This is a genomic window from Paeniglutamicibacter sulfureus, from assembly GCF_039535115.1.
Classification (GTDB): domain Bacteria; phylum Actinomycetota; class Actinomycetes; order Actinomycetales; family Micrococcaceae; genus Paeniglutamicibacter; species Paeniglutamicibacter sulfureus.
Genome location: NZ_BAAAWO010000001.1, coordinates 2,061,019 through 2,118,689, shown reverse-complemented (window position 1 = coordinate 2,118,689; position 57,671 = coordinate 2,061,019). Strand labels below are relative to the sequence as shown.

Annotated in this window: 46 protein-coding genes and 2 tRNA genes (2 of these 48 only partly in view); 23 read left to right on the top strand and 25 right to left on the bottom strand. The window is 65.5% G+C overall.

Annotated elements, in window-relative coordinates:
- Positions 1–358, bottom strand: the 5' portion of a protein-coding gene (locus ABD687_RS09645) for an Lrp/AsnC family transcriptional regulator (protein WP_264270185.1). 119 nt of this gene lie to the left of the window's left edge; only the first 358 of its 477 coding nucleotides appear in the window; it begins with the start codon at positions 356–358; its stop codon lies beyond the left edge, outside the window.
- A gap of 403 nt (positions 359–761) precedes the next feature.
- On the opposite strand from ABD687_RS09645, the gene ABD687_RS09640 reads away from it, so the two are divergent.
- Entirely contained in the window at positions 762–974 is a 213-nt protein-coding gene (locus tag ABD687_RS09640) for a helix-turn-helix domain-containing protein (protein ID WP_264270243.1), read from the top strand.
- Between the two features lie 76 nt (positions 975–1,050).
- Positions 1,051–1,123 (top strand) — tRNA-Ala (locus tag ABD687_RS09635).
- A 21-nt stretch (positions 1,124–1,144) separates the two neighbouring features.
- On the opposite strand, the gene ABD687_RS09630 is transcribed toward ABD687_RS09635, so the two are convergent.
- Entirely contained in the window at positions 1,145–2,311 is a 1,167-nt protein-coding gene (locus ABD687_RS09630; protein ID WP_264270186.1) for a DUF4232 domain-containing protein, read from the bottom strand.
- Positions 2,312–2,737: 426 nt separating this feature from the next.
- On the opposite strand from ABD687_RS09630, the gene ABD687_RS09625 reads away from it, so the two are divergent.
- Together ABD687_RS09625 and ABD687_RS09620 are read left to right on the top strand one after the other, a co-directional pair.
- The gene (locus tag ABD687_RS09625; protein WP_264270187.1) at positions 2,738–3,892 is read left to right on the top strand and encodes a N(5)-(carboxyethyl)ornithine synthase; all 1,155 of its coding nucleotides are present in this window, start codon (positions 2,738–2,740) and stop codon (positions 3,890–3,892) included.
- A gap of 72 nt (positions 3,893–3,964) precedes the next feature.
- Positions 3,965–4,639, top strand: a complete 675-nt coding sequence (locus ABD687_RS09620) for an alpha-ketoglutarate-dependent dioxygenase AlkB family protein (RefSeq protein WP_264270188.1) — start codon at positions 3,965–3,967, stop codon at positions 4,637–4,639.
- Positions 4,640–4,660: 21 nt separating this feature from the next.
- Here the strand turns inward: ABD687_RS09620 and ABD687_RS09615 are convergent, their stop codons facing one another.
- Positions 4,661–5,530 (bottom strand): endonuclease/exonuclease/phosphatase family protein, encoded by an 870-nt coding sequence (locus ABD687_RS09615; RefSeq protein ID WP_310291806.1) that lies wholly within the window; start codon positions 5,528–5,530, stop codon positions 4,661–4,663.
- A gap of 352 nt (positions 5,531–5,882) precedes the next feature.
- Here ABD687_RS09615 and ABD687_RS09610 point away from each other — a divergent pair, with 352 nt between their 5' ends.
- Both ABD687_RS09610 and ABD687_RS09605 read left to right on the top strand, forming a co-directional pair.
- Positions 5,883–7,136 carry an NAD(P)/FAD-dependent oxidoreductase gene (locus ABD687_RS09610; protein ID WP_310291808.1) on the top strand — a complete coding sequence of 418 codons (1,254 nt, stop codon included), beginning with the start codon at positions 5,883–5,885 and terminating at the stop codon, positions 7,134–7,136.
- A gap of 308 nt (positions 7,137–7,444) precedes the next feature.
- On the top strand, positions 7,445–8,578 hold the full coding sequence (locus tag ABD687_RS09605) for an MFS transporter (RefSeq protein WP_302266412.1): 1,134 nt from the start codon (positions 7,445–7,447) through the stop codon (positions 8,576–8,578).
- Positions 8,579–8,602: 24 nt separating this feature from the next.
- On the opposite strand, the gene ABD687_RS09600 is transcribed toward ABD687_RS09605, so the two are convergent.
- A complete protein-coding gene (locus ABD687_RS09600; protein ID WP_302264556.1) occupies positions 8,603–9,217 on the bottom strand; it encodes a TetR/AcrR family transcriptional regulator in 615 nt (204 codons plus the stop codon).
- A 388-nt stretch (positions 9,218–9,605) separates the two neighbouring features.
- On the opposite strand from ABD687_RS09600, the gene ABD687_RS09595 reads away from it, so the two are divergent.
- A tRNA-Ala gene (locus tag ABD687_RS09595) sits at positions 9,606–9,678 on the top strand.
- Between the two features lie 52 nt (positions 9,679–9,730).
- On the opposite strand, the gene ABD687_RS09590 is transcribed toward ABD687_RS09595, so the two are convergent.
- Positions 9,731–10,159: a hypothetical protein gene (locus ABD687_RS09590; RefSeq protein WP_310291813.1), complete on the bottom strand. Its 429-nt coding sequence runs from the start codon at positions 10,157–10,159 to the stop codon at positions 9,731–9,733.
- A gap of 266 nt (positions 10,160–10,425) precedes the next feature.
- On the opposite strand from ABD687_RS09590, the gene ABD687_RS09585 reads away from it, so the two are divergent.
- Complete coding sequence (locus ABD687_RS09585) at positions 10,426–11,679, top strand: SH3 domain-containing protein (protein WP_344760985.1); 1,254 nt, start codon at positions 10,426–10,428, stop codon at positions 11,677–11,679.
- A gap of 115 nt (positions 11,680–11,794) precedes the next feature.
- Here the strand turns inward: ABD687_RS09585 and ABD687_RS09580 are convergent, their stop codons facing one another.
- The 3 genes from ABD687_RS09580 to ABD687_RS09570 form a co-directional block, all read right to left on the bottom strand.
- Positions 11,795–12,322, bottom strand: coding sequence for a methylated-DNA--[protein]-cysteine S-methyltransferase (locus tag ABD687_RS09580; RefSeq protein WP_310291815.1), 528 nt, complete (start codon positions 12,320–12,322; stop codon positions 11,795–11,797).
- Positions 12,315–13,715 carry a DUF1731 domain-containing protein gene (locus ABD687_RS09575; protein ID WP_310291817.1) on the bottom strand — a complete coding sequence of 467 codons (1,401 nt, stop codon included), beginning with the start codon at positions 13,713–13,715 and terminating at the stop codon, positions 12,315–12,317. The genes ABD687_RS09580 and ABD687_RS09575 overlap by 8 nt, the downstream gene beginning before the upstream one ends.
- A gap of 86 nt (positions 13,716–13,801) precedes the next feature.
- On the bottom strand, positions 13,802–14,647 hold the full coding sequence (locus tag ABD687_RS09570) for a helix-turn-helix transcriptional regulator (RefSeq protein WP_310291819.1): 846 nt from the start codon (positions 14,645–14,647) through the stop codon (positions 13,802–13,804).
- Positions 14,648–14,725: 78 nt separating this feature from the next.
- On the opposite strand from ABD687_RS09570, the gene ilvD reads away from it, so the two are divergent.
- Positions 14,726–16,594, top strand: a complete 1,869-nt coding sequence (ilvD, locus tag ABD687_RS09565) for a dihydroxy-acid dehydratase (RefSeq protein ID WP_264270197.1) — start codon at positions 14,726–14,728, stop codon at positions 16,592–16,594.
- Positions 16,595–16,648: 54 nt separating this feature from the next.
- Here the strand turns inward: ilvD and ABD687_RS09560 are convergent, their stop codons facing one another.
- From ABD687_RS09560 to ABD687_RS09550, 3 genes are all read right to left on the bottom strand, one after another.
- On the bottom strand, positions 16,649–18,169 hold the full coding sequence (locus ABD687_RS09560; RefSeq protein WP_310291824.1) for a S10 family peptidase: 1,521 nt from the start codon (positions 18,167–18,169) through the stop codon (positions 16,649–16,651).
- 192 nt (positions 18,170–18,361) lie between these two features.
- Positions 18,362–19,879: a sodium/proline symporter PutP gene (gene putP / locus ABD687_RS09555; protein WP_264270199.1), complete on the bottom strand. Its 1,518-nt coding sequence runs from the start codon at positions 19,877–19,879 to the stop codon at positions 18,362–18,364.
- A 180-nt stretch (positions 19,880–20,059) separates the two neighbouring features.
- Positions 20,060–21,004 (bottom strand): LysR substrate-binding domain-containing protein, encoded by a 945-nt coding sequence (locus ABD687_RS09550; RefSeq protein ID WP_310291826.1) that lies wholly within the window; start codon positions 21,002–21,004, stop codon positions 20,060–20,062.
- 229 nt (positions 21,005–21,233) lie between these two features.
- Here ABD687_RS09550 and ABD687_RS09545 point away from each other — a divergent pair, with 229 nt between their 5' ends.
- The 3 genes from ABD687_RS09545 to ABD687_RS09535 all read left to right on the top strand — a co-directional run bounded on the left by ABD687_RS09545 (position 21,234) and on the right by ABD687_RS09535 (position 25,870).
- On the top strand, positions 21,234–24,770 hold the full coding sequence (locus ABD687_RS09545; protein ID WP_310291829.1) for a proline dehydrogenase family protein: 3,537 nt from the start codon (positions 21,234–21,236) through the stop codon (positions 24,768–24,770).
- A gap of 156 nt (positions 24,771–24,926) precedes the next feature.
- Positions 24,927–25,607, top strand: coding sequence for a hypothetical protein (locus ABD687_RS09540; RefSeq protein WP_264270202.1), 681 nt, complete (start codon positions 24,927–24,929; stop codon positions 25,605–25,607).
- A complete protein-coding gene (locus tag ABD687_RS09535; protein WP_264270203.1) occupies positions 25,607–25,870 on the top strand; it encodes a helix-turn-helix domain-containing protein in 264 nt (87 codons plus the stop codon). The genes ABD687_RS09540 and ABD687_RS09535 overlap by 1 nt, the downstream gene beginning before the upstream one ends.
- Before the next feature lie 58 nt (positions 25,871–25,928).
- Here ABD687_RS09535 and ABD687_RS09530 read toward each other — a convergent pair whose 3' ends face one another.
- The 4 genes from ABD687_RS09530 to ABD687_RS09515 form a co-directional block, all read right to left on the bottom strand.
- Positions 25,929–27,167, bottom strand: a complete 1,239-nt coding sequence (locus ABD687_RS09530; RefSeq protein WP_264270204.1) for an ABC transporter permease — start codon at positions 27,165–27,167, stop codon at positions 25,929–25,931.
- Positions 27,164–28,045, bottom strand: a complete 882-nt coding sequence (locus tag ABD687_RS09525) for an ABC transporter ATP-binding protein (RefSeq protein ID WP_310291834.1) — start codon at positions 28,043–28,045, stop codon at positions 27,164–27,166. Before ABD687_RS09525 ends, ABD687_RS09530 begins: the two co-directional genes overlap by 4 nt.
- Before the next feature lie 137 nt (positions 28,046–28,182).
- The gene (locus tag ABD687_RS09520; protein ID WP_310291836.1) at positions 28,183–28,881 is read right to left on the bottom strand and encodes a response regulator; all 699 of its coding nucleotides are present in this window, start codon (positions 28,879–28,881) and stop codon (positions 28,183–28,185) included.
- Positions 28,878–30,254 (bottom strand): histidine kinase, encoded by a 1,377-nt coding sequence (locus tag ABD687_RS09515; protein ID WP_310291838.1) that lies wholly within the window; start codon positions 30,252–30,254, stop codon positions 28,878–28,880. The genes ABD687_RS09520 and ABD687_RS09515 overlap by 4 nt, the downstream gene beginning before the upstream one ends.
- A 119-nt stretch (positions 30,255–30,373) precedes the next feature.
- Between ABD687_RS09515 and ABD687_RS09510 the strand changes: the two genes are divergently transcribed.
- Complete coding sequence (locus tag ABD687_RS09510) at positions 30,374–32,209, top strand: glycoside hydrolase family 15 protein (RefSeq protein ID WP_310291840.1); 1,836 nt, start codon at positions 30,374–30,376, stop codon at positions 32,207–32,209.
- Between the two features lie 23 nt (positions 32,210–32,232).
- Here the strand turns inward: ABD687_RS09510 and ABD687_RS09505 are convergent, their stop codons facing one another.
- Complete coding sequence (locus ABD687_RS09505; RefSeq protein ID WP_302264586.1) at positions 32,233–33,411, bottom strand: metallophosphoesterase family protein; 1,179 nt, start codon at positions 33,409–33,411, stop codon at positions 32,233–32,235.
- A gap of 220 nt (positions 33,412–33,631) precedes the next feature.
- Entirely contained in the window at positions 33,632–34,927 is a 1,296-nt protein-coding gene (locus ABD687_RS09500) for an MFS transporter (protein WP_310291845.1), read from the bottom strand.
- A gap of 143 nt (positions 34,928–35,070) precedes the next feature.
- On the opposite strand from ABD687_RS09500, the gene ABD687_RS09495 reads away from it, so the two are divergent.
- The gene (locus ABD687_RS09495; protein ID WP_310291848.1) at positions 35,071–35,619 is read left to right on the top strand and encodes an acyl-CoA thioesterase; all 549 of its coding nucleotides are present in this window, start codon (positions 35,071–35,073) and stop codon (positions 35,617–35,619) included.
- A gap of 31 nt (positions 35,620–35,650) precedes the next feature.
- Here ABD687_RS09495 and ABD687_RS09490 read toward each other — a convergent pair whose 3' ends face one another.
- Complete coding sequence (locus ABD687_RS09490; RefSeq protein WP_310291850.1) at positions 35,651–36,031, bottom strand: antitoxin Xre/MbcA/ParS toxin-binding domain-containing protein; 381 nt, start codon at positions 36,029–36,031, stop codon at positions 35,651–35,653.
- A gap of 147 nt (positions 36,032–36,178) precedes the next feature.
- Between ABD687_RS09490 and ABD687_RS09485 the strand changes: the two genes are divergently transcribed.
- Entirely contained in the window at positions 36,179–37,024 is an 846-nt protein-coding gene (locus tag ABD687_RS09485; RefSeq protein ID WP_310291853.1) for an SDR family oxidoreductase, read from the top strand.
- Positions 37,025–37,222: 198 nt separating this feature from the next.
- A complete protein-coding gene (locus ABD687_RS09480; RefSeq protein ID WP_310291855.1) occupies positions 37,223–38,647 on the top strand; it encodes an HNH endonuclease in 1,425 nt (474 codons plus the stop codon).
- A 54-nt stretch (positions 38,648–38,701) separates the two neighbouring features.
- Here the strand turns inward: ABD687_RS09480 and ABD687_RS09475 are convergent, their stop codons facing one another.
- From ABD687_RS09475 to ABD687_RS09460, 4 genes are all read right to left on the bottom strand, one after another.
- Positions 38,702–39,994: a M20 family metallo-hydrolase gene (locus ABD687_RS09475; protein ID WP_310291860.1), complete on the bottom strand. Its 1,293-nt coding sequence runs from the start codon at positions 39,992–39,994 to the stop codon at positions 38,702–38,704.
- Positions 39,995–40,040: 46 nt separating this feature from the next.
- Positions 40,041–41,708 carry an amidohydrolase gene (locus ABD687_RS09470; RefSeq protein WP_310291863.1) on the bottom strand — a complete coding sequence of 556 codons (1,668 nt, stop codon included), beginning with the start codon at positions 41,706–41,708 and terminating at the stop codon, positions 40,041–40,043.
- Positions 41,705–43,345, bottom strand: coding sequence for a thiamine pyrophosphate-dependent enzyme (locus ABD687_RS09465; RefSeq protein WP_310291865.1), 1,641 nt, complete (start codon positions 43,343–43,345; stop codon positions 41,705–41,707). The genes ABD687_RS09470 and ABD687_RS09465 overlap by 4 nt, the downstream gene beginning before the upstream one ends.
- Positions 43,346–43,439: 94 nt before the next feature.
- Complete coding sequence (locus tag ABD687_RS09460; protein WP_264270218.1) at positions 43,440–44,762, bottom strand: MFS transporter; 1,323 nt, start codon at positions 44,760–44,762, stop codon at positions 43,440–43,442.
- A gap of 161 nt (positions 44,763–44,923) precedes the next feature.
- On the opposite strand from ABD687_RS09460, the gene ABD687_RS09455 reads away from it, so the two are divergent.
- On the top strand, positions 44,924–46,108 hold the full coding sequence (locus ABD687_RS09455) for a helix-turn-helix domain-containing protein (RefSeq protein WP_310291868.1): 1,185 nt from the start codon (positions 44,924–44,926) through the stop codon (positions 46,106–46,108).
- Between the two features lie 27 nt (positions 46,109–46,135).
- Positions 46,136–46,714: an antibiotic biosynthesis monooxygenase gene (locus ABD687_RS09450; RefSeq protein WP_264270220.1), complete on the top strand. Its 579-nt coding sequence runs from the start codon at positions 46,136–46,138 to the stop codon at positions 46,712–46,714.
- Positions 46,715–46,795: 81 nt separating this feature from the next.
- On the opposite strand, the gene ABD687_RS09445 is transcribed toward ABD687_RS09450, so the two are convergent.
- A complete protein-coding gene (locus ABD687_RS09445) occupies positions 46,796–47,779 on the bottom strand; it encodes a diaminopimelate dehydrogenase (protein WP_310291874.1) in 984 nt (327 codons plus the stop codon).
- Between the two features lie 226 nt (positions 47,780–48,005).
- On the bottom strand, positions 48,006–50,414 hold the full coding sequence (locus ABD687_RS09440; RefSeq protein WP_310291877.1) for a hypothetical protein: 2,409 nt from the start codon (positions 50,412–50,414) through the stop codon (positions 48,006–48,008).
- A gap of 352 nt (positions 50,415–50,766) precedes the next feature.
- Here ABD687_RS09440 and ABD687_RS09435 point away from each other — a divergent pair, with 352 nt between their 5' ends.
- Both ABD687_RS09435 and ABD687_RS09430 read left to right on the top strand, forming a co-directional pair.
- A complete protein-coding gene (locus ABD687_RS09435) occupies positions 50,767–52,524 on the top strand; it encodes an FMN-binding glutamate synthase family protein (RefSeq protein ID WP_310291880.1) in 1,758 nt (585 codons plus the stop codon).
- A 52-nt stretch (positions 52,525–52,576) separates the two neighbouring features.
- Entirely contained in the window at positions 52,577–53,773 is a 1,197-nt protein-coding gene (locus ABD687_RS09430) for an MFS transporter (RefSeq protein WP_310291882.1), read from the top strand.
- A gap of 22 nt (positions 53,774–53,795) precedes the next feature.
- On the opposite strand, the gene ABD687_RS09425 is transcribed toward ABD687_RS09430, so the two are convergent.
- Positions 53,796–54,929 (bottom strand): enoyl-CoA hydratase/isomerase family protein, encoded by a 1,134-nt coding sequence (locus ABD687_RS09425; protein WP_310291885.1) that lies wholly within the window; start codon positions 54,927–54,929, stop codon positions 53,796–53,798.
- 188 nt (positions 54,930–55,117) lie between these two features.
- Here ABD687_RS09425 and ABD687_RS09420 point away from each other — a divergent pair, with 188 nt between their 5' ends.
- The 3 genes from ABD687_RS09420 to ABD687_RS09410 form a co-directional block, all read left to right on the top strand.
- Complete coding sequence (locus ABD687_RS09420; protein ID WP_310291888.1) at positions 55,118–56,968, top strand: SpoIID/LytB domain-containing protein; 1,851 nt, start codon at positions 55,118–55,120, stop codon at positions 56,966–56,968.
- Between the two features lie 128 nt (positions 56,969–57,096).
- A complete protein-coding gene (locus tag ABD687_RS09415) occupies positions 57,097–57,486 on the top strand; it encodes a YidH family protein (protein WP_302264623.1) in 390 nt (129 codons plus the stop codon).
- On the top strand, positions 57,483–57,671 hold the 5' portion of the coding sequence (locus ABD687_RS09410) for a DUF202 domain-containing protein (RefSeq protein ID WP_302264626.1). Its footprint extends 147 nt past the window's final position; 189 of the gene's 336 nt are visible here — the first part of the coding sequence; the start codon lies at positions 57,483–57,485; the stop codon falls past the right edge of the window. Before ABD687_RS09415 ends, ABD687_RS09410 begins: the two co-directional genes overlap by 4 nt.

Genomic DNA, 57,671 nt, shown 5'->3' with positions numbered 1-57,671 from the left:
GGTCATCCGGGTCCTTGGCAACTGCGCGGATCAGCAGGTCGGTGTCGCCTGCCGGGGCGACGCATTCAAGGACCTCGGGAATCAGGCTCAACGCCGCGATGGCTTCTTCAAGGTGCGATTGGTCCAGCTCCGCGCTGACGACGGCGGAAACTCCGCGACCAACTGAAGCCGGCTTCACGCGGCTGGAGTTCGGGCGCAACGCCCCGGAGCTTGCAAGCCGTTCCATGCGCGTCTGTACGGTGCCGCGCGCCAAACCCAATCTCTGTGCGAGCATCATCGTGGGAACCCTGGGATCCTCATCCAGGGCCAAGAGAATGCGCCTATCCGTATCATCCAGTTGGTACGATTCCGGCGTCATTCCGGCTCCTTCGCCTAGGTTCGGTCAGACTGACCAAGTTGTTCGGTAGCTACCGCTCCATGTTAGTCAAAATGATCAGTGATTCCCAACTGTGTTGCACGGTATGCCCGGTTGTTGCTTTAGTAGTTGTTAGAAGCTCAACCAAGGTCACAAGCTACGGTAGGCAGACCCCCGTAGCGGGACCGGATCCAGGCCGCGCTACAGGTTGGCCCACAAGGTCTCAGGTCGAAACGTAAGAGTGGTCCGCAAAGATTCCAACAACGTGGAGTCATCGCGGACCACTCTTGTTTTTTGTCGGGATACCGCCGCTTCGTTGACCCGAAAAGCGCCGAAGTTATCCACAATTGTGTCGGGTGACGTTTTGCTGGTTGCGGGAGCATGTAGCCTTCAATACATGAGGTTCATGCGTCTAGAAGATGTCGCCGACGAGTTGAATGTAAACCTGCCGCAGGTGCGGTCTTTGGTGCGCAGCGGGGACCTTCCGGCAATCAAGATTGGCGGACGCGGAGTGTGGCGCGTGGAGCGCAGTGAGCTCGAAGCGTACATCCAGCGCCAGTACACGACGGCGCGGGAATCCATAGAGACCGGAACCGCAGAAGGCAACGACGAAGCGTGATGTGGCCGACCGACGATTTTGCACGTGGGCCAAGACGGGTTTAGGCTAAAAATGTTGCGGGTCCAGGCTGCAACGCGGGGCATTAGCTCAGTTGGTAGAGCGCTTCGTTCGCATCGAAGAGGTCAGCGGTTCGATTCCGCTATGCTCCACACATGGCACCCGCCGGAACCTTAAGGTTTTGGCCGGGTGCTTTTGTTTGAACCGGCTGGTTCCAGGACGGGCTCCCAAGCCGTGACCGATACGGCACCGCCGTCAATGATGTCCAGGTCCACCTGCGAACTGTGGCGCAACGTTCCTGAATACGGTGCAACCAGCATGGTTCCGGTGCGCACATCGCCGGCTGCCGCCATCGCGTTCCAGCCAAGATATGCCCGTGCGCTCTTGCCGGGCGGCAGGGTGATGATCGAGACCCCGGGGTCGTCAGTCATGAAGGATCCGCCATGGACCACCAACACCTCTATGGCCCACCCTTCGGCATTGTTGAAGGCGATGTCGGGGTAGGACTCCAAGACGCAAGGCCTGGTCCCGGTATTCGTCAGGTCAAAGCCCATGCCCCGGTGTCCCGTCGCACCCTCGGGTTCGTGCCAAGAGATTGACACTTCTTCGCCCGCGCACCAGTTGTCCTTGGCAGGCTGGAAGGCGTCCGACCGGTCCGGCCAGCCGTATGGTGTCGGTGAGGGAGTGGCCGGCGGCGGCGGTGCAGCCTGCGGGGTCACGGTTTCTTCGGTGTAGGTGTACGCGGCGGGGATCGTGACGACCAGTATCACCGCGAGGAGCCCTGCGATCAGCAACGGCATGCCATCGACAGGTCGCCGCACGGACTTCGGGCCCGCGAGCCGTTTCTCGGATTTCATGGCGAGGATTCCCGCCAAAGCCGGCAGCCAGCCCCAGACGATTCCCCAATAACCTGCCGCCAGCAAAGCGGGCTGGATACCGTCCAACAACCAGGCCAAGCGCGCCGGAGGCCAAGAGGCAACGGCGTAGCCAAGGGAGGACAAGGTCGCCGTGGCGAAGCCCGCAAGAACGATGGACATCCACGTGGCAAGGAATCCGAGAGGTGGCCGACCAGCCCGCATGCCGGCTCCCCGCAGCAGCAGGAGCGTCAACGCCATCACTGCCAGGACAGAAAAAAGGGAAAGCAGGATCGGCCACGGCTGGGCCAATTGCCAGGTTCGCATTGAAATTGTCTCGGGAAACAACATGCGGGTGAACTGGGTCGGCAGGCGGATTTGATGGGCGAGCATCAAGCCGCTGAGCGCTCCGCTGACCAGCCAGCCGATCCCCGCCCCGCCGACGATCCATGCCGTGCCGATCGTTGTTTTTTCGTGTTGTCCCATGCCACTGAGCCTATCGGAGCCGACTCGCGGTTCGAATGACCCCTCGACGCTGACTGGTGTGGATCTGTCACCAATGAACTTCCGATCCGCCGAAGGATACTTGCGAGACATTCGGGCAGACGGAGCCCATCATCTTTGACCTCAACTGGCGCAGACGGACTTCATGCCGCCGGATATGGCCACACGCCATCGCGAGTCACGCAGGGACGTGCCGGAGCACCGACGGCAGGATGCCGGCAGTCCGCTCACGGCCATGTCGGCCGTGGGAATTGCCCTCCTTTCGATCGCGACGACGCCCAATGTCCCGGAGGCTTCGGGGCGAGGCGCCAAGACTTTTTCGGAGGCAAGGTTAGGACGACCCGTGTACCGTAAGCCCTATGGGGCGGTCCATTTTGGGCTGCTCCACATAGGAAGAGAACAAGACGCATGGGCTTTAAGAACGAACTTACACTGGGTGTCATTGGTACTTCGAACAAGGTGGACGAGAAGCGTTTGCCGATCCACCCATCACATTTTGAACGGATTGACCCGCGTTTCAAGAACCTCCTCACGGTTGAAGCCGGATACGGGGCGGCTTGCGGCATGGACGACGAAGAACTCGCACCTTTCGTCGGAAGATTTGCCACCCGCCAGGAAACCATCGCCGGCAGCGACATCGTACTTTTGCCCAAGCCCCAGGTCTCGGATCTGATGGAAATGCATGAGGGGCAGACGCTGTGGGGCTGGCCGCACTGTGTCCAGGACACTGCGCTGACGCAGCTGGCCATCGACAAGAAACTGAACGTGATTGCCTTCGAGGCCATGAACCACTGGGGCACGGACGGCAGCTTCGGACTTCACGTGTTCCACAAGAACAATGAGTTGGCGGGCTACTCGTCGGTCATCCATGCCCTGCAGCTCTGCGGCATGACGGGTGACTATGGGCGCAGGCTATCGGCAACCGTCATTGGGTTTGGCGCCACCGCCCGTGGAGCGGTCACCGCCCTGCGGGCCCATGGCGTCCACGATGTGCGCGTCCTGACGAGTCGGTCTGTAGCCGCGGTCGCTTCACCCATCCACTCGGTCCAAATGGTGCAGTTCGACCAAGACGGCGGACCGAATCTGAGCGAAGTCATCACTGACGAGGGACGATTGCCGCTGGCGCCGTTCCTGGCCGAAAGCGACATCGTGGTGAACTGCACGCTGCAGGACCCGAACGCCCCATTGATGTATCTGCAGACCAAGGACCTTGCGGCGTTTTATCCGGGCAGCCTGATTATCGATGTTTCGTGTGACGAGGGAATGGGTTTTGAATGGGCCAAGCCCACGACCTTCGCCCAGCCGATGTTCACCGTTGGCCGGAATATCAACTACTACTCGGTTGATCACAGCCCCTCCTATTTGTGGAATTCCGCAAGCTGGGAAATAAGCGAAGGCCTGTTGCCGTTCCTAAATTCGGTAATGGACGGACCGACGGCCTGGAAAGAAAACGAAACGATTGCTCGGGCCATCGAGATTCGTGACGGCGTTATCCAGAACCCGGCCATCCTGGAGTTCCAAAACAGGTCTGCGGAATACCCGCATATGATGGCAAAGAACTGATTCCCGGGACAGGTTCGGGAATGCGGAAGCAGCGGTAACCGCCCGGCAGCCGTGGCACCAGGAGGCGATGACATGGGTACCCTCTTCTCCGAGAGTTTTCTGGACCGACCCAGGCGGGAGCTTGCTCCCGGCGCTTATTGGATTCCCGATTGGTTGAGCCCGGAGGAGCAGCGCTGGCTGGTAGCACGGTTCCACGAATGGGGGCGGGGGCCCGTGCCGCCGCGTGCGGCAAAAATCGGCGCCCATGAAATGTCGGTGCAGACCGTCTGCCTGGGTTGGCACTGGCGTCCCTATGCGTATTCGCGCGAGGCCATTGATGTCAACGGCAATAGGGTGCTGGATTTTCCTGACTGGATGGTCCGGCTTGGCCGCAAGGCGATCTTCGCTGCGACCCGGGATGCTGCAGCGGCCGAGCAGTACACCCCGGACACTGCGCTCGTGAACTATTACGGGGCCGAATCCAGGATGGGCATGCACCAGGACCGCGACGAACGGTCGGTCGCACCGGTGGTCTCAATCTCCATCGGTGACTCCTGCCAATTTCGGTTCGGAAATACGCGGAGCCGGAACAAACCCTACGAGGACATCCTGCTGGCTTCGGGAGACCTGTTCGTGTTCGGGGGGCCGGCCCGCCTTGCCTACCACGGGGTCACCAAGATCCTGCCCGGCACGGCGCCGGCCGACTGCGGGCTTGAAACGGGACGCATCAACATCACCATGCGGGTCACGGGCTTGCCGGACGGCTAGTGCGGCCGGCCCGGTCCGTATTTATTGCCCGGGTAGATTCACGACCGTTTGAACGGCCAGATGGTCGCTGGGCCCGGCTTCGACATTGGTGTTCGAGGTGACTTCCAAGCCGCGGACCAGGACATGGTCAAGTCGCATCATGGGGAAGGGCGAGCGTGGCCACGTGAAGCCAAGGAGCCCGTCATCCTGATTGGGCTCGTCGAGAATCGAGGAAATCTTCTTGAAGGCGCGGTCGGTGCTAGTTGCATTGAAGTCACCCACGGCCATCATGTTTTCCTCGGGATCGGCCTGAACCACGGCTGCCAACTGCCTCAGCATTTCGTCGCGGTCGACGTGGTCGTTGGGACGGGCCGAGGCGGCATGGATGACGTACAGCCGAAGGCTCCCGGAGGCTGCATCGACCTGTGTTGAGAGGGCGCGCTTCCAGCCCAGGCCCAATTCGAGTGGTTGGGAGTTCGTGAGTGGGTACTTGCTCCACACTCCCACGGTGCCCACCACGAAGTGGTGTGGATAGACATCCTCCAGGGCGGTGCTGACGCGCTGGGCGCTGCCGGCATCGAGTTCCTGCAAGGCAATGACGTCGCTTCCGTCCTCGGCGAGTTCGAGAGCCGATTGCGCGGCACCCCCGGTGCCTGCCTTGATGTTCTGACTACTGAGCGTCAATGTGGCGGCACCCGTCCGGGGAGCGGACCATGACAGCGGAACAATCGCTGGGCCAAAGATGACAAGCCAAGTAAAAACCGGAATCAGGAGCACGACCAAGGAGGTCCGGCTACGGGACGCCACGGCGAGCAGGAGCAACGCCGGTACCGCCAGGCCCATCCATGGTGCGGCGTTGTCAAGGAGCAGACCCAAGCCCAGGAAATCGGGAACCCGGGCGTGGAACGCCATTAGCGTGGCACTTGCCAGGGCGCCAATAATCACCAGAAAACGCAGGAACCGATGGGCACGCGATCGCCGGCGTTGCGTACTTTTCACAGCGCGGGACCGGGCAGAATAATCAGACATCGCTACCAAGGGTCGCACATTGGCCTGATGGAAGCGTGGACCGGGGCTGTGATTCGGCCAAGGATTTCCTGGGTGCACCCGGATTGGATCCGGGCAAAGTGCGGGCTGGCTACCGACCTCTCGACTACGAGGGCTCAAGGTGAGATTCTAAAACTAGAAATCCTAATGGCTACTCTGATTTTCCGGACCTGGCGGGTCTTGCTGGGTGGCACCATTCTGACAGGAGACGAACACCATGAGTGAAGCGGCAATGGCTGGATCGACGACGCAAGGTGAGCTGGGGACCGTGGTGATTGGTGGCGGTCTTGCCGCAGCGCACTGTGTCCATGCATTGCGCGAGGGCGGCTACACCAAGCCGATTACACTCATCGCCTCCGAGAACGAAGTTCCCTATGAGCGGCCTCCGCTGTCCAAGGAATACCTCCAAGGCAGAAAACCCGCGCAGGAGCTGCCGCCCTTCACCGCCGACTGGTACGTAGAGGCTGACGTGGATCTCCGCCTGGGCGTCACCGCCGAATCCATTGACGTTTCCGCCAAGAAGGTCGAGTTGGGCGGCCCCGTATCCGTGGCTTATGAAAACCTCGTGATCGCCACAGGTTGCCGTTCCCGGTTAGGTGGTCGCAACGCCAACATGGAGGGGTGGGACCTGCCCGGCGTGTACACGCTCCGGTCGCTTGAAGACGCCAAACGGCTCAAGGAGCATCTGGTGTCCGGCAAGAATCTGGTCATCATTGGCGCAGGATGGATCGGCATGGAGGTCGCAGCCTCGGCGCGCGCCGCCGGAGTGGAGGTCACCGTCATTACTCCGGATCCAGTTCCCCTTGCTACGGCGATGGGCTCCGAATTCGGTTCCCATGTGGCACAGCTCCATGTCTCCAACGGCGTCCAATGCCGATTCGGGACCGCCGTCAGCGGGATCGCCTTGGACCCCGATAAGGGATTGGCCGTGCAGACCCCGACCGGTGACATCCGCGCGGACTTCGTGCTTCTGGCCATCGGCGCGGTGCCGAACAACGAACTTGCCGTGGCCGCCGGACTCGAGATCGGTACCGGGGTCGTGGTCGATGAGCACCTGCGCAGCAGCAACCCGGACATCCTGGCCATCGGCGACATTGCCGAGGCCCGCAACACCGCCCTGGGTCGAGCCATCCGGGTCGAACACTGGGACAACGCCATCCGCCAGGGCAAACTTGCGGCAGCCACCATCCTCGGACGCGACGAATCCTACGATTGGCTGCCGTACTTCTTTACCGACCAATTCGGTTTGGGCATGGAATACGTCGGCGACCGCGGAGCCGATGACGAAGCCGTCGTGCGCGGTGACATGACCTCGGGGGAGTTCATCATCTTCTGGCTGCGCAAGGGCGTGATCACCGCCGCCATGAACGTGAACATCTGGGATGTCAACGACCACCTTCGCACGATGATCGGGAAGAACATCCCCGTTGCCACCCTCCAAGACACAGACAACGACCTGATGGCGCTGTAGCACCAAGTCAGCGGTCCTTGGGTCGGCAAGCGGCGGGAGGTCCCCGACGTCGTGAGGGGGTGGAGTATCCGCTGAAACGGTCGTGGCCGTGGGCATGCTCACGAACATCCCTGTCAGCGCCTGTGGCGACGTAGGCTTGAGGAGGCGGCGACGAGGCCAATGCACCGCGCACTGCCGCCTACCCTCCGCTGAGCCATTGAAAAAAGGTACCCGTGAATTCCGACGTAACTGCCCTGGGCAACAGCCGGTCGAGCAGCAGCACCCAATTGTCCGGACGGCAACTGTTCCTGGCGGTCGTGGCGCTTGCCATGGGCGGGTTCGGGATCGGCACCACGGAATTCACCATCATGGGCCTGCTGCAGGAAGGTGCAGCGGACCTAGGTGTCAGCAACGCACAGATGGGTCTGCTGATCTCCGCCTACGCATTGGGTGTTGTTGTCGGCGCCCCGATTCTGACCGCATTGGGCGCCCGTGTCGCCCGCAAGACCATGGTCCTGTGGCTCATGGCGTTCTTCACCCTCGCCAACCTCGGCTCGCTCTTTGCCGCGAACTACGAATGGATGCTCGTTTCCCGGTTCCTTGCCGGTCTCCCGCATGGGGCCTACTTCGGCATCGCAGCCATCCTGGCCGGCACGTTGGTGCCCGCATCGATGCGGGGTCGCGCCATAGCGTGGGTGATGATGGGTCTCGCGGTCGCCAACGTGATCGGCGTACCGGTGGTGACCTTCCTGGGGCAGAATCTGGGCTGGCGCTGGATGTTCGCAGTCGTCGGTCTCGTCGGTGCCTTGACGTGGGTCGCCATTCGCATGTTCGTGCCGTTTTCCCCGGCACACCAAGGCGCCAGTATCCGCAGGGAACTCTCGGCACTGCGCAGTGGGCAGGTCTGGATGGCCATGTTGACCGGCATCGTCGGCTTTGGTGGATTCTTTGCTGTGTATTCCTACATCAGCCCGATCCTCACCGATGTCACGGGGCTGCCGATCACGGCCGTCCCGCTGGTGTTGGGCCTTTATGGGGTCGGCATGGTGGTCGGTTCGCTGATCGGCGGACGACTGGCCGACTGGTCCGTACTGGGAGCCATCTATGTGGCAACAACCGCCATGGTCGTGTTCATGACCGTGTTCGGCCTGGTATCCACCCATGCGGTGCCGGCACTGATCCTCGTCTTCATCCTGGGCGGAACCGGATCGTTGCTGATTCCTGCGCTCCAGGCATTGCTCATGGACTCCGCACCACACGCCCAATCACTGGCCGCCTCACTGAACCACTCGGCACTGAACGTTGCCAACGCGCTTGGTGCGGCGCTGGGCGCCGCCGTCATCGCCGCCGGATTGGGATACCGCGCCCCTTCATTCCTGGGTGCCGGCCTCGCCTTGATCGGCCTGTTGCTGGCCTTGGCCACGGGATGGCGTGCCAAGCGACTTTCGTCGGCGGCAAGCTAGCAGGTTCGCTGTTATTGCCTCACGCTATGCGTCGCCGGTTGCGGCACGAAATGTCGCAAGCTTGCGCTCCGTTGCCTCGTGGGACTGTTCCATCAACAGCTTCATGGTGCCTACGACGTCGACGCTGCGGTCCACCAGCCACTGTTGTTGCAGTCCATCGGCCGTGGCCAAGACCATCCGGGTCATGGCGTGGAAGTACTCGAGTTCCTCGGCCGATGGCTTGGGCTTGTCGGCATAGTAAGAATCTTCGGACAACTTCAGCAGGCGGGCATTTCGTTCCTGGAAATACGCAGCTGCGGGATGTGCGGGATCCGCGGCAGCTGCCGCCATGGTGACATACAGGGCAATCAGCCCCGGCTCGTTGGGACCCTGCCCCAAGATATCCTCGAAGCGACCCTCTTGTTCGGCAATGGTTCCGCTGATTTCATTGCGGGCGTCGCGCTCGCGCAGTATCTGGACGAGCAAGTCTTCCTTGGAGTCGAAGTAGTGCATCACACCGGCCAGGGACAGGTCGCAAAGGCTTGCGACCTTGCGTAGCGATGTTCCCCGGTAGCCCTCGACGGCGAACACCTCCAGCGCGACATCTAGAATCTCGGCGCGTTTAGCGATGCCCTTTGCGTATGAACCACGAATTGCCATGTTGATAGAGTAGCGAGATTTTGGGCCATCTCTTACTAACCTGTCATGCACTGGTATTGGGTACCTATCCTGACCTGCAACGACGCGGTCAAATCCTCTCATCGGCCCTCGGGGGCGGTGGATGCTCCCCGCCGCGTGAGGACTGGTCGACATGTTGTGCCAAGATCGCTCTCGATGCCTGTGATCGATGCCTGTGATCGATGTCATGTTCGGATGGGCTGTCGTTGTTTTTCCGCATGCTTTCGCGCCTATGGGGCGCCTGATGGCGACGTTTTCAGGGGGAACGGCGCCGGTGCTCCACGCTCGATTGGCGCATGGGGCACATCGTGCTGTAGATTGTTATCTCGGTTCGGCAGCCTTTCGAGAAAGCCTTGAACTGATCCTTTTCGGGGGTATGGCGCAGTTGGTAGCGCGTCTGCATGGCATGCAGAAGGTCAGGGGTTCGAATCCCCTTACCTCCACGAAAGACAAAAGGCCTCAAACATTGCGTTTGGGGCCTTTTGCGTTGCCTGCCTATGAGGGGGCCCAGCCGACCGCGCGGTACCCCGAAAAGCCCATCATCGCGCGCAGCCAAGTTACCAACGGTTCGAGCCCTGTATGCGGGTTGTCGTCATCCCCGACGGTAAAGACCGGTACTTCACCACGCATATTCCTGGGCAACAGGCGAAGAATGCGATCGGTATCTCCCATTCCGGTCAGCAGCAGCGCCACGGGCCGGAATCCGAACACGGCGTTGACCAGCGCCAGTCCATGCATGCGTGAGAAATGCAGCGGACCTACCAGGACCACTCCGTCAAAGTAGATGAGCTCATGTGCGGAGGAGCTGGCGACCTTGAGGATTTCGCTTCGTATTTCGCGGGAGTGGAGCTTCTCGGCCAGTTCAGCGGCACGCAACTTGGCCAGAGCATCACGTTGATAGTAAACGATTGCCACGCGATCCATGGGAATCCCTCATTCCTGCGACGAATGCCTTCCACAGGCGGGAAACCCGCAGATCATTCCTCTTCTTCACGCTATTCCTGAATCCCGAAAATTGGCTGGGATACCTGGTTCGCGCACAGGACCAAGACGTTACCTTTGGCGGATGTTTTCAGGGTTATCTGAACGATTTGGGAACGAGTTGGCACAACAGTTGCCGCGGCAAACATGCAGCCCCATACTTTCCCCAAGAGCCTTCTTGGGGAAGCAAAATCAGAGAGATCATTGGGATGCTGTGGCATTGGGGAAAAAACAATCTTGTTCGAAGTGCGTGCGGAATCTTCGTGGCCGTGGGACTGGTCATTTCGTCGGCACCGACGTTGGCAGCCGAAGCGCGCCAAACGCCCGCAGTCCGAGGCACGATTCAGGTCGAGGGCGCAGCTTCGACTTCGGTCATGGTGGCAACGGCTTTGCCGTCCAAGGTCAAGACCACGGCCAACCTCAACCTGCGAACGGGGTCGAGTACCGCCCATAGGAGACTTGTGACTATTCCCAAGGGCACCACCGTCAAGGTGACAGCACGGGCAGCCAACGGTTGGTACAAGGTCGGCTACGCGGGACGGACGGGTTGGATCAGTAACAAATACGTGAGCATTGTGCGCTCCGCAGCACCAGCTCCTGGCCGACTGCCTGCCACGGTGCGGACCACGGCAGGGCTCAACCTACGCACCGGACCAAGCACGGCCTATGCGGTTCTGGTGACCATTCCACGGGGCACCACCCTGAAGGTGTCGGCGCGTGCCTCCAACGGATGGTACAAAGTCGGCTACGCGGGACGCACGGGCTGGGTCAGCAACACCTATGTAACTACCAGCACGGGTTCCGGTTCGTCGCCTTCGGCGCCCCGGGCTCCACAATCCACGGGTCCGAACCGCACCTCTCGCGTGGTCTTGACCTTCGACGACTGCCCGCGCACGCTCGGTTCCTTCACGGCCACCATCAAGTACGCCGCTGACCACAACATGGGTCTGGTTATTGCCCCCACCGGCAATTGCCTTTCATCCTTCAGGGCCCGTTATGGGGTGGATCTGGCTGCCTTGGCCCGTGCCAAGGGTCAATGGGTCATCAACCATTCGGTGAGCCACCCCGACTTACGACGCCTGAGCTGTGCGGCTGCTGCCGCCCAACTCGGCGGCTCCGGGGTGCGCACCAACTTTGGCCGCCCGCCATTTGGCGCCATTGATGCCAGTGTGAGGTGCGCCTACGATCGGGTGGGCATGGCCATTTGGACGTGGTCGCGCGACACCCTGGACTGGAGTGTGAAATCCAAATCCATCACTGTGGCGCGCGCCTCTGCTGCCCGGCCCGGCGACACCGTCCTGATGCACATGCAGTGGCAGGGATTCGCGCCTGATTCGCTACGGCAAATCAAGGCAAATCTTGCCAAGCGCGGCGTCGGGGTCTGCCGCGCCTACCACGGGTCCGACGGCGTCGGTGTGGTTGCCCGGACCCCGGTGAGGCTGCCCGCCTCACTGCCTTGCTAGACCCTAAACGCGGCGAGGCGGCCGAGGTATTCGGTCACAGGGGCCGTGCCCGGGTCCAGGCACCACGGCGAAGATTTTCGGGTGCCTGGCCTGAAGCAGGGGAGGGAACGAGCCCCTAGAAAAGAGTAGCCTCGGCCTCGGGCAGGATGCCTTCGTGGCGCAGCAGGAACTCCTTGGCGCCCAGCCCACCGGCATAGCCGGTCATTGACCCATCGGCACCGATGACCCGGTGGCAGGGGACCACGATCGCAATGGGGTTGCGCCCATTGGCGGTTCCCACGGCGCGTGTCAGCTTTTCATCCCCCAGTTCCAGGGCCAGCTGGCCATAGCTGCGGGTGGCACCGAAGGGGATCCGAGCAAGGCGCGCCCAGACCCGCTGCTGGAACTCGGTTCCCTGCGCATCCAGTGGCACCTCGAACGATGTCCTGGTCCCGGCAAAGTATTCGGCCAACTGGCCGGCGCAAAGGGCGATGCCCGGATCATCGGCCACGGAGGCCAGTCGCTCGCCCAACACCCCGGAGTCCAGGGGGTGGGCGTGGTTTTCCATGTAGATGCCGGTGATCCCGTGGCGGGAGGCCACGATCCGCAGTCCTCCAATGGGGGAGTCCATCAGGCCATGGCGCAGCACGCGTCCGCTAGTCAAGGATCTGCCCCAGCGCTGTCTCGAAGTCGGGGTGCTCGAACTCGAACCCGGCCTCGGCGAGCACGGTGGAGGTTACGTGTCGTCCTGTGGTGCCCAGCGCCGGGTCGGTGTTCAACACCACGGCGCCCGCTGCCAGGACCGGGCGCGGGGTCGGCAGCGCAAACCTGCGCAGTGGCCCCGGTGCGACCTTGGCCCGCAGTGCCTCCATCATCTCCCGGTTGCGCACCGGGTGTGGTGCCGCCAGATGGATGACGCCGCCGGGCAGCGAGAGGTTCTCCTCCAACCCCAGGGCCGCGCGAATGACGCGCAGCCAGTCGGCCAGGTGGATCCAACTGACCCATTGTTCCCCGCCGGCAACCGGGCCGCCCAGGCCGACGCCGGCCAGCAGGGACAACCGGTCGACCAGCGGGCTTTCCTGCTCGAAGACCAGGGAGGTGCGCAGGATGTTCAGCCGTTCGGCGTTGGCCCCGACTACTGCCTCTTCCCAGGGCCGGGCCACCCCGGTCATCTGCGGCAGGGCCCGTGCGCCGGCGGGCAGCGCCGATTCCTCGGTGAGCCGTTGCTCCCCGGCGTCGGCGAAGATCGCGGTGGTGCTCGATTGCAGGAATGCCGCCAGCGGGGCGGGTGCCGCACGCGAGGCGTCCACCAGAGCGAGGGTGGAATCGACGCGGGAGTTGCGCAGCAGGGCAACGTTGGATTTGGTGGGCGGCATGTCCACCAATTCCCCGGCCAGGTTCAACACCGCGGTGTTGCGCCCCGCGCGGTACAGGCTGGTGGACCACGGGCCCTGGGTTTTCCCGTCCCAGCGGATCTGGGTGTACGGGTTGTCGGGACGAACACTGCGGGTGAGGATGACGACCTCGTGGCCGCGGCAGAAAAGGTCGGCCGCGGCGCGGGCGCCCAGGAACCCGTGGCCCCCGGCAATCACGACGCGCAATTGTTGCGTTGCCCTCCCGCCGGCAAGGGTGTAGAGGCGGGCACAGTTTTCGGCGAAGTTTGAGGCGATGGGCCGGGCGGCCGTCCGTTCGAAAACCGCTGACGCGGCCCCGGAGACCGACACACGCTGGGTGAGTTCGGTGCCGCCCTTGACCTTGCGCAGGGACCAGTTCACCATCAGGTGGCCGCCGGGCTGGGGCTGGCGCCAAGTGATGGAGGTGCCCTCCCCGACGCTGGTAACCACGGCGGGAGGTGCGGTGGCCGAATGGACCTTGCCGATGAGCTTGCCCGCGGGGACCAGGTCCAACAAGGTCCCGGCAGTTGCCGGCACCTCGTGTGGCCGCAGGCCCGCGATGGCCCGGTGCCATTCGGGAACCCGGGCCGGGTCGCGCAGCACCTCCCACAGGGCCGCGGGTGAAAGTGCGAGGAAATGGGTTTGCGTGCGCTGCCATGCCATGGTCCCAGCTTAGCCACCCTTGCGGTGCGGCCACTACTGCGGTGGTGCCTGTCGGGAAGGCTATCGGCCGACGGACGGCGGCATGTTCAGCCGGGTTCGACGGATGTCGGCGCGAGGAGCATCTGCAGCCGATCCCTGGTCGGCGTTCCGGGCACCGGCGCGTACATCACCAGGTGCAGTTCCGGCGCGTCCGAGGGCACCAGCCGGTGCTGCTCAAAGACCAGCTCGCCGGCGACCGGATGCAGGAACACGCGCTGCCTGGAGGCAAAGCGCTCCACGCCGCGGTCGGCCCAGAGCTTGGCGAACTGCCCGCTGGCTTCGGAGAGCCGCTTGACGAGCGTCGTGTGGGCAGCGGAGCCGAGTCGGGCGCCGGCCTCGGCACGGAACTCGGCCACAAAATGCCGCGAGGTTTCTTCCCAGTCGGGCAGCATCTTGCGCAAGTGCGGGTCGGTGAAGATCAGCCAGAGCAGATTGCGCTCCGCCGGGTCCACGGCGGCAATGCGCGCGTAGAGACCTTCGTAGGCACGGTTCCAGCCGGCGATGCCCCAGTCCGGGGCCACCACGAATGCCGGAAAATCGAAGGTTTCGAGCAGCCGCTGCAGGTGCTCGGGTGCCTGCTCGACGGTGCTGACCTCGGTTGGGGGAACGGCCGTGTATCCGCCCAGGGCCAGCACATAGGAAGTTTCGGCGGCAGTCAGGGCGAGCACCCGGGTGATGGATTCAAGCACCTGGCGGGAGGCATTGATTTCCCTGCCTTGTTCCAGCCAGGTGTACCAGGTGACGCTTACCGCGGCGAAGGCGGCAATCTCCTCCCGGCGCAGTCCCAGCATGCGGTTTCGCCCGATCGGCGGCAGGCCCAGCTCCGCACGGACGAGGTTGCCGCGCCGATCCCGCAGGAACTGCCCCAGTTCCTGTCTTCTTCCATCACTCATGGAACCTAAATCTATCACTCCCACTACTAGTATTAGCAGCGTCTTCCACCGCAACCGCGTTGCTGGTTGACTGGTCCAATGCCTGAATTACGTTCACGAACAGTCACCCACGGCCGCAACATGGTCGGCGCCCGCGCCCTGCTTCGCGCCGCCGGCGTCAAGGGCTCCGATTTCGGAAAGCCGATCATCGCCGTGGCGAACAGCTTTACCGAATTCGTCCCCGGCCACACCCACCTGCAGCCGGTGGGCCGCATCGTCTCCGATGCCATCATCGAGGCCGGCGGAATCCCGCGCGAGTTCAACACCATCGCGGTGGACGACGGGATCGCCATGGGCCACGGCGGCATGCTCTACTCGCTGCCCAGCCGCGACCTGATCGCCGACTCCGTCGAGTACATGGTCAACGCGCACTGCGCCGACGCGCTGATCTGCATCTCCAACTGCGACAAGATCACCCCCGGCATGATGATGGCCGCCATGCGGCTGAACATCCCCACCGTGTTTGTCAGCGGCGGGCCGATGGAGGGCGGCACCGCCGTGCTGGTGGACGGCACCGTGCGCAAGCGTCTGAACCTGATTTCCGCCATCGCCGACGCAGTCAACGACTCCGTCTCGGACGAGGACCTGCTGAGCATCGAGGAAGCCGCCTGCCCCACCTGCGGATCCTGCTCAGGAATGTTCACCGCCAACTCGATGAACTGCCTCACCGAGGCGCTCGGCCTGTCCCTGCCGGGCAACGGCACCACGCTGGCCACGCACACCGCCCGCAAGGAGTTGTACGAGGACGCCGGCCGCGCCATCGTGGACATCACGAAGTCCTACTACTTCGACGACGACGAGTCCGTGCTCCCGCGCGCCATCGCCGGCCGCCCCGCGTTCGAGAACGCCATGACCATGGACATCGCCATGGGAGGGTCATCCAACACGATCCTGCACCTGCTGGCCGCTGCGCAGGAGGCGGAGCTGGACTTCACCCTCGATGACATCGATGCGATCTCGCGCCGCACCCCCTGCCTGACCAAGGTCGCCCCCAACGGCGAGTACCTGGTCGAGGACGTCCACCGCGCCGGCGGCATCCCCGCCATCCTGGGCGAACTGGACCGCGGCGGAATGCTCAACCACAACGTCCGCTCCGTGCACGGGCCGGACCTGCGCTCCTGGCTGGACGATTGGGACATCCGCGGCGGCAAGGCCACCGAGACGGCCATCGAGCTCTTCCATGCCGCCCCCGGCTGCGTGCGCTCCGCCGAGGCGTTCTCCCAGTCCGAGCGCTGGGACACCCTGGACCTTGACGCCAAGAACGGCTGCATCCACTCGATGGAACACGCCCACTCAGTCGAGGGCGGCCTGGCCGTGCTGCGCGGAAACATCTCCCTGGACGGGGCCGTGGTGAAGACCGCCGGCGTTGACGAATCAATCTTCAAGTTCTCCGGGCCGGCAGTCGTCTTTGAATCCCAGGACGATGCCGTCACCGCGATCCTGAGCAAGACGATCGTCGCCGGCGACGTCGTGGTGATTCGCTACGAGGGTCCGCGCGGCGGACCGGGCATGCAGGAAATGCTCTACCCCACCTCGTTCCTCAAGGGACTGGGCTTGGGCGCGAAGTGCGCGCTGATCACCGACGGGCGCTTCTCCGGGGGAACCTCAGGACTGTCGATCGGCCACATCTCGCCAGAGGCCGCTGCGGGCGGCGCGATCGCGCTGGTGGAGAACGGGGACACCATCTCCATCGACATCCCGGCCCGCTCCATCACGCTGGAAGTCAGCGAGGACGAGCTCGCCCGGCGCCGCGCGGTGCTGGAATCGACCATCGGCTACCAGCCGCGGGACCGCGACCGCGTGGTCTCCCCGGCGTTGCGCGCCTATGCCGCCTTCGCGCAGTCCGCGGACAAGGGCGCGGTGCGGCACGTGCCGCAAATCGTGCAGAAGCAGGCAGTCCTGTCCTAGGCACGCAAGCAGGTAAGCGAGGCCGGACCCCAAGCGGGGTCCGGCCTCGCTTGTCTACGCCTGGGTGACGAATTCGGCCAGGGCCGCGAGCTGGGCCGAACGCACGGCCGGATCCAGGTACATCATGTGCCCGGCGGCGTGATAGTGGTGCGTGAAGCGGGTCCGGACCGCGGCCGGGACCTCGAGGTGCGCCCACACGTACTCGGCGGCGAAGTGCGGGGTGGCCCCGTCGTGGTAGCCGTAATCGACGTGCACGCGCATATCCGGGATGTCGATGAGCAGGCGTTCCAGGTCCCGGGTGACGTCGACGGGCCGGCCCTCGAACCCGCCGTAGCTCCAGGGGTGCACCCGTCCGGTGAGCACCTCGTAGGGCAGGTCTGATTGGTAGCCCAGTTCCGCGCGCACGTAGTGGTTGATGGCCGCGGCATAGGCGGGGGTGATGGCGCGCAGCGACGGGTCGTCCCAGGTGTGCGATTCCTGCAGGCGCGGGGGGACGCCGGTGAAACGGCCGTCGATGCGCCCGACCATCAGCCCGTTCTCGCGCAGCAGCTCGGTGGCGAACTCCATGTACTCCCAGCGCAGGTTGGTGCGGCGGATGAAGGCCTCGGAGAGCGTGGTGAGTTCGGCCAGGTGCTTGACCACGGAGTCGTACTTGCGCTTGGAGAGCCGGTTGCCCAGATGCAGCGCCACCACGTAGTCGCCCGAGGCGTAGTCCTCGGCGTCCCGCACCACCTCCTGCAGCGGGCGGTTGCCGTGCCGGCCGTGGTAGTGCGCGATGGCCGCGTAGGTGGGCAGATGCAGGGCGTAGGGGGTGTCGTTGCCCGGGGCGAAGTCCAGCGTGGAGAGGTTCAGCACCGTGGAGATCAATCCCAGTCCGTTCACCGCCAGGCCGTGGGCCTCCTGCAGGCGCCTGGCCACCGCCACGGCGCGCATCGTGCCGTAGGACTCGCCGATCAGGTACTTGGGGGAGAGCCAGCGCTGGTTGCGGGTGATCCAGAGCCGGATGACCTCGGCGACCAGGTCGCGGTCGGACTCGAAGGCGTGGAACTCGTCAATCGTGCCGCCGGAGACCACGCGCGAGAAACCGGTGTTCACCGGATCGATCATCACCACGTCCGCGTGCTCGAGCAAGGACTCCGGGTTGTCGATGACGCCGTAGGGCGCGGCGGCCATGCTGCCCACGTCTCCGGAATCGACGATGCGCGGACCCAGCAGGCCCATGTGCAGCCACAGGCTGGCCGAACCGGGGCCGCCGTTGAAGGCGAACACCACCGGCCGGCGGTTGGCCGCGGGCGGGCCTGCCGGCTTCTTGGCGCGGGACTTGGCCGCCTGCCCGGCAACGGGTGCCTCCTCGGTGTCCGCGGTGTAGGACACCAGGAAGATCTCCGCCTTGGCGTTGAATCCGTCGGTCTTCCCCTCGGCGTCCTCCTCCTTGCGCAGCACCATGCGCCCGGTGGTGCTGGTGTAGCGCAGGCCGGAGGCCGTGCGATGGCTCCGGGTGACAAAGTCGTCCACGACATCGGGCTTGGGCGTGGTTTCGGGCGCGGTCGGGGAGGTTGCGGAAACATCAGGCATGCCAAGATCCTACCTGCGACGGTCCCTCGATTTGCGGTGGCCGCCATAAGAAGGAGCGGTCGATGCATTGCCGCCGGCAGGCGAGCGTGTTCGCCGGTGTCCTGGGCGGTGCGGATCTTACCAAGTCAAAAGAAAGTCCCCTCTTCACCGAAACCGGTGAAGAGGGGACTTTGTTGCGGCTTGAGGCGAATGTCAGGAAACCACGTAGGGAGCGTTCTCCTCGACTTCATTTTCCATTGCGGTGAACTCTTCCTCGATGGTCGCATTGTGCTTGTACGTGGCACGCGAGACCAGCACGGCGACGACGAGGTTCAGCACGAAGCCTGGAACGATTTCGTACATCGCAGAGGAGAGCACATCGATGTTGCCCCAGACGAAGACCGTGACGGCACCGGTGAGCATGCCTGCAAGCGCACCGGTGGAGGTGAGCTTGCGCCAGTAGAGGCTCAGCAGCACGATCGGTCCGAACGCGGCTCCGAATCCTGCCCAGGCGAAGGACACCAGATCCAGGATGCTGGAGTCCCGGTTCAGGGCCAGCGCCGCGGCGACGATTGCCACGACGAGCACGCCGGAGCGGCCGAGCATGACCTCGCGCTGGGGGCTGAGCTTCTTGCCGGCAATGTTGTACAGGTCCTCGACCAAGGCCGAGGAGCACACGATCAGCTGCGAGGACATGGTCGACATGATGGCGGCCAGCACCGCCGCGAGCACCAGGCCGGCAACGAAGGGGTGGAAGAAGATCTGGCTCAGCAGCAGGAAGACGGTCTCCGGGTCGGTGATTTCCTTCTCCGGGCTGTCGGCGAAGTAGGCGATGCCGACCAATGCGGTGACGATGGCGCCGACGGCGGTGAGCACCATCCAAGAGATGCCGATGCGGCGGGCGGTCTTGGCCTCGGACGGGGAGCGCAGGGCCATGAAGCGCACGATGATGTGAGGCTGGCCGAAGTAGCCCAGGCCCCAGGCCGCGGTGGAGAAGATGGCCACTGCCGCCAGGAACCCGTTGGTGGTGTTGAAGCTGGAGAACAGGTTCAGTGCCTCGGGGTTCACGTCCTTGATCTTGGAGCCGAGGTCCCCGATGTTGCCCATCTGGAAGATGGCGACAATCGGGACGGCAATCAGTGCGGCGAACATGAGCAGGCCCTGGGCCACGTCGGTGAGGGTGGCACCGAGGAATCCGCCGAAGAGCGTGTAGAGCAGCGTGACGCCGGCAACCACAAAGAGGCCGGTGAAGTAGTTCCAGCCGAAGGAAGACTCGAAGAACTTGCCCGCTGCCACCATGCCGGAGGAAACGTAAAAGGTGAAGAAGGCCAGGATGATCACCGATGCGGCGATGCGCAGGAAGTGGCTGTTGTCCTTCAGCCGCTTCTCAAAGAAGCTCGGGATGGTGATCGCGTTCTGCGCCACGGCGGTGTAGGAACGCAGCCGCGGGGCGACGAACTTCCAGTTCAACCAGGCGCCGATGGTCAGGCCGATGGCGATCCAGGCCTCGATGAGCCCGTTGAGGTAGATCGCGCCGGGCAGGCCCATCAGGAGCCATCCGGACATGTCCGAGGCACCTGCGGACAATGCCGCGACTCCCGGCTTGAGCCCGCGGCCGGCGAGCATGTAATCGTCGATGTCGTTGGTGCGCTTGAACGCAAAGTAGCCGATGGCCAGCATTGCTGCGAGATACACCGCAATGGCTATCAGCTGGAATGTTGAGTCGGACATGTTGTGGACCTCATGAAGGTTGGGCGAGCCGGGGAAAGGTGATCCTCGGCGTGTTTTGCTGCCGGGGGCATGGTTGCACTGCCCCGTGGCACGTGCCGTTCGTTCGCAACCGACCTCGAGTATGACAGGAAAATTCGATGCCGTGTGGCCGCTCTCACCCCGGCGTTACCTGTTTGTGACCTAACTTACAGCCCCCGGGTCGACGCCCGTGGGCGCCGGAAGAGTGGCCGCCTGGGCATGCAGGGCGTTGCGGACCGCGACCAGCCCCGGGTGTTGGGTGGAGGAGTGGCGCACCGAGGTGAAGATGGTGCGTTGCGGCGCCCCGGGCAGATCGACGATGCGCAGTTCGCGCTTGCGGGCGGCCCAGACCAGGTCCGGCAGAAGGGCCACGGCGTTGCCGGATTCGACCAGCCTGACGTGGGCCTGCAGGTCTGCGGTCTCGTAGCGCACGTCGGGTTCGAACCCGGCCATGCGGCAGGCCTGTTCGGCCCAGTGCCGCGAGGCCGCGCCACGCGGTTCCATGACCCAGGGCAGGCCGGCGGCGGCCTCGATGGCAGTGACATGGTGGAACTCGGCAGGCATCGCCTCGTCCCGCGCCGGCAGGGCCAGGCGGATGGCATCGTGGGCCAGGATCTTGCGGTCCAGGGTGGCATAGTGCGGCGCCGCATGGCCGGGGTACTGCTCCGCGACGACCAGGTCGAAATCCCGCGCCCACGTCTCATGAAGCGCCGTTTCCGGTTCGTGCTGCACCATTTCCACGCGCAGGTGGGGGAAGTCCTGGCGCAGCTCGCGCAGCACCGAGGGGATCAGCGAAAGTACCGCGGTTTGGAAGACCGCCAGGCGCACCGTGCCGGCCACGGCCTGCTGGGTGGAGGCGAGGTCTGCCTCGGCCCGTTCCATGGAATCAAGCAATTCGTCGGTGTGTGCCACCAGCACCTCGGCCTGCGGGGTCAGTTGCAGGCGCCGCCCGACCTTGCGTAGCAGTTTCACGCCGGTCTCCTTTTCGAGCAGTGAAAGCTGCTGGGAGATCGAGGAGGGGCTGTAGCTCAGCGCGTCGGAGACCTCGGCGATGGTGCCGCGGATGCTCAGTTCGCGCAGCAGTCGCAGGCGTCGGATTTCCAGCATGGTCGGCTCCCGGGTGGGCCGGGTGATCCCTGTGGATCACGGTGGTTGATGACACCCCAGAATACATTGGGAAAACCGAAGGAAAACATTCGGCTTTGTTCACTTTTGCTGAAGGGATGAAAAGGGTCATACTGTCTGGTGAACCCCGCCTATCAATGCGACACCATTCGTGTGCAAGATGGGTAGTGGTAGCTCCCCAGCCACCCCTTTCTTCCTAGGAGAAGCAGCCGTGTCCCAATCGACTTCGCACGTGCGTGTAGTCCCACCGGCCCTCGCCGCCGATGGCACCCCCCTGGTCCGCCCCCAAGACCTGGCCGACGAGACCATCAAGCTGGTGCGCCACTGGCTCACGGAGGGCTCGAAAGTCCCGGTGGATGCCTCAGCGGCACAGCTTGCCGGCGTATTGAAGGACCCCAACGGCCTGGACTTCACTGTCGGCTTCGTCGACGGCGTGATCCGCCCCGAGGACCTGAAGGTCGCGGCCCGCAACCTCAAGTCCCTGGCCCCGAAGGTTCCCTCCTTCCTGCCCTGGTATATGAAGTCTGCGGTCGCCCTCGGCGGCACCATGGCCCCGATCATGCCGGGCATCGTCGTCCCGATCGCCCGCAAGGTGCTGCGCGAGATGGTCGGCCACCTGATCATCGACGCCACCGACGCCAAGCTCGGCGCCTCGATCTCCAAGATCAAGAAGGAAGGCATCGACCTCAATGTCAACCTCCTGGGCGAGGCCATCCTCGGCGAGGGCGAAGCCGCCCGCCGCCTCGAAGGCACCCACAAGCTGCTGGCCCGCGACGATGTCGACTACGTGTCCATCAAGGTTTCCTCCACCGTGGCCCCGCACAACCACTGGGCCTTCGATGAGGCCGTCGAGCACATCATCGAGAAGCTCATCCCGCTCTACCGCCTGGCCGTCACCTCCGCGCCCAAGAAGAAGTTCATCAACCTGGACATGGAGGAGTACAAGGACCTGGACCTGACCATTGCGGTCTTCACCAAGATCCTTGACCGCGAAGAATTCCGCGACCTCGAGGCCGGCATCGTGCTGCAGGCCTACCTGCCCGATGCCCTCTCGGCCATGATCCACCTGCAGGAATGGTCCGCGAAACGCGTGGGTCTGGGCGGAGCCCCGATCAAGGTCCGCGTCGTGAAGGGCGCCAACCTGCCGATGGAGCAGGTGGAAGCCAACCTGCACGGCTGGCCGGTCGCCACCTGGAACACCAAGCAGGACTCGGACACCTCCTACAAGTCGGTGCTGGACTACGCGCTGCGCCCCGGGCACGTGGAAAACGTGCGCATCGGCATCGCCGGCCACAACCTCTTCGACGTCGCCCTGGCCTGGCTGCTGGCCCAGGGCCGTTCCGTCACCGCCGGCATCGAATTCGAGATGCTGCTGGGCATGGCCACCGGCCAGGCCGAGGCCGTGCGCAAGGACGTCGGACGCCTGCTGCTCTACACGCCGGTCGTGCACCCGGGCGAGTTCGACGTTGCCATCGCCTACCTGATCCGCCGCCTCGAAGAGGGCGCCAGCCAGGAGAACTTCATGTCCGCGGTCTTCGAGCTGGACAAGAACGAGGCATTGTTCGAGCGCGAGAAGAACCGCTTCCTGGCCTCCCTGGCCGACCTGGATGACAGCATCCCGGCCCCGCACCGCATCCAGGACCGCAACGTGGTCGACGCCGCCGCCGTGGAGGCCAAGCTTGCCGGGCTGGCCGACGGCACCCTCGACTTCGAGAACACCCCCGACACCGACCCGGACCTGCCGGGCAACCGTGCCTGGGGCCGGGAGATCGTCAACAAGATGGTCGGCTCGACCCTCGGTGTTGATTCGGTGGCCAAGGCCATGATCCACACCGAGGACGAGCTGAACACTGTCGTCGAGACCGCAGTTTCGGCTTCCGAATCCTGGCAGGCCATGGGCGCCAAGGCCCGCGCCGCCATCCTGCACCGCGCCGGTGCCGCCCTCGAGGCCCGCCGCGCCGACCTGCTCGAGGTCATGGGCTCCGAATGCGGCAAGACCCTTGACCAGGGCGACCCCGAGGTCTCAGAGGCCATCGACTTCGCCCACTACTACGCCCAGCGCGGCCTGGAACTGTACACGATCGACGGCGCCACCTTCGTGCCCTCGAAGCTGACCGTCGTCACCCCGCCGTGGAACTTCCCGGTCGCCATCCCCGCTGGCTCGACCCTGTCGGCGCTGGCCGCCGGCTCCTCGGTCATCATCAAGCCCGCCGGCCAGGCGGCACGCTCCGGCGCGGTCATGGTCGAGGCCCTGTGGGAAGCCGGCGTGCCGCGCGATGTCCTGCAGCTGGTCCAGCTTTCCGAGCGCGACCTGGGCACCGAGCTCGTCTCGCACCCGGCCGTCGACCGCCTGATCCTCACCGGCGGCTACGAGACCGCCCAGCTCTTCCGTTCCTTCCGCAAGGACCTGCCGCTGCTGGCCGAGACCAGCGGCAAGAACGCGGTGATCGTCACCCCGAACGCCGACCTGGACCTGGCGGCCAAGGACGTCGCCGCCTCGGCCTTCGGCCACGCCGGCCAGAAGTGCTCGGCCGCCTCACTGGTGATCCTGGTGGGTTCGGCAGCGGACTCCAAGCGCTTCCACAACCAGCTGATCGATGACATCCGCTCACTGAAGGTCGGCTACCCGCAGGACCCGCAGACCCAGATGGGCCCGGTCATCGAACCGGCACAGGGCAAGCTGCTGCGCGGCCTGACCACCCTGGGCGAGGGCGAGAAGTGGGTGCTCGAGCCCCAGAAGCTTGACGAGTCGGGCAAGCTGTGGAGCCCGGGTGTGCGCTCCGGCGTCAAGCGCGGTTCCGAGTACCACCTGACCGAGTACTTCGGCCCGATCCTCGGCGTGATGACCGCAGAGACCCTCGAAGAGGCCGTCTCCATCGTCAACGACATCGACTACGGGCTGACCAGCGGCCTGCACTCGCTGGATTCGGGCGAGATGGCCTACTGGCTGGAGAACATCCAGGCCGGCAACCTCTACATCAACCGCGGCATCACCGGTGCCATCGTGCAGCGACAGCCCTTCGGCGGCTGGAAGAAGTCGGCCATCGGTGCCGGCACCAAGGCGGGCGGACCGAACTACCTGGTGGGCATGGGCTCCTGGGAAGACGCCCCGGTGGCACAGGCCGGCCAGCTTTCGGCCACCTCGACCGCACTGCTGAACGCCGCGCGCGGAACCGACATCGCCGAGGCAGATCTTTCCTGGCTCGAGGGTGCCTTGGCGTCGGACAACGCCGTCTGGACCACTGAGTTCAACACCGCCAAGGACGTCTCCGGCCTGCACGCGGAGCGCAACGTGTTCCGCTACCGCGCCCTGCCGGTGACGATTCGCTTCGAGAACGAGACCTCGGGCCACGGCATCGCGGAACTGCTGCGCGTCGTTGCCGCGGGCATCGCCGCCGGATCCCGCGTCACGGTTTCCTCCGCGGTCGAGATTCCCTCGGCAATCCGCACGGTGCTCGCCGAATCCTCTGCCACCGTCGTGGTTGAGGATGCCCAGGCCTTCGGCGCCCGCGCCGCCCGCCTGGCCGCCAAAACCGGCCCGGATTCCGCGGCCCGCATCCGCCTGATCGGCGGCTCGGTCCTGGACGTGGCCGAGGCCACCGGAGGCAAGCCCGATGTCGCCATCTACGGCAACAACGTGGTTTCCGCAGGGCGGGTGGAAATGCTGACCTTCCTGCACGAGCAGGCGGTCTCCATCACCGCGCACCGCTTCGGCACCCCGAACCACTTGAGCGACGCGGTTATCTAGTAACCTAAAGCTCCAACGCAGCAGGCCCGTGGCAGTCCCCTCAAGGGGGAAGTCGCGGGCCTCCTGCGTGCTGCCGGACAATGCTTGACGGCGGTCGTCCCCGGCCGATACATTAACGATTATCGTTGTTATCGCAAATCGTTAAGGATGGGAATTGTGAGCAGAGACCTGGATCCTCCGTTACAAAGACTTGGCCACATCGGAGGACGGACATTCCTGCTGACCGTTTCGGGCGTTGCGACTGTCGCCGGGTTGCTGGCCGTTTTTTACTTGGCCTGGTTCACTGAGGAAACCTTCACGCGGTCATTCTTTTTCGAAGCGTCACTGGTGACGCCACCGAGCGACGTTCCGGACCTACGCGGCGTCTCCGGGGCATCCTTGGCCACGTATGGCACTGCAATCGTTGAGAGCGACGAAGGACTCTTGGCGCCCCGGCTAGCGCTGGCTGCTGCCCAGGCCTTGTACTTCCTCCTGTTCATTGCCGGCTGCGCGGCCGTCATCCTGATCTGTCGCCGCCTGTGGAAGAACGAACCGTTCACGACGATGGCCCATTGGATGCTGCTTGCTTTGGGGACACTGGCCGGCGTCACTGCATTGATTGCCCCCTGGCTCGAAACGCTCTCGACGCACCTGGCTGTCACCGAGCTTGGATTCCCCGGTTCCGGATCGGATACCCCGGGCGCCTCCGGCGACGGCTATTGGCTGGCGACCTCGGCCGAGTTCAGTTTCCAGGATGCGAACCACTCTTTGCTGGCGCTCGGCGTCGTCTTGATCCTGCTGTCGCTGGTCTTGCGGCGCGGGCGCAGCATGCAACTAGACGCCGCCGGGTTGGTTTAATGGGCCGCAGGAACGACGAAATTGATTTGACGAGCGGAGTCCACTGCCGGCTTGACGAGCTGTTGCGTGACCGCTCCATGACGTTGACCCGTCTGGGCGAGCTGGCCGGAGTAAGCATCGTGAATCTTTCGGTGCTGAAGAATGACCGGGCCAAGGCCATCAGATTCAGCACACTCGTTGCCATCTGCCGGGCACTGGAATGCGAGATTGGCGAGCTGCTGGTACTGGAGAACCAGGTTTTGAAACGAGTCGCCAACGATTGAGGCGTGCGACCCCATCGTGGGATCGCACGCCTCGGGTGTCTCCAGTACAGCCTTCGCTCTAGTCCTCCAGCTTCAGCGCCTTGCGCCAGGACAGCGCCGAACCGGTCTGCATGATGGCCCGGCGGTAGATGCGTTCACCGAGCAGCACCATGGCCCAGGCCGCCGCAATGGCGATAGCCAGCGCGGCAACCGGCTCCCACAGCGGCACATCGCTGCTCAGCAGGCGGATGGGCATGGCCACCGACGAAACCACGGGAATGTATGAGGCGACGACCAGCAGGGAGCCCTTGGCGTACATGCCGGTGAAGAGCACTGCCACCAGCACCATGATGACTGGGCCGGTGGACTGCTGCAGGTCCTCGGTCCGCGATGCCATCGCGCCCAGCGCCGCCCAGACGGCGGCGAGGATCAGGAAGCCGGCCAAGAAGAAGGCCAGGAACCATCCCGAGGTGGCAATGACGACGGAGATGAAAGGGATTTCCGTGGGCATCATGGTCAGTGCCAGCAGGCCGATGCCCACGAACAGGCATAACTGACCCATGGCCAGGATGAGGTTGCCCAGGATCTTGCCTGCGAGCAGTTGGCGGATGGGGATTGCCGTGGCGAGGATTTCAACGACGCGGTTCTGCTTCTCCTCGACCACCGAGTTGGCGATCGGCAATCCGAAGATCATGGCGGACATGTAGAAGAGGAACGAGAAGATGAAGCCCATGACCATGGCCATCGAATTGCGTTCCTGGTCGCCCTCAAGCAGTACTTGGGTCACGGCGGACCCAGCCGTCAACTCATCGAGGGTGACTCCCAGCTGGCCCGCATTGAAGTCCAGTGCCTGGGCTTCGGCAGCGTCGGCGAGCAGTGACTTGATGTTGCCCGGCACGTCGATGAGCCCGGTGAGGCTGTAGCCGTCCGGGGTGGGCGCGAGCACCAGATCCGCGTTCTTGGCGCGCAACGTCTCGAGTGCCGCATCCCCGGAAGCCACCGGCTGGGCGGTCAACTCGATCTTCTGGTCCTTGGAGATGGCCAGCTCGTTGGCCGAGGCCACAAGAGCCGCGGTCCTGCCGTTTTCGGCGAAGGCAATCGTCGATGTGGTGCTCTTGTCTCCCATGATCCCGGCGAACACTACGGAACCTACGATGAGCGCGACGGTGATCAGCGTGGTGATGATGAACGACTTGTCGCGGACCTTCACCGTGACCTCGCGCAGGGTCACGATCAGCCACGGCGCGCCCCGCTGTTCGGCAACGGAGTCGGCGGCGGAGGCCTCGGAGGGCTTGGTGCGTAGGTCTGTGCTGCTCATCGGATGACCTCCCGGTAGATTTCTGCCAACGAGGGACGTTGCGGGGCGAACTCGGTGACCGCCCCGCGTGCTACGGCGGCGCGCAGGACGCGCTGGGCAGTGGCGTCGTCGGCGAACTCGACCAGGGCACGCGGGCCGGCCACATCCAGGACGCTCACTCCTGGCTGCTCGCGCAGCCACCCGGCATCGGGCGGTGTCACCACCACGTGTTTGGCGCTGGCGCGCGCCCGCAGGTCCGCAGCGGTTCCGGAGGCCACGATCTTGCCGCCGGCCAACACCACCAGGTTGTCGCAGAGCTGGTCGATCAAGTCCAGCTGGTGGCTGGAGAAGAGGATCGGCACCCCGGTGGCCGCGCGCTCGGCCAGCAGCGAGGTCATGGAATCCACGGCCAGCGGGTCCAGCCCGGAGAACGGCTCGTCCAGGATCAGTGCGGTGGGGTGGTGCATCAACGATGCGGCGACCTGGACGCGTTGCTGGTTCCCCAGCGAGAGGGATTCGAGCTTGTCCTTGGTCCGGTCGGCAATGCCGAAGCGGTCCAGCAGGTCCAAGGCCTCGCTGCGGGCATCGGCGCGACTCATGCCGTGCAGCTGTCCCAGGTATTGGAGCTGGTCCAGCACCTGCTGCTTGGGATAGAGGCCGCGTTCCTCGGGCATGTAGCCAAAGCGCGCCCGGTCGGCATCGGCGATCTGCGTGCCGTTGAAGTACACCGACCCGGAGTGGGACTTCAGCACGCCCATGATGATGCGCATGGTGGTGGTCTTCCCGGCGCCGTTGGCCCCGACGAATCCCGTCATGCCGTTGGCCGGGACGGAGAACGAGACGTCCTCCAGCACCGTCCGGTCCCCGAAACGCCGGGTGAGACCTTCTACCTCTAACATGGTTCTTCATTCCTTCGGTATGCATGGTGCCGGCCCGCGGCGGGCCCGATCCTGTCCTCCAATCTATGCCGCGGCATGGTCGTCAAGGATCCTTCAAAGGAATGAAATTCGGTTCCGGACGTGGGGCAGAACCGGGTTCAGGGCTCCGTCGAAGGGATGAGCCCGGCACGGTAGGCGAAGACCACGGCCTGCACCCGGTCCCGCAGTCCCGCCTTGGCCAGGATGTTGGACAGGTGGGTCTTGACCGTGGCCTCGGAGACGTAGAGTGAGGTTGCGATTTCCGCATTGGACAGGCCGCCGGCCAACTTGACGAGCACTTCGCGTTCCCGCGCTGTCAGCTCGTCCAGGATCCGCTGGTCGTGGGGCTCCGCCGCTCCCGCAGGGACCGGGGTTCGCTTCGACTGAGGTTGTGCCGTCGCGGTGCCCCGCCGGATGATGCGCATCGTGACCTCGGGGGAGAGCAACGCTTTCCCAGCGGCCGCCGCGTGCACGGCACTGATGATGACTTCGGGTTCGGTGTTTTTCAGCAGGAATCCGCTGGCACCGGCGTCGATCGCGGCAAAAAGGTAGTCGTCGCGGTCGAAGGTGGTCAGGACGACGACCTTGGCGTTGGTGCCTGCAGTGATCTGCGCGGTGGCACCGACGCCGTCGAGCTCCGGCATCTGGATGTCCATGAGCACCACGTCGGGCTGCAGCTCCAGCGCCGCGGCCACCGCTGCCCGTCCATCGGCCGCGGTGCCGACCACCTCAAGGTCCGCATCGGTGCCGAGGATCAATTCCAGGGAGGAACGGATCAGCGGCTGGTCGTCGCACACCAGGATGCGGATCCTGCTCATGGGGTTGCTCCTTCGGTGGCCTCGGCCACGGTATTGGTGTTCAGGGACCGAAGCCGTGCGCGGGTCCGCCAGCCGGTGGGGGAACGCGGGCCGATGTCCACCTGCCCATGGTGCAATTCGGCGCGTTCCCTGATGCCGCGCAGGCCAAAGCCGCTGCCGGCCGTCCCGGGCCGCGGGCTGCCGTCGTCGGTGACCTCGACCTCCGCCCATTCGCCGTTCGCGTCGCTGCCGCTGCGCAGGGACAGGACAGCGGTGCGGGCCGTGGAATGCTCGCGCACATTGGCCAGTGATTCGGCGGCGATCCGGTAGAGCGCCAGTCCGAGCCCGGCGCCGGCCTGCTCGAAAAACCCCTCGCGGTGCTCGACCTGGATCAGCTCGACCTTCACCCCGGCGCGGGCCGACTGCTCGGCCAGGACGGGAAGCTCCGCGAGCGAGGGCTCGGGGGAGCGCTGGGCGGAATCCCCGGGATCCGTTTCCCCGTGCCGCAGGACCCGCAGCAGCGAGCGGGTTTCGCCCACCGCCTGTCGGGCAGAATCCTCGATGCCGTGCATCAGCTCCGCGGCACGCCCCGGATCCCGGGGCTGGACCATGCGGGCGGCCGCCGCCTGCACGCCGACCGCCGAGATGTGGTGGGCAACCACGTCATGCAGTTCGCGCGCAATGCGCAGGCGCTCGTCGATGACGGCGCGGCGCGCCAGCTCCACTGCCTGCTCCTCGAGCTTCGCGGCCTGCTCCACGACGATCTCGTGCTGCCAGGCGCTGCGCCAAGACATGAGTCCCAGGAACGTGGCCCCGCCGAAGTAGAACAGGTTGACCAGGAACGAGTAACCGGCATAGGCAATCACCGGGTCAATGAAGCCCGAGGTTTCGATGGCCATGGGCAGGTCCAGCTCCTCGCCGAACACCAGCTTGGCGTTGGTGATCCCAACGACCAGCCAGAGAAACATGGCCAGGATGACCCCGGTCAGCGCGAGGCGCAGGGCGCGCCTGTCCCGCGCCCAGGTGACGGCCGAATAGAGTCCGACGAAGTAGGTGATCTGCGGTGCGAGCTGCATCATGACGGCCGGCATCCAGATCCCGAACCCCAGGAACATTGCCGAAAGCACCAGCATGGAACCAATCGGGAAGCGCCGGCGAAGCGCCAAGGGTGCCGTCAGCGCGCACATGGCCAGATAGCTGGGAATCCGGTCCGGGGCATCCTCGGCCGGGGCAAAGCTGAGCATCATTTCCATGCCGAGCAGCGCGGCGGCCATGACCAGAAGCGTGACCCAGACATCGCGCCGGAGCAGTTCACGGGACGGCAGGGGGCGTTCGAATTCCTCGGGCGGAAAGTCGCCGGGCAGGAAGCGTTGGCGCAAGGCCAGGAATTTCATGGTTCGTCCTCGGGGCACATAGCCGGTCATCATCCCACCCATGAACCTATCGCATGGCGCTTCAGGCGCGGGCTCCCGATGCGGCGTGGCAGCCAAAATCCCTTGTCTGGAGCAGACAAATGCGATTGGGTGGGGCCATGGCCACATTGATCGAAGACTACGCCCTGCTCTCGGACCAGCGCACCGCGGCGTTGGTCTCACTCCGCGGTTCGGTGGACTGGTTGTGTTTTCCCCGATTCGACTCGGGATCGGTCTTCGCCGCCTTGCTGGGCACCAAGGAGAACGGCCGCTGGCTGCTGGCCCCGACCGAGGGCGAGGTTCTCAGCCGCAACTACCTTGACTCCTCCTTTGTCCTGCGGACCCTGTGGGGCAGCAAGACCGGGCAGGTCCTGGTCACCGACTTCATGCCCATGGGCGATGGCGGTTCCAGCATCATGCGCCGCGTGGAGGGGCTTTCGGGGTCCATGAAGTTTGAACACGAGCTGGTCATCAGGTACGACTACGGCCAGGTCCTGCCGTGGGTCCGGCGCAACTTCGACCCGGAGCGCGGCACGGAGTCGCTGGTCGCCGTCGCAGGCCCGCACGCCGCGGTGCTTTACGGCACCCGGCTCCCCAAGCCCAAGCACCATACCCACCGCGACGAATTCGAGGTCCGCGCGGGAGAATCCTACGATTTCGAATTCGCCTGCTACGCGGGCCACGTGGAGATTCCCGCGCCGAACGACATCGGCATGGCCATGACACAGACGGCGCGCCAGTGGCGCGACTGGGCGGCGGACATCCCGCCGCACGGAGACCACGAGGCGCTGGTGCGCCGCTCGCTGCTGGTGCTCAAGGGGCTGACCCACCGCGACACCGGCGGCATCGTCGCGGCCCCGACGACCTCGCTGCCCGAGTTCTTCGGAGGCGAACGGAACTGGGACTACCGCTTCTGCTGGCTGCGCGATGCCGCACTGACCCTTCAGGTGATGATGACCCACGGGTACGAGCAGGAGGCCCTGCAATGGCGCGACTGGCTGCTGCGGGCCATCGCCGGTGACCACCACACCGTGCAGGTGATGTACGGGGTCGGCGGCGAGCGCGAACTGCCCGAGCGCATCCTGCAGCACCTGCCCGGCTACGGCGGGGCAAAGCCGGTGCGCACCGGCAACGCGGCGGTGTACCAATACCAGGGCGACGTGGTCGGCGAGGTCATGGTGGCCCTGGATGAATTGCGCACCATGGGCGGGCGCGAGGACCACTTCTCCTGGCCGCTGCAAAAGGCGATGATCGCGGAGGTGATCGCCAACCTCGGGCGCAAGGACCACGGCCTGTGGGAAATGCGCGGGGAGCCCCAGTACTTCACGCACTCGCGCGTCATGATGTGGGCTGCGCTGGAAGCCGGGGTCCGGGCGGTGAGGCACCACGGCCAGACCGGTGACATGAAGAAGTGGGAGGCCGCGCGCGATGCGCTGCGGGCCGAGATATTGGAGAAGGGATACAACGAGGAACTGAATTCGTTCACGCAGACCTACGACACCACCGAGGTCGATGCCTCCTTGCTGGTCCTCGCGCAGGTCGGGTTCGTCGACTACGGTGACCCCCGGATGCTCGGCACCGTGGCCCGGATCGAAAGCGAACTGCTGGGCCGGCACGGCTTCGTCCGGCGCTACCGGACCGAGGCCGGAACCGACGGCCTGCCGCCGGGGGAATACACCTTCATGGTCTGTACCTGCTGGCTCATCGAGCAATACGCCCATTCCGGGCGCCTCGACGACGCCCGGCGGCTTCTGGCGAAGCTCGCCGGGATCGTCAACGAGGTGGGTCTGGTGGCCGAGGAATTCGATCCGGACACCGGCCATATGGCCGGAAACTTCCCCCAGGCGCTCTCGCACCTGGGCCTTATCCGTGCGGCCGATGCCATCGAGGAGGCCGCCGGGGCCCGACCGGCCAGGCCGCGCCGCGGCCCGAAGTAGGATCGCGGCGCGGCCTTCCGCTTTTAGCGCTGGGGCAGCGGCAGCGGTTCGGCGATCGGCTGATCCTGGGGATCCATGTCGATGCCGTAGTCCTTGGCGAAGAGGACCCGGGTGCCGGTGTAGACGCCCTCCTGCTTTTCGTCGAGTTCAAAGACACGCGCGCCGCGCAGGCTGTGCTCCTCGGCACCGCCCAGGCCATAAGTGCCGAAGCCCGTTCCCGGGCCGTAGCCCAGCTCGATCCCGTAGTAGTCGCCCATGAAGGTGTTGATGTGGTCGTGCCCGCAGTATGCGCCGCGCACGTCGCCGCGTTCCTGCAACGCGGTGAACAGGCCCGAGTTGAATGCGCCGACATAGACGTCCTCGTTCTTCACGCCCACGATTCCGTGCTTTTTCACGGCCTTGGCGTGGTCCGCGTCATTGGAGGAGAACTGGGATCCGTACCACATGTGGTGGTGCTCCCACAGGGGGATGTGGAAGAACATCAGCGACTGGACCTTGCCGTGCCGCACCTCGGTGGCGCGGGAGGTCTCTCGGTACCAGTCGATCTGTTCCGGGCGGATCCAGTCGTAGGACTTCAGTCCCTCGAAGTCCTGCCCGCCGATGGTCTCCGGGGCGTAGCGTCCCGAGTCCAGCAGCCAAACGCCGAAGGCCGGCTTGCTGCTGCGCGAGGAGGCGATCAGCAGCTGGGAGTTCGAGGAACCGAAGGTGCTGTCTTCCTTGGTGTTGACGTTGTGGTCGTAGCCGCGGATGAAGTCGAGGATCTTGGCCTCGGACATCTTCGTGCCCTTGGACAGGGAATCCTCGTCGTGGTTGCCGAAGGTCAGCGCCCACGGGATCTTCCGTGATTCCATGGGCATCACGACGTTGTTGATGGCCTGCTTGACCTCCGTCGCGTTGGCGGGGGAGCCGTTGATGACATCCCCGTTGATGACCACGAAGCCCGGCTTCTCGGAGTCCAGCACGGCGTCCATGAGTTCAAGGGTGCGACGATCGGTCCGCGGACCGTCCTGGGTGTCGTTGAACTGGACGATCTTGAACTTGCCGTCCTGGCCGAACTTCATTTTCGCGCTCGCCGGGGAGCCCTGCTTCTTGGGAGAGGCGGCCATGGCCGGACGGGATCCGACGGCAAGGATGCCCGAGACAGCGGCGGCGGTACCGCCAAGAAGGACGCCACGGCGGGGGACGGACGAAGGGGTTTTCATGCTGTGCCTTTCAAACGGGTAACGACCAGAGGGGATTGTCGAACGCGAGGGCTCGAGGTCGTGTACTAGACCTTAGAAAGGATGGGTGTCCGGAAGGTTAAGCCGCGGTGGCCCCCGGGTGCCCGCCACGTGGCCACAAGGGCGGATGCGCCGAATCGAGTGCATCACCTGCCCGTACCTGTAGGCGGTGTGTGCCGGCCGCGGGGCGGCCGACACACAATCACAGGTCGATGGCGGGTGACGCGTCCGTCTGTTGGGGAGCGTCAAACCGGTCGAGGGGATGCTCGATCTCGTCCCGGTACATTCGTCCGGCGAACCAGGCAATGATCCCGATCACCGGAGATGCCACGCCCGCCACCACGAAGATCATCCACAGGGGAATGACTTCGGCAAGCGGTCCTGCCAGCGCCATCGACACCGGCATGAGTGCCAGCGAGACGAAGAAGTCCAGCGAGGAAATCCTGCCGAGCATGTGGTGCGGGACCCGGCGCTGCAGCAGCGTGCCCCAGATAACCTGTCCGAGTCCGCCGGTGATGCCCGGGATGACCATGATGATGGCCAGCGCAAGCGGTGTGCTGGTCAGCCCGATCAGCGCCAGCGGCAGGGTCCCGAATCCCCAGAACATGATCATGAAGGTGAGGTAGCGCCGGGGGAGCGGGAAGGAGGAGGTCACCATCGAGCCGATGGCACTGCCGATGCCGTAGGCGGCGAGCATGAACCCGAAGGTCTTGGCGTCCCCGCCCAGCTGGTCCTCCACGACGAAGGGCAACAGTACCTCGATGGGTCCGATGAAGCTCAGCACCGAGATGACGGCAAAGAGCAGGGTCCAGAGCAACCAGGGGGTGCCCACGGTGTAACCCACTGCCTCGCGCAGGTCGGCCAGGGCGCTTGGGCGCTTCTGGTTGGGTTCAAGGTGCGCGTCGTAGGCTTTGTGGTGCCCCAGCATGTTCAGGACCAGGAACGCGACAACGTGGCAGGCTGCTATCCCGACAACCGCCATTGACGGATTGAATGAGGCAACCAGCACGCCGGCAATGGCGGGACCCGCTGCCTGCTGCAGGACCGGACGGAACATTCCCTCCATGCCGTTGGCGGCCAGCAGGTCCTCTGCCGGCAGGATGCGGGGCAGGAGCGCCGAATATGCGGGGAAGAAGAACGCTGCACCGGCACCCTGGATGAAACCGGCCACCGCAAGGTGCCAGAGCTCCATGGCCCCGGTGATGGCGAGCGTGGCCACGGTGGCCATCACGAATAGCGAGACGGCCTCGACGAGAATGATGATCTTTCGGCAGCTAACCCGGTCGGCGGTAATGCCGCCAACAAGCACGAAGCCCAGCAGGCCCAGGGACGTTGCGGTAGCCACCACTGAAAGCTGGGCAGGCCCTCCACCCAGGTGCTTGACCTGGTAGACCATCGCCACCGCCCACATGCCATGGGCAAAGACGCTGATGGCCATCGCGATCAGGAGGATGCGATAGTCGCGATGGGCGAAGGGTCGTAGCGCGCGCGGGGCCATGGTGGGGGGTCCTGAAGATGGGTATGCGGGGTCAAAGCACGGTGGTGCCCATGACCAATTTTGCGGCCCGCCATTGATGAATGTCAATCACTGGTCGTGTGAGGTGGATGACAGCCAAGTTACTGATGAGTAGTATGGGGTTCATGCATGCACTCTTTCGCCTCCTGATCGTGCTGGCCACGGCACGTAAACGCCCAAAGATTTCGATGTTCGATACCTCTTCCATGTCGATGCGCGCACTGCTCACCGACATCGACATTGCCGGGCACATCAACAACGGGATGTACTTTTCCCTCTTCGATTTGGGCCGCTTCGACCTGATGGTCCGCGCCGGGGTGTGGGACATCATGAAGAAGAACAAGTGGAGTCCCCTGGTCCAGTCCGAGACCATCACCTTCCGCAAGTCAGTGGTCTTCAACCAGAAGTTCACGCAGGAAACCCGCATCCTGGGCATGGACGACAAGTGCATCTACTTCGAGCAGCGCATGGTCGCCAACGGGGAAATCTACGTGCAGGCGGTCATGGCCACGCGACTGCTTTCGAAGAACGGCCCGGTGGGCAACGAGGAGATCCTCGCCAAGGCCGGCCTGACGGTGCCCGATGGCCTGGAGCTGCCCGAATGGGTGGCACGCTGGCGCGAAGACACCGCTTTGCCCGGTGCGCGCAGGCCCGCCCCGCACCTGTGGGTCTAAGGCACGGGGTGGCGGCAACAGCTCGTTGCCCTTAGCGCTTCGCGGTATGGGTCACCAGCGCCTCGGCCGCGTTCACCACCTGCTGCGCGTGCATCTTCGCAATGAAGTCCAGCGGCCGGTCGTCGTCCAGCAAGGGGTTGGCGGCTTGCAGCCAAGCGACAGCGGCCTGCGGGTCTTCCATGCTCTGCAAGGTCAGCCACACGCGGTAGCCCAGGCGCAGCCGTTGTTCCGTCACTGCATCCAGCTCGGTGCCCTCTGGATGTGCCCAGCGGTGCGGAGCCGTGCGGTCGGTGGTTCCGGAGATCACCTGCACCCGGGGTGCCCCGATGGCGTCGACGAGGGTGCGGACGAGATCGTGGATGTCTGACCGTGTTGCTTCCACATACACGGCGCTGTGGTTCAACGTTTTCATGCTCCCAGCATCTCCCCGACGCGCCCGGAAATCCATGCCCGGCGGCGCACCAAAACCCGCCACGGAGAGCGGTGGTCCGCGGATGCCGCGGTCCCGGGCGGATGGGCTTCCTATGCGCGGAGACGGGTTCGGTGGTGGAATGTAACCATGAACCTCATTCCACCGCCGCTGGCCGTGACCGGGTCCACCGGGGAGCTCGGCGGCAGGGTCGCCGCACTGCTCAGTGCCGCCGGGGTCAAGCAGCGCCTGCTGGCCAGGACGCCGCGCAAGGCGCCGCCGCTTGACGGTGCCACCGTGCTGCAGGCCGCCTACGAAAACACGTCAGGCACGCGCACGGCACTGGCGGGGGCCGAGACGGTGTTCATGGTCTCCGCGTCCGAAAGCCGTGACCGCTTGGAGCAACATTGCGACTTCGTCGATGCGGCGGTTGCAGCCGGGGTGCACCACCTCATCTACGTTTCGTTTGTCGGCGCCGCCCAGGACGCGGTGTTCACCCTGGCCCGCGACCACTACGCCACCGAAGAATACATTCGGGCCTCGGGACTCCAGTACACGTTCCTGCGCGACAACTTCTACGCTGATTTCCTGCCTGACCTGGTGGGGGCGGACGGGGTTATCCGCGGGCCGGGCGGCGACGGCAAGGCAGCCGTGGTTGCCCGGGCCGACGTGGCGCGCACGGCAGCGGCGATCTTGCGCGAACCGGGCAGGCATCTTGGGGCGACCTACGAGCTAACCGGCCCCGAGGCGCTGTCACTGGCTGAAGTCGCGCAGATCCTGAGCAACGTTGGCCCGCGGCAGGTCTCCTACGTGGACGAGACGGTCCAGGAGGCCTATGCCTCGCGGGCTTCCTACGGGGCTCCGCAGTGGCAACTCGACGCCTGGGTCTCCACCTACCAGGCGATCGCCGCCGGCGCACTTGAAAACGTCAGCGGTGACATTGAGCGGATCACCGGGCAGCCGCCGATGTCGCTGACTCAGTTGCTGCGCTCCTAGCCGCGCGTCTCTGTCAGCTGGCGTGCACCAATGTGAGTGTAAATCGAACGGTACTCGGTCTCCTTTGCTGCCCGGCCTTGGCCTGGGAGGGCTTGTTGTGGCTGCCATGATGTCGTGTCCGTTGCGGTGATCGAATCTGTTTCCTAGTATTTGAAGCCACGGCTTCAAACTGTCGGTGGTGTCTTCTATGATTGGGGTATGGCAGCGACGTCATCGAGCAGCGGTTCCGGCAGCATCCTGGATGTTGCCGATGAGGAGCTGTCCTACGGGGCGCTTTTGGGTCGCGGGTTGGACATGGGTGTCCTGATGGCCGAATATCTCGTGCGTACCGGGCCCGACGGGGTGAGGGCCATGGCGCGGGCGGTGAACCTGGCCACGGCCCAGGACGATGACTTCGAATTGGTGGAAACCCTCGGTGCCTACGAGCACCTGAAGTCGGCGGTCGGCGCCAAGCAATCTGAGTTGGCGTGCACCCTGGGGGACGTTGTCGCCGCCGACCGGATCGGGCGAGGGGTGCGGGTCAAGAACCCGCAGTGGGGCGTGGGCGCGGAGGTGGGCCTGGCCCTGCACGCGTCCCAGCGTTCGGGGACGAGGTTCCTGAACCGCGCCCGCATCCTCACCGAGGACCTGCCCTGCACCCGTCAGGGGCTGCGGGAGGGGACCATCAACTCGGAGGAAGCCAAGCTCATCGTGCGAGAGGTGCGGCGCCTGAAGCCGGTGAACCGCCGGGACATCGACCGCATGCTTTTTTGCGAGACCCACACCTGCTTCGGGCAGGGAGGTGCCAAGCTGCGGGAGATGATCCGCCAATGGGCGCTGATCCTTGAGCCGGAAGCCGAGGTGGACCTGGAGGAGCGTGCGATGAGGGAACGGCACGTGGAGGTGTTCCAGGTCGATCCGTGCCGGGTGAGGATCACCGGGATGTTCCCCTTGGAGTACGGGGCGGCCCTGTGCCAGGTCATGGCGCGTGAAATCGGCCGTGCCCAGGCTGCCGGGGACCCCCGGACCCAGGGGCAGATTGCCGCCGACTTCTTTTTCGAATCCCTCACCGGGATCGGCGACCACACCAACATCCCCGTGGAGGTGAGCCTGGTGATGACCGACAGGACCCTGTACCAGGGCCACCCCGAACCGGCCGTGATCCCCGGCTACGGATACATCAGTGCCGCCAGGGCCCGCGAACTGTTCGCCGGGAACCCGGATAACCCCCTGGACTCCTGGGTCCGGCGCCTCTACACCGCCCCGGGCACCGGGGACCTGGTGGCCATGGACTCCAAGGCACGGCTGTTCAGCGGCGGACTCAAGCGCTTCATCACCCTGCGGGACCGGTACTGCCGCACCCCGTACTGCAACGGGAAAATCGAGCACCTGGACCACGTGGTGCAGGTGTCCCGCGGCGGACCAAGCACCGCGGAAAATGCGGGCGGACGATGTCGCCGCTGCAACGCCGCCAAGGAAGCCCCCGACTGGGAAGAACACACCGTCCCCGGCGACAGGCACACCATCCGCATCACCACCTCCAGCGGACACCCCTACACCTCAACCGCACCACCACTGCCCGGCACCCGCCAATACAACGTACGACCGATCAACCCGGCGGACCGGCCACCCAGGCGCGAGTGAGCGCTTGTACGTCCGGTGAGTGAATCAACGTGCTCAACGGCCGCAACAAGATGGTTAGGGTACGAGGGACGAATCCGCTTCAGCATCCTGCACGTTTCCGGCAGCGGAAACAAATTCACCGCGCACCACGCGCAGGAGCACCTCGGCCAGCAGGTCCACCCCGGCGAGCATGTCCGCATCTTTCGTCAGCTCGCGTTCGTTGTGGCTGATGCCCTCGACGCTGGGAATGAAAAGCATGATGGTTGGGACCATGTCCTTCATGTTCGTCGAATCGTGGCCGGCAAGGGTGCGCACCACACCGTGGCGCAGGCCCAACGAATCTGCCGCCTGGGCCGCAAGCTCCAACCCGGCCCGGTCGTAGGCCTTGGCCCCCCACACATGTTCGGCGCCACGCTCGATCCGCACGTTGGCCATCTTCTCAATCCGTGCCACGCGGGCGTGCAGGTCCGCATCCGCGGCGGCCAGCACGTCGGGGTCGGTGGAGCGCACATCCACCAGCAAGTTCACGCGGCTGGCAACCACCACCGGGGAGTTCGGGAAGACGTTGAACTCGCCGCAAGAGGTGATCACCATGTGCTCCTCGGTGGAGTGTTCCAGCGCGATCTCGCGTGCGGCAACCACCAGCGCGGAGGCACCCAGCAGTGCGTCCTGGCGGTCGGCGATGACAGTGGCGCCGGTGTGCGCCTGGTCGCCGTGCACCACGAATTCGTACTTGTTCGCGCCCCAGGTCGATTCGACCAGCCCGATGGTCAGTTCCCTGTCTTCCAATGAGCGTCCCTGCTCGATGTGGATCTCCACATAGGCGGCCACCGGCAACTCGAAGTCCCCGATGGTCCCGATGGCCTCAAGCGCCTCGCGAACCGTGACTCCGTCGGGGTCGGTGGTCTCCAGCACCTGGGCGGCGCCGAGCTTGCCGGTGTAGACGGAGCTGCCCATCATCGAGGGCTTGAACCGGCAACCCTCTTCGTTGAACCAATTGACCACCACGATGTTGAACTTCGCCTCGCCCCCGGCACCGGCCAGGGACTCCTGGACACGCTTGGCCGCATGCGCCCCGGCCAGCACACCGTAGGCGCCGTCGAAGCGGCCGCCCAGCGGCTGGGAATCAAGGTGCGAGCCCACGGCGATCCAGGGGGCGCCGGGAGCCAGCTCAAGCATCGAGTACTGGTTGCCGACCGCGTCGTAACGCACGGTGAAGCCGTGCCCCTCCACCAAGCCGCGGAACCAGTTGCGGTTCTGCCCGTCGGCAACGGTGGCCGCTTGGCGGTCAACTCCGCCGCCGGCGGTCGCACCATGGGTGCTCATCGAGGTGAAATCGGCCAGGAATGCGCTGTTGTTCGACGTCATGGTGTCTCCTGCAATGTGGTTGTTCGGGGAGGGAGGTGATGGTGGTTCAGGCGGTGGCCAGCGCGTCGTTATCGGCACGCGCGTGGCTTTGCCTGCCGCCGACGAAGGTGCCCATGACCTGGAGGTCAGCAATGTTCCGGGCCAGCAACGGGGACTCGGAGAGCACCACGAAATCGGCGAGCTTGCCCCGGGCCAGGGACCCGCGGTCGGCGAACAGACCGGTGGCCTTGGCGGCATTGACGGTGTACAGACGCAGCGCCTCGAGCGGGCTCAGGCATTCCGCCGCACCGCCGAGCACCAGGCCCTTTTCGGTCAAGCGGTCCACGGCGGAGGCCATGGCGCGGCGCACGTTGTTGTCGGCCACCGGCAAGTCCGAGCTGCCTGCCACCAGGACCCCGGCATCCAGCAGCGACTGGCCCCGGTAGAGCCAGCCCTGGCGCTCGAGACCGACGAGCTTGGCGAACTGGTCGCCCAGCGGGCCGATGAAGGAGGCCTGCGGGGTCACCGCGATGCCGTGCCTGGCCACCGCCTCCACCTGGTCCGGGCGGGCGATGCCGAAGTGCTCGATGCGGTTGGGCAGCGCGTTGGGGCCGTGCTTTTCCTGCAGCCCGGAGATGATCTCGATGGCCAGGTCGATGGCCGCGTCGCCGATGGCATGCAGCGCCACGGGCCAGCCGGAACGGTAGGCAGCCGCCACACGTTCCCGGTAAGCCTGGGGGTCATCGAGCAGGTAGCCGGTGTTGTGCTGGTGCCCGCAATAGTCCTCCGTCACCGCGGCGGTGGCGCCCAGGAGCGATCCGTCCATGAACACCTTGACCGGGCCCAGCGAAAGGTGCTCGTTGCCGAACCCCGCCGTGATGCCCAGGTCCAACCCCAACCCGGTGCCGGTGCCGTGGGCGTCGGCGGCGTGCGATTCCTGCCCGCGCAGGGCGTCGAGCGTCGGCATCAGCTGGGCGCGGGCATGGAGCTTCCCGGCAGCCAGCGCCCGCTGGTAGGCGGTGACTTCCACGGGGGAGTGGCCGATCCAGCCCCCGCCGATGCCTGCCTCGGTGAAGGAAGTGATGCCCTCGGCGGCGTAGCGGGCGGTCGCGGCGTCCAGTGCGCCGACGATCTGGTCCGCCGAGTAGGGCAGCAGCATCTTCTGGATGATCCCCTGGGCCGATTCCTCGACCAGCCCGGTGGGGGAGCCTTGCGCATCGCGCACCACGGCGCCGCCCACGGGATCGGCGAAGCCCGGCTCCAGCGCCCCGGCCAGTTTCAGTGTGGCGGTGTTGGTGATCGAGGCGTGCCCGGAGACGTGGCGCAGGTACAGCGGCCGGTCCCCGGTGATCGCGTCGAGCCGTTTGATGTCGGGGAACTGCCCGTCGTGGTTCTTGTGGTTGAAGCCGGTGCCGTTGAGCCACACGCCCGGGGTGGCGGCAAGCCGGTACACCTCGGATTCGAGCAGGGCATAGAGTTCCTCCAGCCCGCGTGCCGGCGACAGGTCAAGGGCCGCGAGCCCCAGCCCCCACCAGGTGGTGTGGCAGTGCGCGTCGATGAATCCGGGGGTGATGGTCGCTTCGCCAAAGTCCTCGGTGCGATCCGCGGTGCATCCGGCCAGTTCCTCGTCGAAGCCCACGATGCGCCCGCCGATGATCCCCATTTCGCGTGCCGTCGGGCGGTCCTCGTCCATGGTCAGGATGGTACCGGCGCGCACCAGCAGATCGAGTCTCATGCGTTGGCCTCCGCGCGGTGCGCCACGGTGCCCGGGCCCATGGTGGAGGGGTCGGTCTTGAGGTGCAGCACCGCCGGCAGGCCGCTGGCCAGTGCCCGCTCGAGGGCCGGGGCGAAGTCGGCGGTGCTTTCCACAAACTCCCCGTGCCCGCCGAAGGATTGAATCCACTGGGCGAAGTTCGGGTTCTCCATCGCGGTGCCCGAGGGACGCTGCGGGTAGTGCTGCTGCTGGTGGGCCACGATGGTGCCGAAGATGCCGTTGTCCACCACGATAATGAGCGGGGTACCGCCATGGGCAAAGGAAACGGCCAGTTCCTGGGCGTTCATGAAGAAGTCCCCGTCCCCGCAGATTGCCACGACGTGGCGCCCCGGGTGCATGATGCTTGCCGCCACGGCCGCCGGGACCGAAAGCCCCATCGCGCCGTTGCGCGGACCCACCAGGGACCTCGGTCCGTGGTGGGAGAGGTAGCGGTGGCCCCACAGGGTGGCGTTGCCGGCGCCGTAGGTGATGATCCGGTCGGCATCCAGTGCCGCTTCCAGGGCCTCGAACGCGATGCCGAGATCCACGCCGGTGCCGCCGTCGGGTCCGGGACGGGTGAAGGCCAGCTGTTCGGTCCGAAGTCCCTCCATCCACTGGGCTCCGCGTGTTCCGCTCAGGGAGTCGCCCGCGGGCAGCGCGGCGACGAACTCGGCGGGGGACACTCCCAAGTGGGCGTCGATCCGTCCGGCGTGGCCGATGAGCTCCGCGTCGTTGGAGACCACGATGGTCGGGGTGTCCAGAGCCGACTTGTAGCCCTCGGAGAGCACATCGGAGCGGGTGCAGCCGATGAAGACCAGCAGGTCGGCATCGTTCAGCGCGGCGACGGTGCGCTCGGCCCGGCCGTAGCCCAGCCAGCCGGCGTAGGCGGGGGAGTCGTGGTCGATGGCGTCGTAGGCGCGCCAGTCGGCAAGCACCGGGACGTGGGCGGCTACGGCGAAGTCGGCCAATGCGCCCGAGGTGTCGGCGTCCCAGCCGTCCCCGCCAACGATGATGGCGGGGCGCTGCGCGGCAGACAGCAGGGTGGCCAGCGTCCGCAGGCCGGCGGCGCCCGGGGCGGCCTCCGGCAGCGGGTGGACGGCGGGAACGGGGGAGTCTGTCATGCGGACCAGCACGTCCTCGGGCAGTCCCACCACCACGGGTCCCGGGCGGCCGGTGGTGGCCAGGCGCAGCGCGCGGGCCACAAGATCCCCGGCCTGGTGCTCGTCATCGAGTACAAAAACTCCCTTGGCGGTGGTGGAGAACCAGCCCTCCAGGCTGAACTCCTGGAAAGAGTCGCGGCCGCGGTCGGCCAGCGGGATCAGCCCGACGAAGAGCACCATGGCAGTGGCATCCTGCCAGGCGGTGTGGATGGCGATCATGGCGTTGGCGGCCCCGGGGCCGCGGGTGACCATGGCAATGCCCGGCACCGACCCGAGGCGACCTTCGGCCAGGGCCATGAATCCTGCACCGCCCTCGTGGCGGGTGACCACGGTGTGGATCCCGGCGTCGTGCAGGCCGTCGAGGACATCGAGGTAGCTTTCCCCCGGTACTGCATAGACGCGGGAGACACCGTGTGCCTCGAGGGTCTTGACGATGAGGTGTCCGGCTGAGGTGCTCATGGGCTGTGGTGGTCCTTTGTGGTGGAGCGTGGTGAAGATGGAGGATGCTTCCGTGGTCCCCGCACAAGGTGCGGGGACCACGGAAGGGGGGGTGCTAGTGCTTGAAGCCGGGCAGGTCGACGCTGAGGCGGGGCGCGATGACCCCGGCCACTGCGGTGAACAGGGAGAGGAAGATGAGCATGGCTGCGGCCGGCCACCAGTGGTTTGACGCGGCTGCGACCAAGGCGGTGGCGGCCAGCGGGATGAACCCGGAGATCATGCCGGCGGTGTTCTGCGCGAAGCCGACGCCGGTGTAGCGGGTCTTGGCCGGGAACAGGCCGGTGAGCACCGTGCCGGAGGCGGCGTACGGCAGCGACAGGGCCGCGACCGCGAGGGTCATGCCGGCAATCACCAGCACGTCGCTGCCCGATTCGATGAGCAGGAAAGCGGGCCATGCGATGATGGCAGAGAAGATGCCGCCGTAGGTGATGACCTTGGAGGAGCCGAAGCGCTCGCCGAGGCGGCCGCCGATGATCAGCACCGGGATTTCAACGACCGCGGCAATGATGCCGCCGGCCAGCATCAGCGAGGGCTTGTAGTCCAGCACGTTCACGCCGTACCAGACCACGAACGCGGTGACCAGGTAGAAGCCGCCGATGCCGAGCATGCCGGCGGCCATGCCGATGATGATTTGCTTCCAGGATTCCCTCAGCGTGGTGCGGATCGGGGCCTTTTCGGTCTCGCCCTTCTCCATGAGTTCCTTGAAGACCGGGGACTCGTCGAGGCGGCTGCGGATGTACAGGGCAACCAGCAGCATCGGGATCGCTGCAAGGAACGGCACGCGCCAGCCCCAGGCGTCAAAGCTTTCCTGCGAGAAGAACACAGTCATCAGGAAGAAGCCGCCGGAGGAGAGGATGGTGCCGATCGGGGAGCCGATCTGCGGCAATGCGGCATAGCGGGCACGTCGGTGCAGCGGCGCGTTTTCCACCACGATGGTCATGGCGCCGGACCACTCGCCGCCGACGAACAGGCCCTGCATGATGCGCAGGAGCACCAGGAGGATCGGGGCGGCGATGCCGATGGCGGCGTAGGTCGGCAGCAGGCCGATCAGGCCGGTGATCACGCCAATGCCGACGATGGTGACCATGAGCGTCTTGCGGCGCCCGATCTTGTCTCCCATCACGCCGAAAATCATGCCGCCGATGGGCCGGGCCACGAGCCCGACGCCGAAGGTGGCGAAGGCTGCCATGGCGGCCGCGGTGGCGTTCTGGCTGGCGAAGAACTGGACGTTGAAGACCAGCGCCGCTGCGGCGCTGAAGAGGAAGAAGTCGTACCACTCCATGGCCGTGCCAATGAGGGCGCCGATGGCAACCTTGGTGGCCTCCTTGTCGGAGATCTGCCGTGTTGCACCGGCTTCGAGTGTTCCAGTGTGGGTCATGGGATTATCTGCCTGAATCTCAAGGGGAGGGCCGCTGCGTCGCTGCTCGCCATCCGATGGTGGGGACCCCACCAATCTTGCCAAGGATCGGCGGTGACGTGGCGCACGTTTCACAACGAGTTGCACACCACAAACGGTGCAAATGCACATAATATGGGGGAATGTTAACGCCGGATTTCGCAGGAATCACGCCAAACGACCAATCGGATGATGCCGCGCGCTGTACAGCGCTGCTGGAGCGGCTGGACGTCGCGGAACTGACGGAGGAATTCATTGAACGCCTCGGTGCCGTTCCCAGCTATGCCGTTTCCCCGCTGCCCGTCAGTGAAATCAGGCGTACGGGAAGCGCTTCCTTCGAGGCACTGCTCCTGGCGATGAAGACGGTGGATGATCATCCTGACTACCTTCGCGAACGCGATGCCATCGCCCTGGACGTGGGAGTCTCGCGGGCACGGGCCGGCGTCCCGATCGAGGCGCTGATGACGGCGATCCGCCTGGACTTCTCGGTGATCTGGGAGGCCATCACTGGCATTGCCGAGCCGGAGGACGCACTGTTGCTGGTCGGGCACACCACCCGGGTCTGGGAAGTGGTCGACGGCTACGCCGGGGAGACCCAGCGGGCTTATGTCGCAGAGCTCGCGAGGATCCAGGCGGAGGCAGACAGCGTGCGGCAGGGATACCTCGCGACGCTGTTCAGCGAGAAGAACCTGACCCCGACCGAACTGGAACGGATAGCAGAGGACCTCGGCCAGGACCTGGCGACGGAATATGTGGTGGCGGTTGCGTCGTGGGACCACATACCGGCTCTGCGCCTTGCCCTGGCAAATGCGCGGGCCGGCAACCAGGTGTTTACCTATTCAAGGGCGGATGCGCTGGTGGTGTTCTTCCCGCTGGGGCTACGGGCCGGATCCCGGGCCCAGCGGCTGTCTGCGAGTCTTGAGCGGCTGACCTGCGGGTTGATTGTGGAAGGCTGCACCCTGGAACGGGTTCCACATGCGGCGGCGGTCGCCGCATCGTTGGCCAAGCTGCTCGAGCCGGCGGAGCAGGGAGCCATGACTTGGACGCGGGGCTGGGCGCGCATGGCCAGGCGCGAGCTCGACAGGGCGGGAGCGCCGGGACTCGGCGAGGTGGAGCGGGCCCTGGAAAATTGCGGGACCACCGAACGCCGCCGGCTGGGAGAAGCAGTGGCCGCCTACCTGGAAACCGGCAGCATCTCGCAGGCCGCGGAACGCTTGTATTGCCACCGCAACACCCTGATGAACCGGCTGAAGCGCTTTACCGAGCTCACCGGCGTTGACCCGACGATACCGGTCCAGGCGGCGCGGCTGGTGGTGGGTTGGGCCTAGACGGCGGCGGGACGTTAGATTGTGGGCATGCCACAAGCGACGCCCATCACCGTCTCCATCACCCGGACGGTACTGCCAGAACACCACCGACGCTTCAACGCCTGGGTCCAGGCGGGCCAGGAACTGGCCCGCGAATGGGACGGCTACCTCGGGTCCGGTTGGATTCGCACCGCGCCGGAATCCAACGAATGGCACGTGCTCTACCGATTCTCCTCCGCCAAGGCCCTGGCGGCCTGGGATGAGTCCGCGGAGCGGCGCTGGTGGATGGACAGTGCCGCGGAGCTGGTGGAAATCACCAAGGTGGAGCACCGCACGGGGATCGAGGGGTGGTTCGAGCAGCCCGGGGACACCAAGCTCACCATTCCCGACATCGTGGTGCCCCCGCGGTGGAAACAGGCGGTCAGCATCTTCCTGCCGTTTTTCCCGCTGAGCCTGCTGTCCAACTTCCTGCTGATGCCGTTGCTGCGGGATTGGCCGCTGATGTTTGCGGTGTTGCTGAACATCTGCATCCTGACCCCGCTGATGACCTATATCTTCTTGCCGGTGACGACCCGGTTGCTGAGGCCCTGGCTGCACAAGCCTCGCCGTGACAGTCCCCGGAAGTAGTTCGTAAATAGACGCCAGAGGCCCGTGGGTGCGACCCGGATGGGACAGCATCCACGAGCCCCCGGCCTCGGTGATGCGCGGTTACAGCAATTCGGCGCGCAACTGCTCCGGCGACTTCGGAGACAGCAGGCCCGGCGCCACGTCGAACACTGTCTTCGCACCGGTCTGGCCGGCCTGGTTCATCCTGTGCACGGCGCGGGCGTAGGCCACCAGCACGCTGGAAGTGAATTCCGGGTTCGACTGCAGGCTCAACGAGTATTCAATGACCTGGGCATGCTCGTCGCTGGTGTTGCCGCTGCGGAAGACGAACCCGCCGTGCGGCATCGAGGTGTGCTCGGAAGCCAGTGTGGCGGCATCGATGAAGTTCACCGTGGTGTCGTACTCGTCGAAGTAGTGCTCCATGGTCACGATGGCCGTCCGGACGGCCTCGGAGTCGGCGCCGTCTTCGAGCACCACGAAGCATTCGCGCACGTGCTTATCGCGGGTTTCCAGGACCGGGCGCTCGCCGGCGCGGACCTTGGCGATGGCCTCGGTGCTGGGAATCGTGTACTGGACGCCGGCGGCAACGCCGGGAACCCGGCGAATGGCATCGGAATGTCCCTGGCTCAGGCCGCGGCCCCAGAACGTGTAGGTTTCCCCGTCGGGAAGCAGTGCCTCGCCGTAGACGCGGTTGATGGAGAACATTCCCGGATCCCAACCGGCCGAGATCAGTGCGGTCTTGCCCGCCGCGGTGGCCGGGGCATCCACCGCGGCGAAGTGTTCGGGGATCTTCGCGTGGGTGTCGAAGCTGTCCACCGTGTTGAACAGGGCGGCCAATGCCGGACCCTGCGCGGGCAGGTCGGACTTGGAACCGCCGCACAGGACCAGCACGTCGATGTCCTCGGTGTGCCCGGACAGTTGGTCCATGTGGAAGGCCGGGGCGCCATCGGGAAGAGAGAGGGCAGCGGGGTCCCGTCGGGTGTAGACGCCCACCAGCTCCATGTCGGGGTTCTTGGCGACCGCCGCCTGCACTCCTCGTCCCAGGTTTCCATAGCCGGCAATGCCAAGGCGGATTGTTGCTCCCACGAATTTCCTCACGTCAAAGTGTTTTTAATATTCCTTCCACGGTAGTGCCTGCGACGCCGGAACACCTAGACGGTTGCGGTCCGGGCCAGGACGGCGACGCCCGGCGGCCTCGTGCCGCCGATATGGCCTGAAACGGGACAGGGCGCGGCCGGTGCGCCCGCCCCGGGGGGGGATGCACCGGCCTCGCCCGTGATATTCGCGGCCCGGGGACCACGAAGGGCGGAAACTAACCGCGCAGGTGCCGGCGGTTCCGCATCATGATGAGCGCCGGGATCAGCAGCAAGGCCACCGGGATCAGGAGCAGCAGCGCGCTGGGGCCGCTGCCGATCTTGGATGCCGAAACGGCCCGCGTGCTGGCCTCCAACCGCGAGGTGCCGCCGGCCAGCTGGGTCGAACCCTCGGAGAGGGTGGACAGTCCGGCGGCCAGTTGCGAATTGCCGTCGGCGAGCCGGTTGGCACCGTCATCGAGCTTGGTGGCACCCGTGGACAAATCACCGGAACCGTTGCGCAACGCCTCCAGGCCCATGCCCAGGGTTTCGCTGCCGCCGGCGAGCTTGGCCGCCCCGGCGTCAAGCTCCTCGGCACCGCGGGCGATCTTCGCGTTGCCGGCAGCCAGTTTCGTGGCACCGGCCTCGAGCTTGTCGGCACCGGCTGCCGCGGAGTCGGCTCCCTGTGCCAGCGCGGGGGTCTTTGACGCCAACTCGGAGGTTCCGGCCTTGAGCGACCCGGTGCCCGCTGCCAACTTGTCGGTGCCGGCAGCAAGCTTCTTGCCGCCGGCCGCAAGTTCATGGGCGCCAGCGTTGAGCTTGCCGGCTCCGGCATCCAGGGCCGAGGTGCCGTCCGCGAGCTTGCTGCCGCCCGCAGCCAGGGCGTCCGCCCCGGTCGTGAGCCTGCCGGCTCCGTCCTGGAGGGTGGCGGTGCCCTGGGCCAGCGTGCCGGCCCCGGTGCTGAGTTGGGTGCTACCGGCGGCCAGAGCGTCGGTGCCCTCGGCCAGCCGGGAGGCCCCGTTGCCCAGGGCGCCGAGTCCGGCCAACAGGCCCTTGGAGGAGTCGTTGAAGCCGGCGTCCAGCTGTCCGAGCCCCGAGTTCAGGTCCTGCGCCCCGGCATTGAGCGCGGTGGCTCCGGTCTTCAGTGCGCCGATGCCCGCACCCAGGGCCTTGGACCCCTCACTGAGCTGGCCCAGCCCGCCGTCCAGCCTGGCGGCTCCGGTCTTGACAGCCTGTGCCCCGTCGTTCAGGGCGTCCGTTTGGCCAACGAGGTCCTTGGTCCCCAGCTTCAGGGAATCCATGCCGTCGGCCAGTTGGCCGCTTCCGGTGGCCAGCTTCTTGGCACCGGCAGAAAGATTGGCGGTACCGTCGTGCAGCTTCTCCATGCCGGCATTCAGGTCCTGGGAACCGTCATGGAGTGCGTTGATCTGCTCCAGCAACAGGCCCGACGGCACCGCGGGATTCGCCTTCACGAACGCGGCAAGGTCGCCCAGGCCCTTCGACAGGCGTCCGGAACCGTCCGTCAGTTCGCCCGTTTTTCCGTCGGCGGTGGCCAGCCCCTCGGCCAGGCCCTTGGCGCCCGTTTCGACACCCACGGAACCTTCCTGGGCGGCCACGATGCCTCCGCGCAGTTTGGGTGCGGCGTCGGCCAGCTTCCGGGTGCCCGCGGCCAGCTTGGTGCTGCCGTCCGCCAGCTGTCCGGAGCCGTCCTTGAGTGCCGCCACGCCTTCAACCAGGGCCGGGGCCTTGCTGGCCAGCTCCTCGACACCGCCGAGCAACTTGTTGCTGCCGGCCGCCAGGGCATCGGACCCCGCGGCAGCACTTGTGGTGCCCGCGGCAAGCTTCTGCGCACCGGCATTTGCCGCCTGCGTACCGGCGGCAAGCTTCTGCGCACCGTCGTTGGCCGCGCCGGCTCCCTCCGAGAGATGCTGCGCGCCCACCGAGAGGTCGTGGGCTCCGGTGTTGACCTTGACCGTGCCGATGCCGAGCTGGGACATGCCGGCCGAGAGCTGCTGGGAACCATCCCTGAGCGACTGAGCCCCGGTGTCCAGTGCGCCGGTGCCCGCGGCGAGCGAACCGGCACCGGTGGCCAGCTTGGATGAACCTTCACTGAGTGCGTCTGCACCCACTGTCGCGTCCTTCGCACCCGCGGCCAACTTGCCCGCACCGGCGTTGAGTTTGCCCGCGGCGGCATCGACCGCATCGGTGCCGGCGGCGATCTTCTTCGCGCCGGCGGACAGTTCAGCTGCCCCGTTGCCGAGCCTGGCCGCGCCGGCCTCGGCGTCCCCGGCGCCGATCGAAAGCTTGGTCGTCCCTGCGTGCAGGGTGCCCGCACCGTCCGTCAACTTGACTGCGCCGGTCGCTGCCTTTTCCGCACCCTTGGCAAGTTTCTGTGCGCCCTCGGACAGTGCACCGGTGCCGGCGGCCAGTTCGGCGGCGCCGGCGGCGGCGCCGGAGGACCCGTCGGCCAGCTTGGCGACTCCGTCGTTGGCCTTGCCCATGCCGTTATTGAGGTCCGAGGCGCCGCTGGCCACCTGGGATGAGAACATCGCGTAGAACGCCACGAAGGCGATCAAGAACAGGCCGAGCAAAACCGTGATGATTGCATGCAGCAGCGTGTGCCGCTTGGCCGCAATATGTGCATTCAACTGGACTCCTGGGGGATCGGTGGGGGTTGGCGGGGAAACGGTGCCGCGGGGATTTCGGGCGCAGAAAGGTACGCCACGATCCGTGGCCCGGTGGAGCAGGAGGGTGCTGCGGCCGATATCCGGCCGAACCCAGGGTCTATCTGTGATGTGTATTACAAGGGGCTAGGACCATTGAACTTACTGATGGGTAGCTTTGCAAGTGTTTTGGGAAAATAACTTACCCGTGGGTAGGTTGTGACGTCTTCTGCGCGCCCAGGCTGAGGGGGGCGCGAGGCCCGAACCGCTGGTCCCGCAGGCACTTAGCGCCCGGCCATAGGCCCAAAGCCCGCCGGGAAGTTGTAGGCTCGCAGACATGGTGAGATTTCTGATTTTGGCGCTTCTGTCCGTCCTTGGGTTCATCGCCATCGTCGCCGCAACGCTTGGCCCCGCCGGTTGGTGGATCGTTGCGGGGGTGGTGGTCCTCTTGTTGGCACTGGGGATCCACGACGTCCTGCAAACCCGGCACGCCATCCTGCGCAACTTCCCGGTGCTGGGACGCATGCGATTCCTGCTCGAGTCGATCCGCCCCGAGATCCAGCAGTACTTCATCGAGCGCAACACCGACGGGAGGCCCTTCGACCGAGACACCCGTTCGCTGATCTACGCGCGGGCCAAGGGCGCCGACAGTCACAAGGCCTTCGGCACCGAACGCGACGTCAACGAGGTCGGCTACGAATACCTGCTGCATTCCACCGCCCCGGTCGAGGTGGCGAAGGACCAGCACCGAGTGCGCATTGGCGGACCGGATTGCACGCAGCCCTACGACATGTCCCTGATGAACATCTCCTCCATGAGCTTCGGATCGCTGTCCAAGAACGCTGTTCTGGCCATGAACAAGGGCGCTGCCATGGGTGGCTTCGTCCACGAGACCGGCGAGGGCGGGCTGGCCTCGTACCACCTGGAACACGGCGCCGACCTGTTCTGGGAAATTGGATCCGGCTACTTCGGTTGCCGCGATGCCGAGGGAAACTTCGATCCAGAGGTCTTTGCAGCCAAGGCGTCCAACGAACATGTCAAGGGCATCACGATCAAGCTGTCCCAGGGGGCCAAGCCCGGGCTCGGCGGCGTGTTGCCGGCGGCCAAGATCACCACGGAGATCGCAGCCACTCGCGGGGTGCCCATGGGCGTTGACTGCATTTCCCCGGCCTCGCACTCGACCTTTTCCACGCCACGGGAGCTGATGCAATTCGTGGCCCGGCTGCGCAAGCTGGCCGGTGGCAAGCCGGTCGGCTACAAGTTCTGCGTCGGTTCCCGCACCGACGTGCTTGCCATGTGCAAGGCCATGCTGGAAACCGGAATCACCCCCGATTTCATCACCATCGACGGATCCGAGGGAGGCACCGGCGCAGCGCCGCTGGAATACGAGGACCACGTGGGCACCCCGCTGACCGAGGGACTGATGCTGGTGCACAACGCGCTGGTCGGGTGCGGGCTGCGCAGCAAGATCAGGCTCGGGGCCGCTGGCAAGGTCGCCACCGGTTCCGACGTTCTCAAGCGTCTGATCCAGGGCGCCGACTTCACCTTCAGTGCCCGGTCCATGATGATGGCCACCGGCTGCATCCAGGCGCAGAAATGCCACACCAATGAATGCCCCGTCGGGGTTGCCACCCAGGACCCGCGTCTCGTCCGCGCGCTGGACGTGGAAGACAAGGGCAATCGGGTCTACAACTACCACAAGCTCACGGTGCAGGAAGCTGCACAGTTGATGGCCTCGATGGGCGTCACCAACCCGGCGCAGTTGAATACCAGGATGTTGCGCCGCCGCGTCGACCACCTGACCACTCGCAGCTACGCGGGACTGCACCATTGGCTGGAACCCGGCGAGCTATTGCGCCAGCCGCCCCGCGGGTGGGCACCGGACTGGCTGGAGGCCGACGCCGACAACTTCGGCGAGCACGCCCCGGTGCCGTGGCCGACCCAGCGCGAACCTGCGCCGCCGGTGGAGAAGACCGTCGCGCCCAAGCGCGTGGAACCCAAGGACTCCACCCACCGCACCGTGGAGCCGGTGCACCCGAACCCCCAGCGGCCGGAGGGCAGACCCGCACCCAAGACCGCGCCACATCGGGGTTGATGGCCCGTCATCAATGCCGGGCGGCGATTCGCGACTCGGAATAATGTCCCCCATGACCTCCTCGAATACCGCGCCGGGCATCGGGTTCCCCTCGCTGCTCGCCCACGCCTTCTTCCTGCAGGCAGCGGTGTACCTGGTGCGTCCGGCAACCTCCTACAAGGCGTTGGAACTCGGCGTTGACCCCGGGCTGCTGGGCCTGGTGGTGGCGAGCTTCTCGATCCTGCCGGTCTTCCTGGCCGTGTTCATTGGCCGGGCCGCGGACCGCGGCAAGGAGCGTCAAATCCTGCTGGTGGGTGCTGCCCTGCTGATCATCTCCGGGGCCGGCCTGCTTTTCGCCGCGCCCTCCCTGCCGGCATTGCTGGGTTGGAATCTGCTCCTGGGCGTGGGGCACCTGATGAGCATTCTGGGTGAGCAAAGCCGTTTGGCATCGGCCACGAACCGCAACATGGATAGGGTTTTCGGCTTCTACACCATGGTCACCGCGGTGGCCCAGACCGTTGCGCCGCTGTTGCTCGGTGTGCTGGGCGGGGCCGCGGTCGCTCCGGACACCTCGGTGCTGCTGCTGGCCTACCTGGTGGGAGCCGCCGGCGTGCTGGCCACCGGCGTTCTCATGGCCCGGCACGGCGGCACACGGAGCAAGTCCGGCATCCCGAAGGCTCCGGTGAAGCTGCGCACCGCACTGCGGGTCCAGCCCGCTGCCCGCAACACACTGGTCGCCTCCATCGGGCTGAGCATGATGGTGCTGTGCACCATCGACCTGCTGCAGGTCTACCTGCCGGCGCTGGCCGTGGAACGGGGAATTTCCACGCAGGCGGTCGGGGTGCTGTTGGCGTTGCGGGCAGCAGCCACGGTGCTCTCGAGGCTGGCGATGGACCGGCTGGTCCGTGCCGTGGGAAGGTCGCGGCTGCTGCTTGGATCCACCGGCATCTCCGCGGTGCTGATCGGCCTGCTGGTGCTGCCGCTGCCGACCCCCGCCATGGCGGCGCTGCTGGTGCTTGCGGGCCTCGCCCTGGGCCTCGGGCAGCCGCTGAGCATGAGCGTGGTCTCGATGACCGCCACCGAAGGCACCCGCGGCACCTGGATGTCGATCCGCCTGCTGGGCAACCGCCTGGGGCAGACAGTGATCCCGGTGGGCGTCGGAGTCTTCGCCACCGCCCTGGGGGCCGGGGGAGTGTTCCTCGCCCTGGGGGTGACCACTGCCGCGGCGACGCTGGGTGCCATCGCCCCGCTGCGTTCCATGGACGATTGAGACGGTGCCGGCGGGGCCGTGCCTATTGCGGGTCGGCGATCACCGCGGCAATGGCCTCGCGGTCCACCTGGGCCAACTCGGCGGGGTTCCATGCCGGGCTGCGGTCCTTGTCGATGACCTGGGCGCGGATCCCCTCGGCAAGGTCATCGCGGTGCATCAGGTAGTCGGCCACGCGCAGCTCCCGTGCCAGGGCCGATGGCAGGTGGTCCGCCTCCCGGGCAGCGCGCACCGCCAACAGCGCGCACTGCAGTGAGGTGGGGCAATTGGCGCGCATCCGGGCTGCCGCCGCCCGGGCCGCGGGATGGGCCATGGCATCGAGGCGCTCGAGGATCTGCTCGGGCGTTGGCGCACCGAAGGCCGCATCGATCCACGGTTGCGCACTGGCCAGCGGGGAAACGGCAAAGGACCCGAAGAACACCTCCAGCCCGGCGGCGATGTCGGGTGCCGACATTGCCTCGAAGTCGGGCAGGGCCTCGATGACCTCCTCGAAACGATCCCCATCGACCAGCATGTCGGCAAAGCCGAGTTCCACCGCATCCGCACCGGTGAAGGTGTCGCCGGTCAACACCAGGTATTCGCCGAGGTGTCCCGGTGCCCTTGCCATCAGGTGCGTGGCACCCACGTCCGGGCTGTAGCCAATGCGCGCCTCCGGCATGGCGTAATGCGCTTCGGGGGTGGCGATGCGGATGGCGGCATGCGAGGCCAGGCCGATCCCGCCGCCCATGCACAGCCCGTGCACCAGGGTGAGTACCGGTTTGGGGTAGCTCGCGATCATCTGATCGAGCCTGAATTCCAGGGAAAGAAGGTCAAGGAACCCGGAGTGTCCGCCGTTGGTCACCGCTTCGTGGAAGTCCTTGATGTCCCCGCCGGCACAGAAGCCGCGCACGCCCTCTCCGCGCAGCACCAACATTGACACGGCCGGGTCGGTCCTCCAGTTTTCCAACACATCGGTCAATTCCCGGAGCATCGGGCCAGTGAGTGCATTGATGCTTATGGGCCTCCGCAGCTCGATGAGGCCCAGGGGCCCGCTGCGGGTGGAGCGGATATGGCTGGTGATCGTGATGGTCCTGGTTCCTTGCCGTGCCGATATGTGGTTGATGCCAAGATATCGCCGAACCGGCTCCGATGCGAAACCCGGGTGCGGCAACAACGCCATGCCCGCCCACAGCAATCCGGGGATGTGGTTTCGTTGACCCAGGCAGCCGGGCCATGGCCCCGAAGTCGTCCCCGGGAAGGGGGTGCCTACCGCGTCGGCTTGACGTAGGATCGTCCCCAAAGGCAGCCGGCACCACCCGGACTTCCGCTCGCAATGTTGTTTGGGGAAACACCGTGAGAAAAACCGCCATGTCCGCCGCTGTCCTGCTCTTAGCCGTCCTGTTGGTTCCGGGGGACCCGGCCACTGCCGCGTCTCCCGTGCACGTGGCCGAGGGCGTGAACCTGACACCGATCGCCACCGAGGCCCACCCGGACCAGGAATCGCAGAGGCCCGAGGAAGCCGACGCGAAGGCTGGCGAGTTCAAGGACGGGATGTTGTGGCGCTCGCACCCGGAAGGGATCGAGGTGTATGCCGCCACGTCCCCGGCGGTGCTTGTGCCCCATGACCTGGTCCGGGCCTGGGCCGACACCGGTTGGGAAAACGGCCCCTTCGGCTATCCGAGCGGTGGGCACTACAGTGCCGGCAGCGATACCCGACAGCCCTTCACCGGCGGCATTCTCGGGGTGCGCCCCGACGGGACCTCCTACTGGCTGCCCGCGACCACCGAACTTCCCGACTTCACGGTGAGCGGTGCCGGCTGGGGACACGGCGTGGGCATGAGCCAGTACGGGGCCCGGGCCATGGCGGCCGGGGGAAGCAGCGCCACTGACATCCTGGAGTACTACTACAACCCCGCCGAGGTCACCGACAGCAGCACCGCCGCTGCCAGCGACATCCGGGTACAGGTGCTGACATCGAAGACCAGCGAAGTGGTGGTTTCAGGCGGAAAAATGCAGGTCATCGACCCAACGGCGAATCAGGCCTACACGGCACCGGCGGGCTCAAAACTCGTCCTTGGACGCGCGGGTTCGCAGTTGGCCTACGAGTTGAGGACGCCGGATGGATTCGACGTGGTTCCGCGGGACAACAACGAAGACGGCGTTCCCGACGTGGATCCGGCGCCCGAAGCCAACAAGGTCACCGGCAAGCTGATCATTCTGTGGGAAGGCACACGCGACTGGCCAGCGAAAAACCGTGCGACGATCTCGGTGCCCGGCGCCAACGAAGAATCCTCGGCGCCCGGGGTCTACAGGCACGGCTACCTGGAAGCGGGGCTGCTGGATGACCGGGTGAACCTGGTGGCGGCGCTGCGGCTCAACGACGAATACCTCTACGGCCTGGCCGAGGTCCCCTCGTCGTGGCCTCGCGCCGTGCTGCAGGCCCAGGCGATTGCCGGCCGGACGTACGCCATGCGCAAGCTGAACACGGTCAGGGATTCCTGCGACTGCAACGTCACGGACGAGGTGCAGGACCAGAAATTCACCGGCTGGAAGAAGGAGAACGAGAAATCCGGTTACGGGGCCAGGTGGAAGGCCGCAGTGGAGGCGACGATAAAGCGCAATGACGCGGGCGTTCCGCGCAGCGGCAAGGTCGTGGTGTACGACGGGAGGCTGGCCGAAACCCTGTATTCCTCCTCGACCGGAGGTGCCACCCGCGACAGCGAGGACGTCTGGGGCGGTGCCGCGCGACCCTATCTGCGTTCGCGTCCCGATCCCTGGTCGCTGGAGGCCAGCGCCAAGAACCCCTACGACGCCTGGGAACAAGGCACCAGCCAGGAAGAGATGGCCGAGGTCTTTGGGCTCGAGAATGTGATGAGCGTGGAGTTCGAGCGTGGCAAGGACCTGAGCATCGTCTCCGCCACGGCCACATCCATGTCCGGACGATCCAAGACCCTGCCTGGGAAGGAGTTCCGTGGAAAGGATTCCGGCGTCGGTGCGCGTTCGGCCTGGATCACGGGTATCGAGCCAAGCGTGGGGCCTCCGGTGGAAACCACCATCAAGCCGGGGAACTTTTGCACCACCACGGTGAAGGCCGGTGCGGGCATTGCCCGGGCAGTGTCAGCTGCCAGCGACGGCGAGGTGATTTGCCTGCAGCCCGGAACCCCAAAGCCAAGCAGTGTGGTGCTCAAGCCGCGGCAGACCTTGGTCGGCGGCAAATAATCCAACACCCGGCTCGATGGAACGGGTGGTTGGCCCGCATCATCGACTGCCCGGTATCCTGAAAAGGATTTCCGGCGGGGGACACTGCCGGGTCGTGGAGACACAAAAACAAGGGAGCACGCCGGCTGATGGCATCGACCGACCAGAACGACGAACGCGGGAGACTTGCCAAACTCGTCCTGCCCGGGGGACAAGAACCGGATCCGCGCTTCACCCTCGCCAACGAACGCACCTTCCTGGCCTGGATCCGCACCGCCCTCGCCTTCCTGGCTGGCGGCATCGCCCTGGAGGCATTCGCCGCAGCCGCCTTCCCCGGCCCGCTGCGCACCGGCATCTCGGTGCTGCTCATTGTCATCGGCATGCTCATCAGCGCCGGTTCCGCCTTGCGCTGGCGCAGCATCGAGATGTCCATGCGCCAAGCGAAGCCGCTGCCGCTTCCGCTGATCATCCCGATCCTGGGCCTGGGCAGCGCCCTGGCCGCAGCTGTGGTCGCGGTACTGATCTCCCTGGACCAATGAGCACCGCGCCGCGGCCGCCTCTGCACCTGGACCCCGGGCTGCAGCCCGAACGCACCGTCATGTCCTGGGGACGGACCACGCTCTCGCTCTGCGTAGCCGCGCTGGTCTTCCTGCGCTGGCTGCCGCATTACGGGGTGGGGATCCTGGCAATGATCGTGCTGGCACTGCTGGCGGCCGGAAGCATC

Excerpts from the sequence above, each read along its gene's own strand:
- ABD687_RS09460 (WP_264270218.1), bottom strand. The coding sequence starts at position 44,762 with ATGACCCACACTGGAACACTCGAAGCCGGTGCAACACGGCAGATCTCC.
- ABD687_RS09510 (WP_310291840.1), top strand. The coding sequence starts at position 30,374 with ATGCGATTGGGTGGGGCCATGGCCACATTGATCGAAGACTACGCCCTG.
- ABD687_RS09570 (WP_310291819.1), bottom strand. The coding sequence starts at position 14,647 with ATGAGTGATGGAAGAAGACAGGAACTGGGGCAGTTCCTGCGGGATCGG.
- putP (WP_264270199.1), bottom strand. The coding sequence starts at position 19,879 with ATGTCCGACTCAACATTCCAGCTGATAGCCATTGCGGTGTATCTCGCA.
- ABD687_RS09630 (WP_264270186.1), bottom strand. The coding sequence starts at position 2,311 with ATGGGACAACACGAAAAAACAACGATCGGCACGGCATGGATCGTCGGC.
- ABD687_RS09505 (WP_302264586.1), bottom strand. The coding sequence starts at position 33,411 with ATGAAAACCCCTTCGTCCGTCCCCCGCCGTGGCGTCCTTCTTGGCGGT.
- ABD687_RS09585 (WP_344760985.1), top strand. The coding sequence starts at position 10,426 with ATGCTGTGGCATTGGGGAAAAAACAATCTTGTTCGAAGTGCGTGCGGA.
- ABD687_RS09495 (WP_310291848.1), top strand. The coding sequence starts at position 35,071 with ATGCATGCACTCTTTCGCCTCCTGATCGTGCTGGCCACGGCACGTAAA.
- ABD687_RS09590 (WP_310291813.1), bottom strand. The coding sequence starts at position 10,159 with ATGGATCGCGTGGCAATCGTTTACTATCAACGTGATGCTCTGGCCAAG.
- ABD687_RS09500 (WP_310291845.1), bottom strand. The coding sequence starts at position 34,927 with ATGGCCCCGCGCGCGCTACGACCCTTCGCCCATCGCGACTATCGCATC.
- ABD687_RS09490 (WP_310291850.1), bottom strand. The coding sequence starts at position 36,031 with ATGAAAACGTTGAACCACAGCGCCGTGTATGTGGAAGCAACACGGTCA.
- ABD687_RS09640 (WP_264270243.1), top strand. The coding sequence starts at position 762 with ATGCGTCTAGAAGATGTCGCCGACGAGTTGAATGTAAACCTGCCGCAG.
- ABD687_RS09525 (WP_310291834.1), bottom strand. The coding sequence starts at position 28,045 with ATGTTAGAGGTAGAAGGTCTCACCCGGCGTTTCGGGGACCGGACGGTG.
- ABD687_RS09430 (WP_310291882.1), top strand. The coding sequence starts at position 52,577 with ATGACCTCCTCGAATACCGCGCCGGGCATCGGGTTCCCCTCGCTGCTC.
- ABD687_RS09530 (WP_264270204.1), bottom strand. The coding sequence starts at position 27,167 with ATGAGCAGCACAGACCTACGCACCAAGCCCTCCGAGGCCTCCGCCGCC.
- ABD687_RS09425 (WP_310291885.1), bottom strand. The coding sequence starts at position 54,929 with ATGGCGTTGTTGCCGCACCCGGGTTTCGCATCGGAGCCGGTTCGGCGA.
- ABD687_RS09560 (WP_310291824.1), bottom strand. The coding sequence starts at position 18,169 with ATGCCTGATGTTTCCGCAACCTCCCCGACCGCGCCCGAAACCACGCCC.
- ABD687_RS09515 (WP_310291838.1), bottom strand. The coding sequence starts at position 30,254 with ATGAAATTCCTGGCCTTGCGCCAACGCTTCCTGCCCGGCGACTTTCCG.
- ABD687_RS09520 (WP_310291836.1), bottom strand. The coding sequence starts at position 28,881 with ATGAGCAGGATCCGCATCCTGGTGTGCGACGACCAGCCGCTGATCCGT.
- ABD687_RS09620 (WP_264270188.1), top strand. The coding sequence starts at position 3,965 with ATGGGTACCCTCTTCTCCGAGAGTTTTCTGGACCGACCCAGGCGGGAG.
- ABD687_RS09605 (WP_302266412.1), top strand. The coding sequence starts at position 7,445 with ATGGGCGGGTTCGGGATCGGCACCACGGAATTCACCATCATGGGCCTG.
- ABD687_RS09475 (WP_310291860.1), bottom strand. The coding sequence starts at position 39,994 with ATGACGTCGAACAACAGCGCATTCCTGGCCGATTTCACCTCGATGAGC.
- ABD687_RS09455 (WP_310291868.1), top strand. The coding sequence starts at position 44,924 with ATGTTAACGCCGGATTTCGCAGGAATCACGCCAAACGACCAATCGGAT.
- ABD687_RS09470 (WP_310291863.1), bottom strand. The coding sequence starts at position 41,708 with ATGAGACTCGATCTGCTGGTGCGCGCCGGTACCATCCTGACCATGGAC.
- ilvD (WP_264270197.1), top strand. The coding sequence starts at position 14,726 with ATGCCTGAATTACGTTCACGAACAGTCACCCACGGCCGCAACATGGTC.
- ABD687_RS09600 (WP_302264556.1), bottom strand. The coding sequence starts at position 9,217 with ATGGCAATTCGTGGTTCATACGCAAAGGGCATCGCTAAACGCGCCGAG.
- ABD687_RS09480 (WP_310291855.1), top strand. The coding sequence starts at position 37,223 with ATGGCAGCGACGTCATCGAGCAGCGGTTCCGGCAGCATCCTGGATGTT.
- ABD687_RS09485 (WP_310291853.1), top strand. The coding sequence starts at position 36,179 with ATGAACCTCATTCCACCGCCGCTGGCCGTGACCGGGTCCACCGGGGAG.
- ABD687_RS09610 (WP_310291808.1), top strand. The coding sequence starts at position 5,883 with ATGAGTGAAGCGGCAATGGCTGGATCGACGACGCAAGGTGAGCTGGGG.
- ABD687_RS09450 (WP_264270220.1), top strand. The coding sequence starts at position 46,136 with ATGCCACAAGCGACGCCCATCACCGTCTCCATCACCCGGACGGTACTG.
- ABD687_RS09420 (WP_310291888.1), top strand. The coding sequence starts at position 55,118 with ATGTCCGCCGCTGTCCTGCTCTTAGCCGTCCTGTTGGTTCCGGGGGAC.
- ABD687_RS09435 (WP_310291880.1), top strand. The coding sequence starts at position 50,767 with ATGGTGAGATTTCTGATTTTGGCGCTTCTGTCCGTCCTTGGGTTCATC.
- ABD687_RS09415 (WP_302264623.1), top strand. The coding sequence starts at position 57,097 with ATGGCATCGACCGACCAGAACGACGAACGCGGGAGACTTGCCAAACTC.
- ABD687_RS09550 (WP_310291826.1), bottom strand. The coding sequence starts at position 21,004 with ATGCTGGAAATCCGACGCCTGCGACTGCTGCGCGAACTGAGCATCCGC.
- ABD687_RS09625 (WP_264270187.1), top strand. The coding sequence starts at position 2,738 with ATGGGCTTTAAGAACGAACTTACACTGGGTGTCATTGGTACTTCGAAC.
- ABD687_RS09465 (WP_310291865.1), bottom strand. The coding sequence starts at position 43,345 with ATGAGCACCTCAGCCGGACACCTCATCGTCAAGACCCTCGAGGCACAC.
- ABD687_RS09615 (WP_310291806.1), bottom strand. The coding sequence starts at position 5,530 with ATGGCGTTCCACGCCCGGGTTCCCGATTTCCTGGGCTTGGGTCTGCTC.
- ABD687_RS09535 (WP_264270203.1), top strand. The coding sequence starts at position 25,607 with ATGGGCCGCAGGAACGACGAAATTGATTTGACGAGCGGAGTCCACTGC.
- ABD687_RS09575 (WP_310291817.1), bottom strand. The coding sequence starts at position 13,715 with ATGGCATGGCAGCGCACGCAAACCCATTTCCTCGCACTTTCACCCGCG.